Genomic DNA, 55,034 nt, shown 5'->3' with positions numbered 1-55,034 from the left:
AGTTGAGCTCGCTGGTCACCGGCACCGCGATGAGCAGCGAGGTGTCCTTGAGCATGGCGATCGTCTCGTTACCGGTCGGCGGGATGATTACCCGCATCGCCTGCGGCAGCACGATCCGGCGCATGGTCCGGCCGCGGCTCATCCCCAGCGCGCTGGCCGCCTCGGCCTGCCCGGGGTCGACCGACTGGATGCCGGCCCGCACGATCTCGGCCATGTAGGCGCCCTCGGACAGCGCCAGGCCCAGCAGACCGGCGGTGAAGCCGGCGAAGATCTGGTTGCCGTCCAGGGAGAGGAACCGCCAGTCGGCGTCGAACCCGAGCAGGTCCATGAGCTGCTGGTCGAAGGGGAAGCCGATCTCGTAGGTGGCGTACAGGGCACCCAGGTTGGCGATGAAGAACAGCAGCACGATGCGGGGGATGGCCCGGAAGAACCAGATGTAGCCCCACGCCGCCCCCGAGACGATCGGGTTGGGCGAGAGCCGCATGACGGCCAGCACGATGCCCAGCAGCACGCCGAGGACCATCGCGACCACGGTCATGATCAGCGTCGTCCGTGCTCCGCGGAGCACCGGCTCGCTGAACATGTTGTCGAACATGAACTGCCACTGGAACACCGGGTTGGTGACCAGCATGTGGACGAACATCGCGACCAGGACCGCGATCACGGCGGTCGCGATCCACCGCCCGGGGTGACGGACCGGCACCGCCTCGATCGGTGCGGGCGGTGCCGGTCGCGTCGTCGTCTGCGACATGGGGGGAAGTAGACCGCAGATCGTCAGCCGACGGCGGGGTTGACCTCGGGGGTCTCGATGGCGCCGTCCTCGACACCCCAGTTGGTCAGGACCTCCTCGTAGGCGCCTTCCTCGATGAGCGCGGCGACGGCCGCGCGGATCGCCTCGGCGAACTCCGCCTGGTCCTGCGGGATGACGTAGCCGTACGGCGCGGCGTCGTAGATGTCGCCGAGCAGCTCCAGCTGGCCGTCGGTCTGCTGCACGGCGTAGGCCATGACGGGGGAGTCGGCGAGGCCGGCGGCCACGCGGCCCGACGCGATCGCGGCGGTGGCGTCGCTCTGCGCGTCGAACTGCTCGATGGTGATCGGCTCCTCGCCGGCCGCCTCGCACTCCTCCGAGCGGGCGGTCAGGTCGTCGACCTGCACGGTGCCCCGCTGGACGGCGATCGACAGGCCGCAGGCGTTGTCGGGGTCGACGCCGTCGGGGTTGTCGGCACGCGTCGCCCACTGAGTGCCGGCCTGGTAGTAGCTGACCATGTTCACCTGGGCGAGGCGCTCCTGGTTGATGGTGAACGACGAGACGCCCACCTCGTACCGGCCGGAGCTGACGCCGGCGATGATCGAGTCGAAGGCCGCCGTCTCGAACTCGGCCTCGAGACCCAGCTTCTGCGCGACCAGCGTGAACAGGTCGACGTCGAAGCCGATGATCGTCTCGCCGTCCTCGTCGAGGAACTCGCTGGGCGCGTAGGTGCTGTCGGTGCCGACGGCGATGACGCCGTCCTCGGCGATGGCCTCGGGCACCATCGCGGCGAGCGCCTCGTCGGCCTCGACGCTCGGCAGGGACGCCGTGGGCGAGCTGGCGCTGCCGCCGCCCTCGCCGGAGCCCGAGGAGGAGTCGGAGGAGTCGTCGCCGCCGCAGCCGGCCACGGCCAGGACGGTGACGAGCGCGGCGGCCACTGCGGCCGGACGCCGGGACAGGGAGCGGAAGTTCACCGCGGGTTCTCCTTCACGTGGTTCGACGCGACGATCTTGCCCTGCGGACCCCCGTCGTGCGCCGTAGGGGCGCCATATTCCCTCAACCGGTGGGCGTGGTGGGGCCGGGCGCCGTCGTCGTCCGGGGGACCGTCGAGGTGCTCGTCCCGGGAGCCGGCGTCGGGCCGGTCGTCGTGGTGGGGGCGGTCTCCTCCTCGGGCGGCGTCGTGGTCCCGGTCGTGGTCTCCTCCGCCGGCGCCTCGGACGTGGTCGGCGCGGACTCGGGCGCCTCCGACGTCGGAGCCGGGGGCGGGGTGGTCGTCGTCGCGGGCGGGGCGGTCGAGCCGACGGTGCCGGTGCCGCCGGTCGTGCTCGTGCCCGTCGCCGCCGGGTCGGGCCGGACGGACAGGTAGAGCGCGAAGACGGCGACGAACAGCACGGCCAGGACGACGGTCGAGGTCCGCGCCGGCCCGACGTGCGACGGCACGTTGCCGAAGCGCCAGCGCGACCGCGGCGGCGCGGTGCTCACGGTGGGGCCCGCGGGCACCTCCGTGCGGGGCTGCTCCTCCCCCGGCGTCGTCACCGCAGCACCTGCGTCGGGGCCTCGCCGTCCTCCGACTGCGGCGGCAGGACCAGCCCCTCCCGCCGGAAGGCGAGCACGATCCGGGCGCGCAGGTCTCGGCCCACCTCGAACTGCTTGCCGGGCAGGGTGCGCGCCACCACGCGCACGTTGACCTGGTCGATGTCGAGGCTCTCCACGCCCATGACGCTCGGCGGGTCGAGCAGCAGCTTGTTCAGCGCCGGGTCGCGGAAGGCCTCGTCGCCGACGGTGCGCAGGATCTCGCTCACCCGGGCGACGTCGCTGGACGTCGGCACCGGGACGTCGACAACCGCGCGGGCCCAGTCGCGGGAGAGGTTGACGACCTTGACGATCTGGCCGTTCGGGATGGTGACGACCTCGCCGTTCACCGAGCGCATGCGGGTGATCCGCAGGGTGACGTCCTCGATCGTGCCGGTGGCCGCCTCCGCCGCCCCGGTGACGGCGATGGCGACGACGTCGCCGAAGCCGTACTGGCGCTCGGTGATGATGAAGAAGCCGGCCAGGACGTCGCCGACGATCCGCTGGGCGCCGAAGCCCAGGCCGACGCCGAGCACGGTGGCCGGTGCGACCAGGCCGGTGATCGGCACCCCGAGCCGGTCGAGCACGAAGAACACCGCGATGGCGTAGATCAGCACGATCGCCGTCCACTGCAGCACCTGGGTCAGCGAGTGCCGGTGCTTGGCCGCCTCCGACCGGACCAGCGCGTCGCCGCCGGTCGAGCGGGCGTCGATGCGCGAGGTCACCTTGTCGCCGGTCCACGACACGAACCGGGCCAGCAGGATCGAGCCGAGGACGATCAGCACGACCTCGAGCCCCCGACCGGTCACCCAGTCGCGGACGTCGTCGAGCGCAGCGATCGCGAGAGTCTCCATCGGCTCCCCAGCCTCCCCGGCCGGTGATCATCTCGCCAGCCGGTGGCTCCTCAGCGCGGCTCGACGAACAGCGCGTGCGAGGACCGGCCGATGCGGCCGCGGGTGTCGTAGAGGTCGGCGAAGCACTGCGCCGCGCCGGTGCCGCCGAGCGTCGTCCGGGCGTCCATGCCCAGCCACTCCCCCGCAGGCGGCCGGTGCAGGGCCACCGAGAGGTCGACGTTGGCGAAGGTGTGCTCCCGCCAGTCCAGCTCGGTCGAGATGCCGCTGGCCGCGTCGGTCATCACCAGCAGGTGCTGCAGCGGGGTGATCGGCTCCCCCTCGACCAGCGCGCAGGCGGGGCGCGTCCACGCGGCGGCCGGCCCGGGCCCGTTGAAGGTGCCCGACACGAACCGCCAGTCCAGCGCGCGGTGGTAGGCGACGTCGGTGGTGAAGAACCCGGCCACCTCCGGCCGGCCGTCCCCGGGTCCGGGGATCGCGAGCGGCGCCGCCGTGGCCGGCCCGCCCTCGACCGCCCGCATCCGCCAGGCCGACAGCCGCATCAGCGGGCGGTCCCCGGTGTCGAGCGTCGCCTCGACCAGCTCGATCCGGCGGCCCGGTCGGACGACGGTCGACCGCAGCCGGACCGGCCCCACCGGCACCGGCGCGAAGATGTCGTAGGCCAGCCGCACGCTCTGCCCGCCGGCGATGCCGCTCGCCCGCTCGGCCTCGCGCAGCAGCAGCGCCGCCGGCGGCCCGGCGTGCTGCAGCCCCGGGTCCCAGGGGCCGATGGTCAGCTCGGTGGCGACGAAGCCGTCGTCCGCCGGGACGTACAGGGCGGCAGGCAGGTCCATGGCGGCAGTCTGCCGCGCCCGCTCACCGGCCGGACCTGCGGTTCTCCCACACGGCGAACGCCGTCCAGCCCGCCGCGGCGACGGCGGCGAGGATCCACAGCCAGCGCAGCGACTCCCCCGCGTTGGACAGCGCCAGCAGGACGGCGACCACGGTCACCGAGCCGGCCAGCGGCGCGGTGCGCAGCAGCTGCCCGAAGGTGTCCGGCGGGGGGATCGTCACGAACACCACCGTCGCCGCGACCAGCAGCAGCCCGCAGACGGCGGCGGCCAGGCCCGACCCCACGCCGAACTCGTCGGGCAGCGTGAACGCGCCGACGCCGGTCAGCACCGCGCCCACCGCCAGCCAGAGGAGCAGCAGCTTGCGCCGCCGTGACCACGGTGCCCGGCCGGGCGGTGGCGGTCCCCACGGGGGCGAGCTCATCAGCCGTTCTGCTCGCAGGCCGCCCGCAGCAGGACGCGGACCTCGCCGTCGACGTCGTCCGGGCTGTCGAGCGAGACCTCGTGCGTCGCCTGCCCGGGCGCCTCCGCCGGCCGCAGCCGGTCGCTCGCCGGCGGGTCGACGTAGCGCAGGCCGTGGTCGAGGCGGGTGGCCGTGGCCGCCCGGACGGCGTCGAACACCGGGCGCAGCCCGGCCCGCGCGCCGGTGCACTGCCCGTCGACGTGCTGCTCGACGGGCGGCCGCTCCCACCCGGCGGCGCGGGCGGCGGCGTCGGCGATCGTCCACTGGCTGTTCTGCTCCACGCCGTGCACGTCCTTCACCCACCGGCGGACGGCGTTCTGGTCCAGCGGGTCGATGCCGGAGGTGCCCACGAGGGCCACCCACTCGTCGAGGCCCCGGCCGGTGCGCTCGGCCATCGAGTCGGTGACCGCGCTCATCATGTCCTCGGGACCGGGCACGGCACCGACGGTAGACCGGTCGGTTGAGACCCTCAATTCATGATCGAATTCGTGTCGGAACCTTGTAGGCGGTACCCGGGGTTACGTATCGTGACCGGACGGGGACCGCCGATCCGGGGGGAGCAGGGCATGGTCCTGTCGCACGAGTGGGACGTCTCGCGGCGCTTGGTGCGCGCACCGGCCAACCGCCGGCCGTGGTGGGTCTCCCACCCCGTCCCCGAGCCGCCCCCGATCGGGCTGGACGCCGAGTCGGGCGGCGCCCGGGTCGTGGTCCGGGTCTCGGGCGAGATCGACGCGCTCACGGCGCCGCACCTGGAGGCCTTCGTCGCCGGCCGCTCGCTGGCCGGCTGCACGGTGCTCGAGCTCGATCTCGCCGACGTCACCGCCATCGCCTCGGCCGGGCTGTCGGCGCTGCTGGAGCTGCGCCGGTGGTGCCAGCAGCGCGGCATCGAGCTGCGGCTGCGCGGCGCCCAGCGCTCGGTGTGGCGGGTCTTCGAGCTGACCGGCCTGCACCGGGTGTTCCCCGAGGGCGACGGCCCGGCGGGCCCGGGGCCGACCCAGGACCTCGCGCTGTTCTGACCCGGTGGGCGGCGCCCCGGGCGGTGCTGCCCGGGACGCCGTCCGCGGTCAGGTGAGCGGCTGCGCCTCGGTGAGGTGGCCGGCGAGCTCCTCCATGTAGGCCGCCTGCGCCCGGTAGTCCATGCCGAGGTACTTCCACGGGTAGAGCTGGCCGGCCTGGACGGCGGGGAGCAGGGCGGCGGTCGGCTGCTGGGCGTACTCCTCGGGCGCCATGCTGAACCGCAGCGAGTACAGGATCACGTCGCTGGGGTAGTTCGGGACCTCCTCCCAGCCGACCGTGTGCCAGAAGTAGTCGTCCCCGTCGCGGACGTCGACGAAGTCCACCCCGAGGTCCTCGTAGAGGTGCAGCGAGGGGTCGTCGGCGGCGATGGCCATCCACCAGCCGTCGGACGGCGTGGCGTAGACCGGCAGCACGCTGACCTCCGACGACGCCGCCGCCTCGGAGAGGGTCGCCGACGCCGCCTCGTAGTCCTCGCGCAGCCGGGCCAGCTCGCCGCTGCCGAAGTCGACGCCGAGGGACTCGGCGAGCTCGACGGTGCGCTCGATGACGTCGGCGGCCGAGCCCCGCCAGGCGATGGAGACCACCGGCGCGATCTCGCCCACCTGCTCCTGCTGCTCGATCGACTCGAAGCCGTACGACGGCTGCTCGGGGTCGAGGGTGCCCTCGGCGTCGGTCGGGTAGACCGATGTGACGATCAGGTCCGGCTCGGCGGCGGCGAGCGCCTCCAGGTCGATCTGGCCGTAGCTGGTGCCCACGATCGCGAGGTCGGCGAGGTCCTTGCCCTCGAACGCGACGTCCTCCTCGGCGGAGGTCTGGCCGAAGGACGCCACCGGCTCGATGCCGTAGTTCCACAGCGAGGCGACGACGTCGTTGAGGCCGGCGATGCGGGTCGGCACCTCGTCGAGCTCGACGGTGTTGCCGAGGTCGTCGGTGAACTCCCAGCCGCCGGAGTCCTCGGCGGTGGTGCCGTCGTCGTCCGAGCCGCCGCAGGCGGTCGCCGTCAGGGCCAGGCCCGCGGCCAGCAGGCCGCCGGCCAGGCGGCGGGTTCGAGTGCGCAACGCCAAACTCCTGTCGATCGGGCCGGGACGGTCTTCCCGGCGTGCGGCGGGTTAGGTTAGCCTTCCCTTCAGACCGGTCGGCGAGCAGTCCAGGGGTGCGCGGGTGAGCGAGGCAGCAGTGGCCACGGCCACCGAGGTGGTCTCCGAGGTGGTCGCAGCCCCGGCCTACCGGTTCTTCCGGACGACGGTGCTGCGCTCGGTCCGGCTCTCCCCCTCGTTCGTGCGGCTGACCCTCGGCGGCCCCGAGCTGGCCGGCTTCGGCGCGGCCGGCGACGACCAGCGGATCAAGTTCGTGCTGCCCCGCGACGGGCAGCCGTTCGACGAGCTGATGAGCTCCGGCGCCGGCTGGTACGCCGACTACTGCGCGCTGCCCGACGAGCGCCGCCCGTTCCTGCGCACCTACACCGTGCGCGCGTTCCGCCCCGAGCCGGCCGAGCTGGAGGTCGACGTCGTCCTGCACGGGCTGGACGACGGGCACCCCGGCCCCGCGGCCACCTGGGCCGCCGCGGCCGCCCCCGGCGACGAGCTGGTGGTCCTCGGGCCCGACCGCCCCGGCCGCGGCCGCGCCTGGGCCGCCGAGTGGGCGCCCCCGGCGTCGGCCCGCACCCTCGTGCTGGCCGGCGACGAGACCGCCGTCCCGGCGATCGCCGCGATCCTGGCCGGGCTGCCGGCCGGCCGCCGCGTGGTCGCGCTGCTCGAGGTGCCGACCCCGGGTGACGCGCTGAACCTGGCGGGGGAGTCGGGCGCCGACGTCCGCTGGTTGCCCCGCGGCGACGCCCCCGTCGGCACGCTGCTCGCGCCCGCGGTCGACGTCGCGCTCGCCGAGCTCGGCATCGCGCACCGCGCGGCGGCCGAGGCCGACCTGCCCGAGGTCGACGAGGCCACGCTGTGGGAGGTGCCCGACGCCGACGCGGTGTCGACCTGCTACGCGTGGCTGGCCGGCGAGGCGGGCGTGGTCAAGCGGCTGCGCCGGCGGTTGGTCAGCGAGCTGGGCGTGCCGCGCGGCGCGGTCGCGTTCATGGGCTACTGGCGGCAGGGCGCCGCGGCCCTGGGTTGAGCCGCGCTCAGCGCAGCCGGCGCACCGGGACCACCATCGGCGTCCCGGTCACCGGGTCGGGCACCACCCGCGCCTCGAGGTCGAACACGTCGGCCAGCAGCTGCTCGGTGAGCACCTCCCCCGGCGTCCCCGAGCCGACCAGGACGCCGTCCTTCATGGCGACCAGCCGGCCGGCGTAGCGCGCGGCCAGGTTCAGGTCGTGCAGGACGACGACGACGGTCCGGCCGCGCTCGGCGTGCAGCCGCGCGACCAGCTCCAGCACGTCGATCTGGTGCGACAGGTCGAGGTAGGTCGTCGGCTCGTCGAGCAGCAGCAGGTCGGTGCCCTGGGCCAGCGCCATCGAGATCCACGCCCGCTGCCGCTGGCCGCCGGAGAGCGCGTCGACCGGCCGGTCGGCCAGGTCGGCCATGTCGGTCCAGGCCAGCGCCTCGCTCACCGCGGCCTCGTCGTCGCGCGACCACTGGCGCAGCCAGCTCTGGTGCGGGTAGCGGCCGCGCCCGACCAGGTCGGCCACGGTGAGCCCCTCCGGGGCGGTCGGCGTCTGGGGCAGCAGGCCGAGGACCTTGGCCACCTCGCGGGTCGGCCGCTCGAAGATCGACCGCCCGTCGAGCAGCGTGCGCCCGGCCGCGGGGCGCATCAGCCGGCCCAGCGCCCGCAGCAGCGTGGACTTGCCGCAGCCGTTCGGGCCGACGATCGCCGTGAACGACCCCTCGGTCAGCTCGAGGTCGAGGTCGTCGACGACCACCTTGGTGTCGTAGGCCAGCCGCAGGCCCTCGGCGGCGAGCCGGACCCGCCCGGCCGTGGCGGTGCCGGCGCCGGAGGAGGGGAGGGTCGAGGTCACAGGGTGGTTCGCCGCCTTCCGCGGACCAGGAGCCAGAGCAGGTAGGGGGCGCCGATCGCGGCGGTGAGGATGCCGACCGGCAGCGCCGTCGGCAGGACGGTGCGCGCGACCAGGTCGGCACCGACCACGAGGGTGGCGCCGAGCAGGCCCGCGGCCAGCAGCGGCGGCCGTGGCCCGCCGGTCAGCCGGACGGCGATCTGCGGCACGACCAGGGCGACGAACGCGATCGGCCCGGCGGCGGCCACCGCGGCGGCGGTCAGCGCGATGGCGACCAGGACGACGGCGGCCTGCGCCCCCGTCACCCGGACGCCGAGCCCGCGGGCGGTGTCGTCCCCGAACTGCAGGACGCCGAGCGCGCGGCTGGTGAGCAGCGCCAGCGGGACGAGCACCGCGAGGCTGACGCTCAGCGCGCCGGCCTGCTCCCAGGTGCGGGCGTTGAGCGAGCCGGTGAGCCAGACGTAGGCGGCCGCGGCGTCCCAGATCTCGGCCTCGGTGAGCAGCCAGTCGATCAGCGCCTGGAACCCGGCCCACAGCGCGATGCCCACCAGCACCAGCCGGTAGCCGTTGATGCCGGCCCGCCACGCCAGCAGGAACAGCAGGGCGCCCGCGACGAAGGCGCCGACCAGCGCGGCCAGCGGGAGGCCCACCGCGCCGAGCACCGAGCCGGCGGTCGAGGCGCCGCCGCCGATCACGATCGCGGCCACCGCGCCGAGCGAGGCGCCCTCGGTGATGCCGAGGACGTCGGGGGAGGCCAGCGCGTTGCGGGAGAAGGTCTGGAACAGCGCCCCGGCCATGCCCAGCGCCATGCCGACGAGCAGGCCGACGACGATCCGCGGCGCGCGCAGCTCGACGACGACGAACCGCTGGCCCTGCTCGCCGAGGCCGAGCAGCGCGCGCAGGACGTCGGTCACCGGGATCGGGTAGTCGCCGCGGCCCAGGCTCAGCGCCGACAGCAGCACCAGCAGCGCCAGGGTGACCAGCGGGACGAGCACCGCCCGCCAGCGGACGACGGCCGACAGCGGCCCGAGCCGCACCACCCCCGGCGGGCGGACCCGCGCGGCCGGGCGGTCGAGGGCGGCGGTCACACCGACACCAGCGTGCGGCGGCGGATGAGCGCGATGAAGAACGGCGCCCCGACGACGGCCAGCACGATCCCGACCTGCAGCTCAGCCGGGCGGACGACGACCCGCCCGAGCACGTCGGCGAGCAGCATCAGGGCGGCGCCCAGCAGGGCCGAGCAGGGCACCAGCCACCGGTTGTCGGGCCCCGTGAACGCGCGCGCGATGTGCGGAGTCATCAGCCCGAGGAAGCCGATCGGCCCGCAGGCCGCGGTGGCCGCGCCGGCGAGGAGGGTGATGGCGAGCAGCCCGACGGCGCGGGCCAGCCAGATGCGCTGCCCCAGGCCGCGGGCGACGTCCTCGCCGAGGCCGAGCAGGTTCAGCGCCGGCGCGTTCGCCACGGCCAGGACCAGCCCGGCGAGCAGGAACGGGGCCACCTGCCAGGCGACGGAGGCGTCCCGGCCGGCGAGCGCGCCGACCACCCAGAACCGGTAGCTGTCGAGGGTCTGCTCGTCGCTGACCAGGATCCCGCGGATCAGCGCGAACAGCAGCGCCGACAGCGCCGCCCCCGCCAGCGCCAGGGTCACCGGGGTGGGACCGCCGCGGCCGACCGAGCCGATGGCGAAGACCAGCACCGTGCCGAGCAGCGCGCCGGCGAAGGCGAACCAGACGTAGCCCGCCGGAGTCCGGACGCCGAGCAGGAAGATCGCCAGGACGACGGCGAGCGACGCCCCCGCGGTGATGCCGAGCAGGCCGGGGTCCCCGAGCGGGTTGCGCGTGTGGCCCTGCATGAGCGCGCCGGCCGCGCCCAGCGCCGCGCCGACCAGGAGGCCGAGCAGCGTGCGCGGCAGGCGCAGCTCGCGGACGATGACCGCCTCCTCGCCGGTCCACGACGGGTCGGTGAGCGCCCGCCACACCTCGGGCAGCCCGATGGCGCGGGTCCCCACGGCGATGCTGAGCGCCGCGGCGACCACGACCAGCGCGGCGAGGACGAGCAGCAGGCCCAGCCGCCGGGGGGTGCCGCCCCGCGGCGCGGTGCCGGCCCCGGCCGGGGCGGTCCGCCCGGCGGAGCCGGCGGGGGCCTCGGCGGTCACGAGCGGCTCCGGTGGACGAGAGCAGGGAAAAGGAAGCCTTACCTTACTTCGCACCGGCGTCCCGCGGGAACCGGGCAGCCCGCTGCGGATCGGGCCGTTCGCGGGCACCCGCAGCTACGATCACGACCGTCGAACCCGTCGCGGACGACGGGTCCAGCAGGAGGGTGGTGCACGGTGACGGTCCGGACCGGCGTGGTGCTGGACGACGTCTCGCGGGCGATCATCGAGCAGCTCCAGGAGGACGGCCGCCGTCCCTACGCCCGTATCGCCGCCGCGGTGGGGCTGTCGGAGGCCGCCGTCCGGCAACGGGTCCAGCGCCTCCTCGACGCCGGCATCGTGCAGATCGTCGGGGTGACCGACCCGATGCAGGTCGGCTTCGCCCGCCAGGCCATGGTCGGCGTCCGCACCCGCGGCGACACCCGCAAGGTCGCCGACGCGCTGGCCGCCTTCGACGAGGTCGACTACGTCGTGGTCACCGCCGGCTCCTTCGACGTGCTGGTCGAGGTCGTCTGCGAGGACGACGACCGGCTGCTCGACACGGTCAGCCGGATCCGCGACGTCGAGGGCGTGGAGTCGACCGAGACGTTCGTCTACCTGGGACTGCGCAAGCAGACCTACGCCTGGGGCACCCGCCGTCCCGACGCCCCGGTCGCCGCCGACCTCTGACCGTCGGCCCCCAGGCCCAGACGGCGTCGGGCGGCGTCCTCCGAGGGGCTGCGCGGGCCGAGCGCGACCTGCAGCGCCCGCAGCTCCAGGCGGGTGACCGCCAGCTGCCCCCGCTCAGCCAGCCCGCGGGCCCCGCGGCCGGGCACGCCGGCGAACGGCGCCACCGACGGCGACACCAGCACCCCCGCCGCCGCGGACAGCCCGGCGTAGAACACCCGCTCGGCGGCACCGAGACCGGGCGGGGCGGAGAGGAAGGCGCGCAGGTCGGCCGGCACCGGCTCCAGCGACGGGACGCACGCCGCCAGCGCCTCGGCCAGCTCGGCGGCCGAGCGCGGCAGGTCGGTGGCGCCGAGCGCCTCGGCGCTGCGCGCCCAGTCGGCGACGTAGGCATCGGGCCAGCGCCGGCCGAAGCGGCCCATGTCCCGGCCGACGGCGAGCTGCGCGGCGAGGAAGGCGTCGGTGAAGGCCAGGTGCACCCAGCGCAGCAGCTCCGCGTCGCCGGCGGAGTAGGCCCGGCCGCGATCGTCGGTGCCGGCGACCCGGCGGTGCATCGCCCGCACCCGCGCCGCCTCGCGCTCGGCCAGCTCGGCGGAGCCGAACGTCGTCACCACCAGCCAGCGGGCGGTACCGGCCAGCCGCTGCCACGGGTCGTCCCGGTAGGCCGAGTGCCCCTCGACGCCGGCCAGCGCGAGCGGGTGCGCGGCCTGGCCGAGCAGCGCCGTCACGCCGCCGACCAGCGTGGACAGGTCGCCGTGCACTCGCCAGACCACGCCGTCGGGCTCGAACCAGCCCGGTCCCCCGCCGACGCGGCCGATGTCGCGGACCCAGGCGGGGGTGCCGGAGGGGTCGCCGGAGACGCGGGACCGGAAGGCGGACCGGGCGCCCTCGAGGAACGGCGAGGCCAGGGCGGGGAGGAGGCGCACCCCGCCCAGCCTGCGCTCAGCTCTCGATGTTCGCCATGACGTGCTTGATCCGGGTGTAGTCCTCGAACCCGTACATCGACAGGTCCTTGCCGTAGCCGGAGTGCTTGAACCCGCCGTGCGGCATCTCGGCGACCAGCGGGATGTGCGTGTTGATCCACACGCAGCCGAAGTCCAGCCGCTTGCTCATCCGCATCGCGCGGCCGAAGTCCCTGGTCCAGACGCTCGAGGCCAGCCCGTACTCCACCCCGTTGGCCCAGCGGGCCGCCTCGTCCTCGTCGGTGAACCGCTGCACGGTGATGACCGGGCCGAAGATCTCCCGCTGCACCATCTCGTCGTCCTGGCGCAGCCCGGCGACGACGGTCGGCTCCACGAAGAAGCCGCGGTCGCCCTGCCGGTGGCCGCCGGCGGTGATCTCGGCGTGGTCGGGTGCGCGGTCGAGGAAGCCGGTGACGTGCGCCAGCTGGTTGGCGTTGTTCACCGGCGGCACCAGGGCGTCCTCGTCGCCGGCACCCTTCTCGAACGTGGTCGCGGTGTTCCGCGCCTGCTCGCTGAGCGCGGCGACGAAGTCGTCGTGGATGCCCGGCCCGGCCAGCACGCGGGTCGCGGCGGTGCAGTCCTGCCCGGCGTTGAAGTAGCCGGCGATCGCGATGTTCTCCGCGGCCGCCTCGAGGTCGGCGTCGTCGAAGACGACCACCGGGGCCTTGCCGCCGAGCTCGAGGTGGACCCGCTTGAGGTCGTGCGAGGCGGCCTCGGCCACCTGCATGCCGGCGCGTACCGAGCCGGTGATCGCCACCAGCTGCGGCACCTTGTGCGTCACCAGCGCCCGGCCGGTGTCGCGGTCGCCGCAGACCACGTTGAGCACGCCCGCCGGGAACGCCTCGGCGGCCAGCTCGGCCAGCCGCAGCGTGGTGGCCGGGGTGGTGTCGGACGGCTTGAGGACGACGGTGTTGCCCGCGGCCAGTGCCGGCCCGATCTTCCAGACCGCCATCATCATCGGGTAGTTCCACGGCGTGACCTGGCCGACGACGCCGATCGGCTCCCGCCGGATCCACGACGTGTGGCCCTTCATGTACTCGCCGGCCGCCTTGCCCTCCAGCGTCCGCGCGGCCCCGGCGAAGAACCGGAGCTGGTCGACCATCGGCGGGATCTCCTCGCTGGCCGTCAGCGCGATCGGCTTGCCGGTGTTGCGGCTCTCCAGCTCGACCAGCTCGTCGGCGTGCTCCTCGACCAGGTCGGCCAGCTTCAGCAGGGCCTTCTGCCGCTCCGACGGCGTGGCGTCGCGCCAGGTCTCGAACGCGTCGGCGGCCACCCGGTAGGCGCGGTCGACGTCCTCCTCGGTGGAGACCGGCGCGGTCGCGAACACCTCCCCGGTGGCCGGGTCGACCAGGTCGGACCGGCGCCCGTCGGCGGCGTCGACGTGCTCGCCGCCGACGAAGTTGCGCAGCTCCAGCTTGTCGCTCACGACCGTCCTCCATGCTCTCGGTGGGCGCCCTGCACTCCACCGGTGAATCGCCGGGTTGTCAACGGAACCAGTGGTGCAAGGGTACGGATCACGCGGAAATCGTCGTCCCGTCGCCGTCGTCCAGCTCGGCCAGCAGCTCCGAGCCGGTCACCACCTTCGTCGCGAAGTGCCGGTGCATCCAGTCGAGGTGGTCGTGCCGGCTGCGCATGATCCGCAGCGTGTCCCAGTTCGGGAACACCTGCTGCAGCACGTGCACCTGCATCAGCCGGGGGTCGACCTCGTAGACGTGCTCGAAGGTCGTCTGCGCGACCTCGCTGACGCGCAGCGGCTGCGGCGGGGTGTGCTGCTCGGCGAAGCGGTACGGGGCGGTCGCGGCCGGGCCGGCGGGCTGGTCATCGGTTCTCATCGGTCGTGTCCCTCCCGTAGGCGCGGTCGAGCAGGTACTTGCCCGGGTTCATGACGTTGTTCGGGTCGAGCGCGCGCTTGACCTCGAGCATCACGTCGAACCCCTTGCCCAGCTCCTGCGGCAGCAGGTCGACCTCGCCCTCGCGGCAGGAGCCGTGGCAGGCGCTCATCGACCCGCCGTTCGCGATCGCCACCGCCGCGATGTCGCGCTTGGCCTGCACCCACGCGGCCCAGGCGGCGTCGTCCAGGCGCTGCTCCCAGATGCCGACGTCGATCTCGGTGAGGTAGTCGACCCCGGTGTTCGCCGAGGTGTAGGCGAACATCCCCCAGTCGTCGAACACGTCGGTCTTGCGCCGCAGGTCGGCGACGATCTCGTGCCAGGCCTTGGTCACCGCCGGGACGGCCGAGTAGTTGACCGCGGCGTCCTCGCAGTGCCACGACATCGGGATGACCTGGCCGTCCTTGGTCCGGCCGTGCAGGGGGGTGGCGTACCGGTCGTGCCGGGCCGCCCAGTCGCCCTCGGAGATCTCGTCGCCCAGGTAGCGCGCGTTGTGCTCCTTGGCGATCCGGAACAGCCGCCGGCCCCCGGCCCGCACCTCGTCCTCGTAGCCGTACATCACCGCGCAGACCAGCGCGCGGACGTCGGCCGGCTGCGGGATGTACGCCTCGTCGTCGCGGCGCAGGTAGGCGACCTTGTGCTCGTCGAAGAGCACCGCGCCGGCGAACGTGGCCACCCCGGCCCGGGCCAGCGCCCCCACGCAGGCGTAGGCGTCGTCGTAGTTGTCGAACGACCAGAACGGCGAGAGCTCGGCCTCGGGCTTGGGGAAGAGCTTGAGCGTCGCCTTCGTCGCGATGCCCAGCGTGCCCTGGTGCCCCATGAACAGGTGCTTGAGCTGGTACCCGCTGGAGCTCTTGCTGATCTTCTGGCCGATGCCGTCGCCGACGTGCAGCACCTCGCCGGTGGGCAGCACGTGGTCGAAGCTGAGCACCAGGTCGCGGGTGTGCCCGTAGCGGGCGCCGATCAGCGACCAGCCGCTGGTGCCGATCCGGCCGCCGACCAGCGAGCACGGGTAGGACGCCGGGTCGTCCGGGTAGAACAGCCCGTGCTGGGCCAGCCGCTCGTTGAGCTTGAGCATGTTGATGCCGGTGCCCACGGTGACCGTGCGGTTGACCAGGTCCAGCTCGTGGATCTGGTTCATCTTCTTGACGTCGACGACGATGCCGCGGCGCATCGGGACGGCGCCGTCGGTCAGGCCGGTGCCGCCGTCGCGGGGGACCACGGGGATCCGCAGGTCGTTGGCGATCTTCACGACGGCCGCGACCTGCTCGGTGGAGGTGGGCATCACGACGACGTCGGGCACCCGCTCCGACCAGCGGTGCACCGGGAAGGGCGCGGGCACCCGGGCGCGGTTGTAGCGGTCGGTCTTGGCCAGCAGGATCTGGTCGTCGCCGAGGACGGGACGCAGCGCCGTCACGAGGGTGGCGAGGGCGGCGTCGTCGAGCGGCTCGCGCGTGAAGGGCGCCGGTTCGGTGATCGTCACGGTCAGTGCCCCCCGCACCCGCAGCCGCCGGACCCGTTGCCGCAGCCGCCGCCGCAGCCGCCCCCGCCGCAGCCACCGCGGCTGCTGCCCCGTTCCCGCCGGGCGCGGCCGGGGACGCCGGTGCGCTCCTGCGCCAGCCGGCGGTCGCCGACGTCGCCGCGCGAGCCGCCGACGGTGATGCCGAGCGACTGCGCGAACAGCTCGTGCAGGTCGACGACGTCGATGTCCTCCGCGTCGCCGGCCTCCGACAGCGGCCGCTCCGACCAGGGGCAGGCGCTGACCAGGGTGTCGACGTCCAGCTCGGCGGCGCGCTCGAGCCGGGCCGCGCTGATCTTCGCGGTGAGCTCGGGCTTCTCGATGGGCAGGCCGCCCCCGCCGCCGGAGCAGTAGGACCACTGGGTGACCCGGTCGACGTCCTCGAACCGCAGGCCGGGGATGGCCCGCAGCAGCTCGCGGGGCTCCTGCCAGATGCCCTTGCGCTTGTTGAGCCGGCAGGGGTCGTGGTACGTGATCGCCCGGTCGACCGGCACGCTGGGCGTCAGCCGGCCCTCGCGCAGCAGCTGGGCCAGGACGTCGAGGACGAGGACGACCTCGACGTCGAACTCCTCGCCGAAGTACTTGGGGTAGTCCTCGGTGAAGCTGATGTAGTCGTGCGGGTCGAGCACCAGCACCCGCTTGGTGCCGGTGGCCCGCCAGTTGTCCAGGTTGTGCCGGGCGAACCGCTGGGCCTGCTCGGCGTAGCCCATCTCCGCGGCCGGGCCGCCGCAGCACCACTGCTCGCCCATCAGCCCGAACTCGTAGCCGGCCAGCTGCAGCATCTGCGCGACCGCGCGCGGCACGGAGGTGCGGTAGAAGGCCGCCTCGCAGTCGACGAAGAGGATGGTCTCGCCGCCGACCGGGATGTCGAGCCCCTCGGCCCAGTCGCGCACCTTCTCCTGGCTGACCGGCGTCTCGCCCAGCACCGGCTCGTGGGTGCGCAGGTCGGTGCGCTCGTTCCAGATCTTCCAGTTCGGCTGGTGCACGCCCTTCTCGACCGCGAGCGAGCGCACCGCCTTGACGACGTCGACCGTGCGGGTGCGGAAGCGGTAGAAGTCGCCGGTGAACAGGGTGTTGGGGCACCGCAGCTCGCAGGCCCCGCACTGCGTGCAGTTGACGTAGTCGGCGGCGATGTCACCGATGTCGAGCTCGCCCCGCTCCATCGCGACCACGTTGGCGTGGAACGCCGTAGGCGTCCACGACTCGTTGCGCTCCACCTGGGTGACCGGGCAGACCTCGCGGCAGAACTTGTGGCCGGAGGAGAAGCAGTTGTACGAGGTGTTGCGCCACTGCTCGACGAAGGCCGCCGTCTGCGGGTCCTGCCGCGGGGCGGGCACCGGGCCGGCGAGCGTCTCGGGGAACTGCGCCAGCTCCGGGGGGTTCGACGGGGCGCCCGGGGTGAACGGTTCGGACAGGGCGTCGGGGGCCGACGACCGTTCGGGCTGGACCTGTGTCACGTCGTGCTCCTCGTCACAGGATGGGTGGGGCGAGCGCCACGCTAACGAGGAAAACCTATGGAATCAACGCTTATGCATCGATCCCCGAGGTGCGACACTCTGCCCGTCCGGAGGGGAGGGGACCGTGCAGCTGCTCAGCGGGGACGCCCGCCGTGCCGTGTTCGCCCCCCTCGACGACCGCGCCCTGCGCAGCGAGGCGGTGGTGCGGCGGGTCGGCAGCGCGATCGCGCTCGGCCTCCTCGGCGACGGCGAGCAACTGCCCACCGAGACCGACCTGGCGACGATGCTCAACGTCTCCACCATGACCCTGCGCGAGGCGCTGGCCGAGCTGCGCGGGCTGGGGCTCGTCGAGACCCGGCGCGGCCGCGGCGGCGGCAGCTTCGTGCGGGCGCGCGACGACGTGCTCGGCGCCCTGGCCGACACCCGGCTCGCGGAGCTGGGCACCACCGACCTGCGCGAGCTCGGCGACGTCCACGGGGCGGTCGCGGCCGCCGCGGCCCGGCTGGCCGCGACCCGGGCCTCCCGGACCGAGATCGCGCGGCTGCGCGACATCGTCGAGCGGCTGGCGCGGGCCGAGTCGGTGACCGACCAGCGGCGGGCGGAGGGCCGCTACTACATCGAGCTGGCCGCCTGTGCCCAGTCGGTGCGGCTGACGATGCAGCTCATGGACCTCCACCTCGAGCTCGGGCAGCTGCCCTGGCCGCCGGCGCACGCCCCCCAGCTGCTCGGGGTCATCGTCGCCAGCCACCGGGCCGTCGTCGACGCGATCGCCGCCCGCGACGCCGTCACCGCCCGCGCCCTCACCGAGGGGCACATCGAGACGCGGACGCTGTGGTCCACCGAGCTGCGGCTGCGCGCCGGCTCGGCCGACGGGGGAGCGGCGCGGCTGGAGGTCTCGTGACGCCCGGCGCCCTCCCGCGCGTGCTCGGCACCGTCACCGAGGTGGTCGAGCACGTCTTCGCCACGGTCGCCGAGGTGCACTCCGCCGTCCTGCGGCCGGCGGCGCAGGACGGGCTGCGCAGCGGCGGGCCGGTGCTCGGCGACGACGTCGCGCGGCTGCTGCTGCGACCGGGCCAGCTGGCCGTGGGGCTCGGGCTGGTGGCCGCCCCGCAACCGCAGCGCGGGCTGCCGCTGCGCCTGGAGTGGTGGCAGGTCGACCCCGAGGGCGGCCGGCCGCGCCCCCTCGACCCGGACCTGCGGCCCAGCAGCCTCGGCTACTACGACTACACGGCGGCCGAGTGGTTCGACGTCCCCCGGCGGACCGGACGGCGGTACGTCGTCGGCCCGCACGTCGACGTCCACGGCACCGGCCGCTACGTGCTCACGCTCACCGAGCCGGTCGTCGTCGACGGCGAGTTCGCCGGCGTGGTGGGGGCCGACGTCCCGGTCCGCCGGTTCGAGACGCACCTGCTGACCGAGCTGGGCGCGCTGCCCACCCGCTTCCTGCTCGTCAACGACGAGGACCGGGTGGTGCTCTCCACCTCCCCGCGACGGCTGGTGGGGGAGCTGCTCCCCGCCGGCGCGTCCGAGGGCTCCGCGGCCGAGGTGCCCGGGGTGCCGTGGCGGGTGGTCCCCGTCGCCGACGCGGGCGTGCTGAGCGCCTGACGGCGGCCGCGCGGCGAAGAGATCGCCCGCTGGCTCTTGTCCTCAGAACTCTGCCTCTATAGGTTTTCGCGCGAACCTGTGGTCCACGGCACACCGTGCCCACGACGACTTCCTGGCAGACGAGGAGGCCCGGTGCACGACTCCGGACCGCACGCCGCACCGCTCGACGACGACGCCCAGCTCGCCGCGCTCGGCTATTCGGGGCAGTTCGAGCGGAGCATGGGGCTCTGGGCGAACATGGCGCTCGGCTTCACATACCTGTCCCCGCTGGTGGGCGTGTACTCGCTGTTCGCCTACAGCCTCTCGATCGGCGGCCCGCCGGCGATCTGGTGGATCGTCATCGTGGGCGCCGGCCAGCTGCTCGTCTCGCTGGTCTTCGGCGAGGTGGTCTCGCAGTACCCGCTGGCCGGCGGCATCTACCCGTGGGCGCGGCGGCTGTGGAACCGCCGGTACGCCTGGATCGTCTCGTGGGTCTACATCTGGGCGATCATCGTCACCGTCACCTCGGTCGCGCAGTTCGGCGGCGGCTTCGTCGCCGCGCTCTTCGGCATCGAGGCCACCCCGGGCGTCGCGCTCGCGACCGCCGTCGGGCTGCTGGCCCTCGCCTTCGCCATCAACTACAGCGGCACCCGCAACCTGGCCCGCATCGCCAAGATCGGTCTCGCGGCCGAGCTGATCGGCGTCATCGTGCTGGGGCTCTACCTGCTGCTGTTCCAGCGCGAACAGCCGTTCTCGATCTTCTTCGACACCCTGGGCACGGGTGAGGGCGGCTACCTCGGCCCGTTCCTGGCCGCCTCGCTGTCCGGCCTGTTCCTCTTCTACGGCTTCGAGGCGTGCGGCGACGTCGCCGAGGAGGTCTCCGACCCGACCCGCCGCATCCCGCGGGCGATGATCCTGACCATCCTCGTGGGCGGCGTCTCCGGCCTGCTGTCCTACGCCGGCTACGTGCTGGCCGCGCCGGACCTGCCGGCCATCGTCGCCGGGGAGGACCCCGACCCCATCCCGTCGATCCTCGAGAGCACCCTGGGCACCGCCGGGTCGAAGGTCTTCCTCGTCGTCACGGTGACGGCCTTCATCTCCTGCGTTCTCTCGCTGCAGGCGGCCGGCAGCCGGCTGCTCTACGCGTTCGCCCGCGACCGCATGCTGCCGGCCAGCGGCTGGCTCGCGCACGTCTCGAGCCGGCACGCCGTCCCCACGAACGCGCTGCTCGTCGTCTGCGTCGTCCCGATGCTCATCTGCCTGTTCGTCTTCTTCCAGCCCGACGCGCTGCCGCGGGTCACCGCCTTCGCGGTGCTCGGCATCTACATCGCCTTCCAGGCCGTCGTCCTGGCGGCGCTGCGGCAGCGGCTGAAGGGCTGGCGGCCGGCCGGGCTGTGGAACCTCGGCAGCGTCGGGCTGGTCGTCAACGTGCTGGCGCTGGCCTACGGGATCTTCGCGATCATCCTGCTGATCAAGCCCGCCCCCGGGACCGTGACGTTCCTCGACCGCTGGATCGTGGCGATCGGCCTGGCCATCGTGGCCGGCAGCGGCCTGCTCTACCTGTTCCTGGCCCGGCCCGACCGGCACTCCGCAGACATCCCCGAGGGCGACGCCCGCGAGGTGGCAGCACAGCTCCGTCAGATCCGGCGCGACGCCCCCCCGGGCGCCGCGCGCACCCAGGCGAGTGAGGAGATCCGATGAAGTTCAGCTACGCGATGTTGCCCGACTACTCGTTGGAGGAGGCGCTGCGAGCCATCGAGCTGGCCGACCAGCTCGGTTTCCACGCCGTCTACGCGGCCGACGAGACGTGGCACAAGGACCTGTGGCTGCTGTTCGCCGCAGCGGCGGCGCGGACCTCGAGGGTGCGGATGGGGCCCAGCGTGTCGTCGGTCACCCTGCGCGAACCGTCGCTCATCGCCCAGGCCACCGCCACGCTCGACGAGCTCACCGGGGGGCGGGCCGAGGTGGTCCTGTCCAGCGGCAACTTCGGGCTGCTCGCTCAGTACAAGATGGACTGGAAGCAGATGAAGCCGCTCTCGCGCACGATCGAGGGCGTCAAGGTCGTCCGGACCCTGCTCGACGAGGGTGCGATCACCTTCGACGGCGAGTTCTTCAAGTACGACGGCCTGTTCACCTTCGCCCGGCCGGTGCAGGAGCGGGTGCCGGTCATGATGGGCGCGATGCGCGGCCCGCGCTCGTTCGAGGCGGCGGCCGAGTTCTCCGACGGCTGCCACCAGGCCCTGAGCTACAGCCGCGAGGCGTACGAGTACGCGGCCGAGCACTTCCGGGCGGGGGCCGAGCGGGCCGGCAAGGACTGGACGACGCTCGACTTCGGGGCCTGGGTCGTCGTCGCGGTCGGCCGTGACTCGGCGGCGGCCAAGGAGGCCGCCCGCAGCATGGTCGGCATCTACGCCTCCTCGATGCCGGCCGAGCAACTCCAGCGGCACGGGGTGGACCCGGCGCAGCTCCAGCCGATCATCGACGCGATCGCCGGTGGTGACCTCGCCCGCGGCATCGAGCTGACCACCCCGGACATCACCGATCGGCTCTCCTTCGCCGGCACGCCGGACGAGGTGGTCGCCAAGATCCGCGAGATCGAGCCGGCCGGGGTCAACCACGTCATCGCAGCGATCAACGACGCCTCGATCGTCAAGGCGTTCACCGGCCGCGATGTGCCGGGCGTGGCGACGGTCGAGGAGCAGCTGCAGCTGATCCACGACGAGGTCATGCCGGCGTTCGCGCGCACCCCGGCGGGTGCGTCCGCCGGCTGAGCAGGGGGTCGACCGGCTCGCCCTCGCCGGGCGGGCCGGTCGACGCATACAGTCGCCCGGAAGCCCAGATCGCGCGGAAACCGTCGCGAGGAGTCCCCAGGAGGCCGCGATGACCGGCGTGCTCACCCCCGCCGCGTCCCTGCCGCAGGAGCGGCGGCTGGTCACCGAGGTGCCGGGGCCGCGCTCGCGCGAGCTGATGGCACGGCGGACGGCCGCGGTGTCCTCCGCGGTGGGCGGCACGCTGCCGGTCTTCGTCGAGCGCGCCGGCGGCGGCGTCCTGGTCGACGTCGACGGCAACTCGCTGATCGACCTCGGGGCCGGCATCGCCGTGGTCAACGTCGGCAACGCCGCGCCGGCCGTGGTGGAGGCGGTGCAGCAGCAGGTCGCCGCCTTCACCCACACCTGCTTCATGGTCACGCCCTACGAGGGCTACGTCGCGGTCAGCGAGGAGCTCAACCGGCTGACCCCCGGCGACCACGAGAAGCGCTCGGCGCTGTTCAACTCCGGCGCCGAGGCGGTGGAGAACGCCGTCAAGGTGGCCCGGGTGGCCACCGGCCGGTCGGCGGTCGTGGTGTTCGACCACGCCTACCACGGGCGCACCAACCTCACGATGGCGCTGACGGCGAAGGCGATGCCCTACAAGTCCGGCTTCGGGCCGTTCGCGCCCGAGGTGTACCGGGTGCCGATGAGCTACCCGTTCCGCGACCCGGAGAGCATGACCGGCGCCGAGGCCGCGGCCCGGGCGGTGGCCCTGGTCGAGAGCCAGATCGGTGCGGCCAACGTCGCCGCGGTGCTGATCGAGCCGGTCCAGGGCGAGGGCGGCTTCGTCGTCCCGGCGCCGGGCTTCCTGCCGGCGCTGGCGGAGTGGTGCCGGCAGGCCGGGGCGGTGTTCATCGCCGACGAGGTGCAGACCGGCTTCTGCCGCACCGGCGACTGGTTCGCCAGCGAGCACGAGGGCGTCGTCCCCGACCTGGTGACGACGGCGAAGGGCATCGCCGGCGGGCTGCCGCTGGCCGGGCTGACCGGCCGCGCCGAGCTGATGGACGCCGTCCACACCGGCGGCCTGGGCGGCACCTACGGCGGCAACCCGGTCGCCTGCGCGGCGGCGCTGGCGTCGATCCGCACGATGCGCGAGCAGGACCTCTGCGGTGCCGCGCGCGGGGTCGAGGACACCATGCTGCCCCGGCTGCGGTCGCTGCAGGAGCGGTTCCCGGCGATCGGCGACGTGCGCGGCCGCGGGGCGATGCTCGCTGTCGAGCTGGTGAGGACCGGGACGCTGGAGCCGGACGCCGCGCTCACCGGCCGCGTGGCCAGGGCCTCCCACGCCCGCGGCGTGCTCGTCCTGACCGCGGGCACGTTCGGCAACGTCCTGCGCTTCCTGCCGCCGCTGGTGATCGGCCACGACCTGCTGTCGGAGGCGCTCGACGTCCTCGAGGAGGCCTTCGCCGCCCAGGCCGGCTGATCGCGGGGGCCGCGCACCGTGACGCCGCGGTGACGCGCCCCGGCGACACTGGCCTTCCGGGCCCGCGGCGCGCGTCCGTGGGCCGCCCCGGGAGGAGGGCGCACATGACCGCCGCCACCATCGCCCCGCCGTACGTGGGCCACATCCTCCTCGACGTCCCCGCGGCGAACCCGACGCTCGGCTACGACAGGATCGCGGAGGCGCTGGCCGCGATCGTCCAGAACAGCGAGCCCCGCTTTGCCGTGGGCATCTTCGGTAGCTGGGGCAGCGGCAAGAGCACGCTGATGGAGAGCCTGGCCGCGCGGATCGACCGGGACCGCGCGGTCGTCGTCCCGTTCAACGCCTGGCAGTACGAGCGCGAGCCGCACATCGTCCTGCCTCTGCTGGACACGATCCGGGCCTGCCTGACCGCCTGGGCCGATGCCCATCCCCAGGAGCGCGGTCCGGCCGAGAACATCGCCCGGCGGATCGGCCGGGTCGTCCGTGCGCTCGCGCGGGGGCTGTCCGTCCAGGTGGGTGTTCCTGGCGCTATGACGATCGGGGTCGACGCCGACCGGGTGCTGGAGACGCTGAAGGCCGGGACGGCCGACGAGCCGGCCTCACCGCAGTCGGTGTACTACGCGGCGTTCTCGGAGCTGCAGGCGGCGTTCGAGCTGGTCGAGGCATCGCAGTTCACCCGGATCGTGGTCTTCGTCGACGACCTCGACCGCTGTCTCCCGGCCAGCGCGCTGAGCGTCATCGAGTCGATGAAGCTGTTCTTCGACCTGCCGGGATTCGTCTTCGTGGTGGGCATGGACCCACGGGTGATCGAGCGCGCCGTCCGGGTCAAGTTCCAGGAGGAGTTCCCGACGGACGGCGGCGATGAGGCCGCCGCCGTCAGGAAGCCCGAGCGTGACTACGCGAAGCAGCTCGAGCGTGACTACGTGAAAAAGATCATCCAGGTGCAGTGCAGTCTCCCCGAGATGGCCCCTGCCCAACTCGGTGAGTTGCTGGATTGGGTGATCTACAACGTGCAGCTGAGCGAGGAGCAGAAGCGCGACCTGGAAGAGGGCGGGCGGGTGCGCCGATACCTCGTCCACGTCGCGGCGGAGGGACGCGTCAATCCCCGGCAGGTCAAGCGCTTCGTCAACGCCTACACACTCCAGCGCATGGTCCAGGACGACCTCGACCCCGAAGCCCTGCTGGCGCTGCAGGTCCTAGAGTTCCGACCGGACTGGGAGACCGTGCGTGACGTGCTCCTGGCAGAACCGGACGTATTCCTGGCGGCGCTGAAGGTGTACCGCGGGGATGGCCCCGAGCCATCGGACGACCACGCGCTGGAGAACCTCTGGCCGCACCTCGCCGTGCTCCCGGCCGAACTCTCGGCCTTTCTGCGCTCCGAGGATGTGGCCCCTCTCGTCCTGAACGAAGGGCAGATCGACCGCTACCTGTCGAGCCTGGGATCCACGAGCAGCATCCCGGACTGGCTGCGGCAGGCGTTCCGCAACGTCGGGCAGCTCCGCCAGCAGATCCGCGAGCTGGGGCCGGACGTGCGGTGGGGCTCGGCCAGGGCGCGCGACGCAGCAGAGCGCATGAAAGCCCTGCGCGAACGGATCGCCGGCTACGGCGCGGACAACCCGGAGGTCCGGGACCGGGTCAACGGGCCGCTGGAGCGCATCCAAGAGGCGATCGAGGTGCTGTCACCCAGCGGTGCGACTCAGCCGCACGACGTGTCCCCGGAGGAGTTCGCCGCCTGGAGGCAGAAGGTCATGGGCGCTATCGACAAGCTCCAGGAGGAGTTCCGGCTCTTGCGTCGGTCGATATCCCCGCCCACGCCCTGACACGCCCTCGCTGGCGCCTCGACGTGCTCGACGAGGCCCTCGCCGCGGGAACGTCATCCTCCTGGGTCAGGAGGCCAGGGACCCCCCGGCCGGCTCGTCGAGCGTGGCGAGGTGCTCCAGCGGGAGGTCCAGGGCGCGGGCCAGCGCCGCGACGGTGAAGAAGGCCGGCGTGGGCACGCGGCCGGTCTCGATCTTGCGCAGCGCCTCGAGGCTCACGCCGGACGCCGCCGAGATCTCGGCCGGGCTGCGTCCGCCACGGGCCGCGCGCAGCAGGGCGCCCAGCCGGCGGCCGCGTTCGCGTTCGGCGGCCGTGAGCGGCGGTCGGACCATGCCGTGATACTAATACCGGGATAGGAATACCACCCCGGAGGGACGGTCATGGTCGAGCTGCGGACACCCGGCGAGATCGACGCGATGCGCGCGGCGGGGGAGGTGGTCGCCCGGGTGCTGGCCGCGGCGCGCGCCGCCGTCGTCCCGGGGGTGCGGCTGCGCGAGCTCGACGACCTCGCCCGCAGCGTCCTCGCCGACGCGGGCGCGACGTCGCCGTTCCTGGGCTACCAGCCGCACCGCTCGATGCCGCCGTACCCCGGCGTCATCTGCACCTCGGTGAACGACGTCGCGCTGCACGGCATCCCGTCGGCCCGGCGGCTGGCCGAGGGCGACCTGCTCAGCATCGACGCCGGCGCCGTCCTCGACGGCTGGGTCGGCGACTCGGCGATCTCGCTGACCGTCGGGACGGGCGCCCCGGCGGACCTCGCCCTGATCGACACCGCCGAGCGGGCGCTCGCGGCCGGCATCGCCGCGGCGGTGCCCGGTGGCCGCCTCGGGGACGTCTCGGCCGCGATCGCCGCCGAGGGCCGCGCCGCCGGCGTCGGCATCGACCCCTCCCACGGCGGGCACGGCGTCGGCCGCCGCATGCACGAGGAGCCGCACGTCCCCAACGAGGGCCGCGCCGGCCGGGGCCTGCGGCTGCGCGCCGGCCTGGTCATCGCCATCGAGCCGTGGTTCATGGCCGGCGGCGACGACACCTCGTGGATCGATGACGACGGCTGGGGCGTGCGGACCTCCGACGGCAGCCGCGCCGCGCACGTCGAGCACACCGTCGCCGTCACCGACGACGGCCCGCGCGTGCTCACTGCCGCGGGGTCAGCCGCCCTCGCGCATCCCCCACGGTGAGCCGTAGGCGGTGAGCAGGTCGAGGAACGGCACCGCGTCGAGCGCCTCCGGGCCGAGCACGCCGCTGCCCTGCCAGGCGCCGGTGGCCAGCAGCTCCATCGCCACGACCGGGTTGACCGCGGTCTGCCAGACCACCGCCTGGGCGCCGTACTCGCCCATCGACCAGGCGTTGTCGACCACGTGGTAGAGGTAGACCTCGCGCGGCCGGCCGTCGGTCCCGGTGCCGCGCACCCACAGCCCTGCGCAGGTCTTGCCCTCCATCAGCTCGCCCAGGCCCGCCGGATCGGGCAGGCAGGCGGCGACGACGTCGCGCGGTGAGACCTCCACGCCCCCGACCCGCACCGGCGTCGTGGAGTCCAGCCCGAGCTTGTGCAGGGTCTTGAGGACGTCGATGAACTCCTCGCCGAGGCCGTACTTGAAGGTCACCCGCCGGGCGTCGACCCAACGCGGCATGAGGAGCACCTCCTCGTGCTCCACGTTGACGCACTCGACCGGCCCGATGCCCTCGGGGAAGTCGAAGACCTCCGGCTCGCTGAACGGCGCGGTGGTGAACCAGCCCTTGTCCTTCTCCCACACCACCGGCGGGTTCAGGCACTCCTCGATCGTCGTCCAGATGCTGAAGGACGGCGCGAAGTCGTACCCGCGGACGGACAGGTCCGCCCCGTCCCGCACGCCCAGCTCGTCGATGGACGAGAACAGGTGGTCGGCCGCGTAGCGGGCGAAGACGTCGGAGAGCCCGGGCTCCACGCCGATGCCGACGAGCGCCAGCTGCCCGCGCGCCTCCCACTCGCCGGCCAGCGCGAACTGCTCGTCGCCGAGCTTGACCCCGGTCAGCTCGTACGGCCGCTCGGGGTGCGGCCGGGACAGCGACATCGCCATGTCCAGGTACGTCGCCCCCGCCTCCAGCGCGGCCCGGAACAGCGGCATCACGAACCGGGGGTCGGTCGCGTTGAGCAGGACGTCGCAGCGGTGCTCGGCCAGCAGCGCGCGGACGGCGGCCTCGTCGGAGGCGTCGACCCGGGCCGCGGTGAACCGGGGGTCGGCCACCGCGGCGACCGCCTTCTCCGCCCGGGCCGGGTCGTAGTCGGCCACCACCATCGCCTCGAAGAAGTCGCGGCGGGCCGCGATCGCGGTGACCGCGCCGCCGACGCCGCCGGCGCCGACCAGCAGGATGCGCATCGTTCTCCTCCGTTGCTTTCCGTGGTGATGCACAGTCGTAGCACGCGGAATGCTTGCGTACGGAGCGTTTGGCTGCGATAACCGTCGGATGAGCCAGCAGCACACGCAGGCGGAGGCCCCCGCCGAGCTCCGGCACAACGCGATCGGCTTCGTCGACGCCCTGGTCATCGGCCTCGCGTCGACCTCGCCGGCCTACTCCCTGGCCGCGGTGATCGGCGCCGTGGTGGCGCTGGTCGGGGTCAACGCGCCCGGCGTCTTCCTGGCGTCGTTCGTGCCGATGCTGCTCATCGCGTCGGCCTTCTACTACCTCAACCGGGCCGACCAGGACTGCGGGACGACGTTCTCCTGGGTCACCCGGGCGATGGGGCCCTGGGTCGGCTGGCTCGGCGGCTGGGCGATCGCCCTGACCGGCGTGCTGGTCATCGGCTCGCTGGCCGAGGTCGGCGTCCGCTACGGCCTCCTGGCCCTGCAGCTGGACGGCCTGGCGGAGAACACGTTCGTCCTGCGCGCGCTCTCCGTGCTGCTGATCCTCGTGATGACGGCGGTCTGCGTGCTCGGCACCGAGATCAGCGCCCGGCTGCAGAACGTGCTGATCATCCTGCAGATCCTCAGCCTGCTGGTGTTCGCCGTGGTCGCCATCGTGAAGGGCCTGTCCGGCGACGCCGTCGAGGGCGGGGGCCTGTCGCCGGAGTGGAGCTGGCTCAACCCGTTCGGCGCCGGCGGGGCGGCGCTCACCGGCGGCCTGCTGCTCGGCGTGTTCATCTACTGGGGCTGGGAGTCGGCGGTCAACCTCACGGAGGAGACCAAGGACTCGTCGTCCACCCCCGGGCGCGCGGCGATCGTCTCGACCGTCGTCCTGCTGGTCACGTACCTGGGGGTCGCCTACGCCGTCCTGATCTTCGCGGGACCGGGCTACCTCGAGGCCAACGCCGCCGAGGAGGACTTCATCTTCGCGCTGCTGGCAGGTGACGTGCTCGGCGGCTGGGACTGGGTGCTGCTGCTCGCGGTCGCGACCTCGGCGGTCGCCTCCACGCAGACGACGATCCTGCCTGCCTCGCGCACCGGCCTGTCGATGGCCCGGCGGCACGCCCTGCCGCACGGCCTGGCGCGCATCCACCCGCGCTTCCGCACCCCCGACGTCTCCACCTGGTGGGTCGCCGGCATCGCGATCGGCTGGTACCTGCTGGTCAGCTGGATCAGCGAGAACGCGCTGTTCGACTCGCTGACCGCGCTGTCGCTGCTGATCGCCTTCTACTACTCGCTGACCGGCATCGCCTGCGCCGTCTTCTACCGCCGCGAGCTGACCCGCAGCGTCAAGGACTTCCTGCTGATCGGCGTCGGCCCGGTCATCGGCTCGGCGCTGCTGATCTGGCTGCTGGTCGAATCGATCGGCGACCTCGCCGACCCGGCGAACTCCTACACCGGCGCGGCCTGGCTGGGCGTCGGCCCGCCGCTGGTCATCGGCGTCGCGATCTTCGTCATCGGCGTGGCCTTCATGCTCTTCTGGCGGGTGCGCGACGGCCGGTTCTGGCGGGAGCGGCCGACGACGTCGGACCGCATGCACGCCGACATCGCGGCCGGCCGCTCCGGCGCCGCCGTCGAGGACCCGGCCCCGTGAGCCCCAACTCCCAGCAGAGAGGAACCCCATGAGCATCGTCCTGGGCTACGACGAGTCCCCCGGGGCGCGGCGGGCGCTGGACCTGTCGATCGACCTGGCCGCCCGGCTGGGCGAGCCGCTGGTGCTCGTGTTCGGCGCCGCGCCGCCCGGCATGGTCGGCGAGGAGGCCGGCGAGCACTACAAGGCGCTGGCCGAGATCGGTCAGGCCGCCGCCGGCCAGGCCGTGCGGACGGCGGAGGCAGCCGGGGTGAGCACGGTGGTCGAGGTGCTGCCGGTCAAGCCGGTGGAGGCCCTGCTCGACGCCGCCGACCGGCACGACGCGCGGGTCATCGTGGTGGGCACCCACGGCGAGACGCCCCTGCGCGGGGCGTTCCTCGGCTCGGTGTCGCACAAGCTGCTGCACCTGTCCGACCGCCCGGTGCTCGCCGTCCCGCCCGAGCGCGACTAGCGAGATCGGCGCTCTCGCACGCTTCCACCCGTGAAAGCGTGCGAGAGCGCCGATGTCGCCGGCTACAGGCGGGTCCAGGCCTCCGTCAGGACCGAGCGCAGGACCTGCTCCATCTCGTCGAACTCGGCCTGGCCGCAGATCAGCGGCGGGGCGAGCTGGATGACGGGGTCGCCGCGGTCGTCGGCGCGGCAGTAGAGGCCGGCGTCGAACAGCGCCCCGGACAGGAACCCGCGCAGCAGCCGCTCGGACTCGGCGTCGTCGAAGGTCTCCTTGGTCGTCTGGTCCTTGACCAGCTCGATGCCGTAGAAGAACCCGTCGCCGCGGACGTCGCCGACGATCGGCAGGTCGAGGAGCTTCTCCAGCGTGGTGCGGAAGGCGCCCTCGGTCTCGAGCACGTGCCGGTTGAGCTGCTCGTCGTCGAAGATGTCGAGGTTGGCCAGCGCGACGGCGGCCGAGACGGGGTGGCCGCCGAACGTGTAGCCGTGCGGGAAGCTGGTCGCTCCCTGCAGGAACGGCTCCATGACCCGGTCGGAGGCGATCATCGCGCCGATCGGCGAGTAGCCCGACGTCATGCCCTTGGCGCAGGTGATCATGTCGGGCACGTAGCCGAACTTGTCGCAGGCGAACGTCGTGCCGAGCCGGCCGAAGGCGCAGATCACCTCGTCGCTGACGAGCAGGACGTCGTGCCGGTCGCAGATCTCGCGGACCCGCTCGAAGTAACCGGGTGGGGGAGGGAAGCAGCCGCCGGCGTTCTGCACCGGCTCGAGGAAGACGGCGGCGACCGTCTCGGGGCCCTCGAAGAGGATCGCCTGCTCGATCTGGTCGGCGGCCCAGCGGCCGAAGGCCTTGGGGTCGTCGCCGAACACCGGCGCCCGGTAGATGTTCGTGTTCGGCACCCGGAACGTGCCCGGCACCAGCGGCTCGAAGTCGGCCTTGAGCGCCGGCAGCCCGGTGATCGACAGCGCGCCCTGGGTGGTGCCGTGGTAGGCCACCGCGCGGCTGATGACCTTGGTCTTGAGCGGCTTGCCGACGAGCTTGAAGTACTGCTTGGCGGCCTTCCAGGCGGTCTCGACGGCCTCGCCGCCGCCGGTGGTGAAGAAGACCCGGTTCAGGTCGCCGGGCGCCGCGGCCGCGAGCCGCTGCGACAGCTCGATCGCGGCCGGGTGGGCGTAGGACCAGAGGGGGAAGAAGGCCAGCTGCGCGGCCTGCTTCGCCGCGGCCTCGGCGAGCACCCTGCGGCCGTGGCCCGCCTGGACGACGAACAGCCCGGCCAGCCCGTCGAGGTAGCTGCGGCCGCGGTCGTCGAAGATCCGTGCGCCCTCGCCGCGGACGATCACCGGCGGCGGGGCGTCGGCGTAGGCGCCCATCCGCGAGAAGTGCAGCCACAGGTTGTCGGCGGCGCCCGGGCCGACGGGCGAACCGCCGGTCGTGACGTCCTGCTCGGTGGTGGTCATGTGCGGATCCCGTCGTCCGGAGGGCCGTGCAGCACTCGGATCGTAGCGATCGGGCGTCTCAGCTGACGAGGTCGTTGCCCGCCGCGCGACGGGCACGGTAGGCGGCCACGTGCTCCCGGTTGGCGCACGCCCCGTCGCAGAAGCGGCGGGACCGGTTGCGCGTCAGGTCCACGAGCACGTCGCCGCAGCCGTCGCGGGCGCAGGTGCGCAGCCGGTCCAGCTCGCCCGCCCGGACGAGGTCGGCCACGGCGAGGGCGGCCTCGACGGCCATCCGGTCGGCCAGCGGCGCGTCCGGGTCGGTCGCGTGCAGGTGGTAGGGCCAGCCGCCGTGCCGGACCAGCTGGGGCAGCGCCCGCGCGTCGCGGAGCAGCCGGTTGACGACGGCGACGACCTCGTCGACGTCGCCGGACCACAGCCGGCGCAGCTGCGGCCGCAGCCGCCGGATCTCGGCCACCTCGGCCTCGTCGCCGCGGATCGCGCCGGTCCACTCCCACCGGTCGAGGAACCGGGCCAGGGCGGCCGGGTCGGGCAGCTGCTCGCCGGCGGAGCCGGCCGTGTTGACCAGCGCGGCGGCCGCGGCGAGGCCGACCTCGGTGTCATGGGCGAACGGCACGGTTGCTCCTGACATCTGCTAGCGTGCGACGTGTCAGGATCGTACGTCGGTTAGCCCCTGACATGAGGAGCGCGGCATGGCCCGGGTGCGCGGCTGGTCGGGACTGGCCATGGCGGTCGGCTCCGGCGCGGCCTTCGGGACGTCGGGGGTGCTGGCCCGGTCGCTGCTCGACAGCGGGTGGTCGGCGGCCTCGGCGGTCACCGTGCGCGTCGCCGTCGCGGCCCTGGCGCTGACCGTCCCGGCGGTCCTGCTGCTGCGGGGCCGGTGGCCGCTGCTGCTGCGCAACGTCCCGGCGGTGCTGGCGTTCGGCCTCGTCGCGGTGGCCGGCTGCCAGCTGGCGTACTTCCTGGCGGTGTCCCGCCTGTCGGTGGGCGTCGCGCTGCTGCTGGAGTACTCCGGCGTCGTCCTCGTCGTCCTGTGGACGTGGCTGCGCTCCGGCCGCCGGCCGTCGACGACGACGCTGGTCGGGGTCGCGGTCGCGGTGGCCGGCCTGGCGCTGGTCCTCGACGTGCTCGGTGACGTGCGCGTCGACCCCGTCGGCGTCGTGTGGGGCCTGGTCGCCGCCGTCGGGCTGGCCGTCTACTTCGTCGTGTCCGCCCGCACCGACGACGCGCTCCCGCCGCTGGTCACCTCGTGGGCCGGGATGGCGGTCGGCGCGGTCGTCCTCGGCCTGGCCGGGCTGGTCGGGGTCGTCCCGTGGGCGGTGACCGGCGCGCCGGTGGAGCTGGCGGGGCAGCGGACGTCGTGGCTGGTGCCCGTCCTCGGCCTGGGGCTCGTCGCCGCGGCCCTCGCCTACGTGCTCGGCGTGGCCGCCGTCCAGCGCCTCGGGGCGCGCCTGGCCTCCTTCGTCGGGCTGACCGAGGTGCTGTTCGCCGTGCTGTTCGCCTGGCTGGCGCTGGGGCAGCGGCCCGGCCCGCTGCAGCTGGCCGGGGGCGCGGTGGTGCTCGCCGGCATCGTGCTGGTCCGGCTGGGCGAGCGGTCGCCGGAGGCGGTCGTGGAGATCCCCGACCCCGTGCCCGCGCGCTGAACGGCGGGCGCAGAGCCCAGGGAGCGCCGCTCAGCGCTTGCGGCGGCGGCTACCGCCGTGCCAGTCCTCCTCGCGCCCGACCTCGCCGGGTCGGACGCCGAACGCCGGCAGCTGCGGCCGCTCCCGCAGGCTGCGCTTCAGCTCCGCGAACCCGGGGAAGCCGGCGAGCGCGACCACGTGGTCCCACAGCTCGACGGCGTCGTCCTCGTCCGGCAGCCGGCTGATGACCGGGCCGAAGAACGCCACGCCGTCCGGGGGGCGGAAGTGCAGGATCGGTGTCCCGACGTCCTTGCCGGTGAGGCCCAGCGCCTCGTCGGTCTCGGCGCGGATCTCCGCGTCCCACGCCTCGTCGAGCAGCGCGCCGGCCAGCTCCGCCGGCAGGCCGGCCTCGGCGAGCGCCGGCGCGACGAACCCGGGGGTGTCCCGCTGCTCCCCCGCCCGCCACTCGCCGCGGTCCACCTCGAAGACGTGCCGGCCCAGGACCTCGTACAGGCGGCCCACGGCGTCGCGCCCGTGCTCGGCCCGCGTGCGGGCCGCGACCCGCAGCAGCCGCAGGCCGGCGGTGTGGCCGGCCTCGTACTCGGGTGGGAAGTGGGCGTCGTAGTCGACGTGGGCGTTGAGCAGCCGCAGGGAGACGAACCGCCAGTCCACCTCGTGGTCGCGGCGTGCCGCCACCAGCCGCACCCACTTCGACGTCATCCAGGCGAACGGGCAGACGGGGTCGAAGTAGAAGTGCAGATCGGCGTCGGTCACGCCGGGAGGCCTGCCCACGGGCCGCCCCAGCGAACCGCGTGCGGCGGCGTCAGGCGAGCAGCGACTCGATCGCGGTGCGGACCTCGGGGGCGTCGGGCTGCGTCTTCGGGCGGAACCGCGCGACGACCTCGCCCCGGGCGTCGACGAGGAACTTCTCGAAGTTCCACTGGACGTCGCCGGCCTCGCCGGACGCGTCGGTGCTGCCGGTCAGCCGCTGGTAGACCGGGTGCGCGCCGTCGCCGTTGACCTCGATCTTCTCGGTCAGCGGGAAGGTGACGCCGTAGGTCGCGGAGCAGAAGGCGGCGATCTCCTCGGCGCTGCCGGGCTCCTGACCCAGGAACTGGTTGCACGGGAAGCCGACGACGGTGAACCCGCGCGGCCCGTACTCCTCCTGCAGTGCCTCGAGCTGCGTGTACTGCGGGGTCAGGCCGCACCGGCTGGCCACGTTCACGACCAGCGCCGGGCGGCCGCCCGTCAGCTCGCCGAACGTCGTCTGCTCGCCCTGCAGCGTGGTCACGGGCACGTCGAGGAGGTCGCTCATGCCCGGCGCAGCACCTCGACCGGCACGGCTATTCCAGGCTGCTGGCGTCGTCGGGCACGTCGACGGCGTGCTGCCGCAGCGCCTCGAGCGGCACGACCTCGAGCGCGCGCTCGTTGGTGGCGGCCAGGACGACGCCGGCGGCCGTGCCCGCCTGGTAGGCCTGCAGCCACCGCGCCGCCACCACGCACCACCGGTCGCCCGGCCGCAGCCCGGGGAAGGCGAACTCCGGCCGCGGCGTGGTCAGGTCGTTGCCCAGCTCGCGCTGCATGGCGAGGAACTCGGCCGAGACGACGACGCAGACGGTGTGGCTGCCCAGGTCCTCGAGCCCGCTGGAGCACAGCCCGTCGCGGTAGAAGCCGGTGACCGGGTCGGTGCCGCACGGCTGCAGGGGGTCGCCGAGGACGTTGCGCTGCTCGGTCACGGGCGCTCCTCGCGCGGGGCCGCCATCGGGATGTCGACGGGCGACACATGATGGCATCGTGCGGGCGTGACCGACGCGCCCGAGGTGCTGTGGCGGCCGACCCCGGAGTTGGCCCGTGCCAGCCGCATCGCCCGCTTCGCCGCCCGCGTCGCGGAGCGGCGCGGACTCGACTTCGGCGATCCGCCCGACTACGACGCGCTGTGGCGCTGGTCGGTCGAGCACCTCGACGCGTTCTGGGCCGAGGTGGCCGACTGGAGCGGCGTGCTGCCCGGCGTCCGGGACGACGAGGTGCTCGCCGACCGCCGGATGCCCGGCGCCGTCTGGTTCCCCGGCCGCACGCTCAACTACGCCGAGCAGGCGCTGCGCCACGAGGGCACGGCGCTGATCGTGACCAGCGAGGACGCCGGGCCGGCCGAGGTGACCTGGGCCGACCTGCGCGGGCAGGTCGGCGCGTTCGCCGCGACGCTGCGCCGCCTCGGCGTGCGCCCGGGCGACCGGGTCGCCGGCTACCTGCCGAACGTGCCGGAGGCCGTGGTCGCGTTCCTCGGGGCGGCGTCGATCGGCGCGGTGTGGTCCTCCTGCGCGCCGGACTTCGGCACCCGCGCCGTCCTCGACCGCTTCGCCCAGATCGAGCCCGTCGTCCTCGTCGCCACCGACGGCTACCGCTTCAACGGCAAGGACTACGACCGGCGCGACGTCGTCGCGCAGCTGCGCGAGGGCCTGCCCACCGTGCGGACGACGATCGCCGTCCCGCGGCTGCACCCCGGCGAGGTGCCCGACGGCGCCCTGCCGTGGGCCGAGGCGGTGACCGAGGTGCAGGAGCCGGAGTTCGCGCCGCTGCCCTTCGACCACCCGCTGTGGATCGTCTACTCCTCGGGCACCACCGGGCTGCCCAAGGGGATCGTCCACGGGCACGGCGGCGTCGTGCTCGAGCAGATCAAGGCGGCCCAGCTGCAGATGGACGTCGGGCCGGGCGACCGGTTCTTCTGGTACAGCTCGACCGCCTGGATCATGTGGAACATCTCCACGTCGGCGCTGCTGTCGGGCGCGACGGTGATCGTGCACGACGGCGCCCCCGCGTACCCCGCCGTCGACGCCCAGTTCGCCCTGGCCGCGCGCACCGGCATGACCTACCTCGGCACCAGCGCCGGTTACCTGACCGCGTGCGAGAAGGCGGGGATCCGGCCGGGGGAGACCCACGACCTGTCCGCGCTGCGCAGCATCGGGTCCACCGGGTCGCCGCTGCCGGCCGCGGCGTTCCGCTGGGTCTACGAGGCGGTGAAGCCCGACGTCGTGCTGGGCTCGCTGTCGGGCGGCACCGACGTCGCCACCGGGTTCATCGGCAGCTCACCCCTGCTGCCGGTGGTCGCCGGCGAGCTGCAGCGGCCGAACCTCGGCGTCGCCGTCGCCTCGTGGGACGAGGCCGGCCGTCCGGTGGTCGGCGAGCTCGGCGAGCTGGTGGTCACCGAGCCGATGCCGTCGATGCCGCTGTACTTCTGGAACGACCCCGACGGCAGCCGCTACCGGGAGGCGTACTTCGAGCCCTGGCCCGGCGTCTGGCGGCACGGCGACTGGCTGGAGTTCACCGAGCGCGGCACCTGCGTGATCACCGGCCGGTCGGACTCCACGCTCAACCGCGGTGGGGTGCGCATGGGGACGGCGGACATCTACGCCGCCGTCGAGTCGATCCCCGCCGTCCTGGACTGCGTGGTGCTCGGCGTGGAGCAGCCCGACGGCGGCTACTGGATGCCGCTGTTCGTGCAGCTGGCGCCGGGGGAGGAGCTCACCGACGACCTGGTCGCCGAGATCAGGTCGGCGATCCGGACGACGGCCAGCCCGCGGCACGTGCCCGACGAGGTGATCGCCGTCCCCGGGGTGCCACACACCCGCACCGGCAAGCGGCTGGAGGTGCCGCTCAAGCGGCTGTTCCAGGGCGTCGACCCGGCGAAGGCGGTCAACCCCGGCGCCGTCGACGACGCCGCGCTGGTCGACCACTACGTCGAGCTCGCCCGGCGTCGCCGCGGCTGACCGCTCCCGGCGCCGGGACCGCGGAGAAGGGGCCGGAGAGGGCGGCCCACTGGAGCAGCAGCATGGTCTTGGCGTCGGCGATCTCGCCGGTGCCGACCATCGCCAGCGCCGTCGTGAACGGCAGCTCGACCACCTCGATGTCCTCGCCCTCGTCGGCCAGACCGCCGCCGGCGCCGGTGCGGTCGGCCGGCGTGTACGGCCCCGCGTAGCAGTACAGCCGCTCGGTCACCGAGCCCGGGCTGGTCCACGGCGCGAAGATCAGCGTCAGCGGACCCACCTGGACGCCCAGCTCCTCGGCGGCCTCCCGGCGGATCGCGGTCTCGGGGTCGTCGTCGTCCAGCAGCCCGGCGGCGGTCTCGACGAACATCCCGTCGGGGTGGCCGTTGACGTAGACCGGGAAGCGGAACTGGCGGGTGAGCAGCACGGTCCCGCGCGCGACGTCGTGGAGCAGGACCGTCGCACCGTTGCCGCGGTCGTAGGTCTCGCGCCGCTCGGTGGTCCACCGGCCGTCGCGGTGCCGCTGGTCGAACGTCGTCCGGCGCAGCACGTGCCAGCCGCTGGCCAGCAGCTCGACGTCGCGGACCACGACGTCGGGGTTGCCGGCCAGGTCGCGGCCCACCCGGTCGAGCCCCGTGCGGCCGCGGGCGTCGGGGACGTCGACGCCGGGGGTGCTCACGACGCCCCCGGCACGTCGGCGGGATCGGTCCACACCGGGATCCCGCGGGCGCGGGCCAGCTCGACCATCTCGTCGGAGCCGACCGACGCCCCGGGCAGCCGCAGCACGCCGTCGACGCGCGCCCCCAGCCGGCGGCCCACCGGGTGGAACACCTCGTCGAAGGCGGCGTCGCCCACCCGGGTGGAGCCGGCCAGCTCGGCCAGCGGCAGCGCCAGGTCCTCGCCGTTGACCGCGAGGTGGCCGGCCCGGAACAGGTCGAGGGTCGCCTGCCGGATCCGGCGGTGGTTGGCCGCGATCTTCCCGGGGTCGTCGCCCGTGCCGCTCCGGTAGGGGCCGGCGACCAGGATCATCAGGCTCATGCGCAGGTGACCTCCACGTCCGCGTCGTCGAGCGCGGCGAGGGTCTCCTGCGCCGCGGGGGTGAGGCGGGGGTCGCGGGCGCTGGCGTCGGTCACCAGGCGCTCGGCCGCCCCCAGGTCGGCCACGCGGGCGAACGCGCGGACGCCGAGCTTCGACGCGTCGGCGACGACGAGGGTGCGCGCCGACGCGCGCAGCCCGGCCTGCTTCACCGCCGCGTCCTCGAGCGTGAACTCCGACCAGCCGGCGGCGGTGATGCCGCCGATCGACATCACGAACACGTCGAAGGAGAGCGTCGCCAGCACCGCGGTCGCCGCCGGGCCGGCGATGCTGCGCTCGCCGGGGCGCACCTCGCCGCCCACCACCAGCAGCCGGATGCCCGGCTGGTCGGCCAGCACCTCGGCCACCGGCAGGCTGAGCGCGGCGACGGTCAGCGGCGCCCGGTCCACCAGTGCGCGGGCGACGTGCACCGTCGTCGTCCCGGCGTCGAGCAGCACGGTCGAGCCCGGCTCGACCAGCTCCGCCGCGGCCCGGCCGATCCGGTCCTTGAGGCCGGCCTGCCAGCCGGCCCGCGCGGCGAAGCCGTTCTCCGGCGCGTCGACCGCGACCGCGCCGCCGCGCACACGTCGGACCAGCCCGCGCTGCTGCAGCTGGTCGAGGTCGCGGCGGACGGTCATCTCGCTGACGCCCAGCCGGGCCGCGAGGTCGCCGAGCGTCGCCGTGCCGGCGTTGCGGACCAGCCGCAGCGTCACGTCGAGTCGCTCGGGCACCGCCATGATCCCGATTCTCACATGCTGTTGATAGATCTGTGAAGAACTTGTCATCGCATGGCGTCGATCACGATCACGGGTGACCGGATCCGGCGCGGGGAACGACCCGTGCCGATCACGTCTTCAGCGAGGAGGACGAGGCCATGACCTCGACGGACGAGACCTGGGAGCCGCAGCCGCCGGTGCTGCTGCCGCCGTGGCACACGCCCCAGCGGGAGAAGCTGCAGGAGCAGGCCCGCCAGTTCGCGGTGGAGGAGGTGCTGCCCGTCGCGAATGAGCTGGACCCGCGGAAGGGCGAGATCCCGGCGTCCCTGCTCGGGCGGCTGGCCGAGCTCGGCTACTTCGGCATCACCGTGCCGGAGGAGCACGGCGGCCTGGGGCTGGGCGTCTTCGAGTACTGCATGGTCTCCGAGGAGCTGGCCCGCGCCTGGATGAGCACCGCCAGCATCCTGGCCCGCTCGCAGGGCCTGGGGACGGCGGTGGCCGACCCCGACCGCCGCGCCGAGCTGCTGGGCCGCAGCGCCCGTGGCGACTGGATCGGCGCCATCGCGCTGTCCGAACCCGACGCGGGGTCCGACCTCGCCGGCGTCTCCACCCGCGCCGTCCTCGACGGCGACGAGTGGGTGGTGACCGGCCGCAAGCGCTGGTGCGGCAACGCGAAGGCGGCCGACTTCATCCAGGTGCTGGTCCGCGAGCGCGACCCCGGGCCGGGGGAGTCCCGCTCGAAGGGCCTGGTCAACCTGCTGCTGGAGAAGGAGCGCGGCGAGTTCCCGGAGGGCCTCACCGGCTACCCGATCGACAAGGTCGGCTACCACGGCTTCCTCACCTGGGACCTGACCTTCGACGGCGTCCGGGTCCCGAGGGACAACGTCATCGACGAGGCGCGGGCCGCGCGGGAGGACAGCGACGCGGAGGGCGAGGCGGCCAGGCAGGCCGGGTTCGCCGAGGCGCAGAAGTTCCTCAACACCGCCCGCGTGCACACCGCCGCCCGGGCCGTCGGCCTGGCCCGCGCCGCGCTCGAGGACTCGATCCTCTACCTGCAGGAGCGCGAGCAGTTCGGCCACCCGATCGGCGACTTCCAGGCGCTGCGCTTCGCCGTCGCCGAGATGGCCGCGCAGGTCGAGCAGGCGCGGACCTTCTACCGGCAGGTCGCCCACCTCATCGACCTGGGCATCCGCTGCGAGAAGGAGGCCTCGATGGTGAAGCTCGAGGCCACCGAGATGGCCGTGCGGGTGACCAACCAGGCGATGCAGCTGCACGGCGGCAACGGCTACACCACCGAGCGGCAGGTGGAGCGGCACTGGCGCGACGCCCGGCTCACCACGATCTTCGAGGGCACCAGCGAGATCCAGAAGCGGATCGTCAGCGACCGCCTGCTCCCCCGCAGCCCGCTCGCCTGAGATGGAGTGGATCCGTGCGGGTCACCTGCACGGATCCACTCCACTAGCGTCGGGCCCGTGCGGTGGGGGCTGGTCGGGGCGAGCGACATCGCCGCGGGCTCGATCATCCCCGGTATCCGCGCCCAGCCCGGCGGCCGCGTCGTCGCCGTGCACAGCCGGTCGGCCGAGCGGGGCGCCGGCTACGCGCGGCGGCACGGCATCGAGCGCAGCCACGACACCCTCGACGCGCTGCTCGCCGACCCCGAGGTCGACGCCGTCTACGTCAGCACCACCAACGACCGGCACGCCGCCGAGGCGATCGCCGCCGCGCGCACCGGCCGGCACGTGCTGTGCGAGAAGCCCCTCGCGCTCACCCTCGCCGACGCCCGCGCGATGGTCGACACCGCGGCCGCCGCCGGGGTGGTGCTGGCCACCAACCACGGCCGCCGCAACGACCCCGCGCTGCGGGCCGCCCGCGACCTCGTCCGGGCCGGCGCCCTCGGCATCCCCCGGGCGGCCCGCACGACCACCGCCGTCCTGCTGCCCGAGCGGCTGCAGGGCTGGCGGCTGCGGGGCGGCGCCGGCGGCGGGGTGGCGCTCGACCTGCTGGTCCACGACGCCGACACGCTCCGCTTCGTCCTCGACGACGACGTCGCCGCGGTGCAGGCCGCCGCGGCGGCGCACGGCACGGGCGAGGACCCCGCCGACGACGTCGTCGCCGGGGTGCTGACCACCGCCCGCGGCCTGCTCGCCTCGTTCCTGTGCTCCTTCGCCACCCCCCACGGCGCGAGCGCAGTCGAGGTGTTCGGCGAGGACGCCGCGCTGCGCGCCGAGCGGGAACCGGGCCGGCCGTCGTCCCTGGTGGTGCGCACGCCCTCCGGCGAAGAGGAGGTCGCGCTGCCCGAGGCCCCGGCGGTCGGCGTCGCCACCGTCGCGGCGTTCGAGGCGGCCGTCCGCGGCGAGGGCGCGCCCACGGCCACCGGCCAGGACGGCGTCGCCTCGCTCGCGGTCGCGCTGGCCGCGCTCGAGTCCGCGCGGACCGGCGTCCGCGTCCTCGTCGCCTAGCTAGTCGCGCTGCCGCGCCGCGAGGGCACGGTCGACCGCCTCGGCCGACAGCACCTCCTCCAGCGCCGATCGGGCGGCGCCCACCACCCCGGCGCGGGCGCCCAGGCCGCTGGCCACCACCCGCAGCCCGCGGGCGGCCTGCGGCTGGGTGCGCTGGTAGAGCCGTTCCCGGACGGCGCCGACGAAGTGGTCCTGCGCCAGCCCGAGGTCGCCGCCGAGGGCGAGGATCCGCGGGTTGAGCAGGCTCACCGCGGTCGCCAGGACGTCCCCGATCATCAACCCGGCCTCGCGGACCAGGCGGGTCGCCTCGGGGTGGCCGCCCAGCGCCAGGTCCACGACCGACCGGGTGTCCGGGGCGTCGACGCCCAGCTCGCGCAGCGTGCGGGCCAGCGCCCGCCCGCTCGCCGACGCCGCGAGGCAGCCGCGCGCTCCGCACACGCACAACGGGCCCTCCTCCGGACTGGTGATCCGGACGTGGCCGATGTCGCCCTCCGCGGCGTCCGCGCCGCGCAGCACCGCGCCGTCGACCACCATGCCGGCGCCGATGCCGGTCGCGACCTTGACGAACAGCAGCGGGGAGGCGTCGGGGTGCTCGCTGTGGAACTCGCCGAAGGCCATGGCGTTGGCGTCGTTGTCGACGACGCAGGGGACGCCGAAGCGCTCGGCCAGGGAGTCGCGGACCGGGTGGTCGTGCCAGCCCGGCATGACCGAGGTGTGCTGCACGACGGTCCCGGTGCCCACGTCGACCGGGCCCGGGACGCCGACCCCGAGGCCGAGCACCCGGCGGGACGCCACGCCGGCGCCGTCGAGCATGGTCCGCCAGCGGTCCTCCACCCAGGCGAGCACCTTCTCCGGGCCGTCGGCGAGGACGAGGTCGTGCACCTCCTCGGCGAGCGGGAGGCCGGCCAGGTCGCAGACGGCCAGCGTCGCGTGCGCGGCGCCGAGATCGGCGGCGAGCACGACGCCGCCGGAGCCGTCGAGGCTCAGCACCTGCGAGGGGCGGCCGCGGACGCCGGACTCGCGGCCCGACTCGCGCAGGTAGCCGGCGTCGACCAGCTGGTCGACGCGGGCGGCCACGGTCGAGCGGGACAGGCCGGTGAGCTCGATCAGGTCACCCCGGGTGCGTGCCTTGCCGCGGCGGATCAGATCGAGCAGGTGCCCCGCACGCTCGGCGCGCTCGACCAGTTCCTCACCCCTTCTCGGCCCCGGCGGTCAGGCCGCCGGTCAGCAGCCGCTCGCTGGCGAAGAACAGTATGACGATGGGGAGGGTCAGCACGACCGAACCCGCCATGAGGACCGTCGTGGGGATCTCGATGCTGCCGGCGAGCTGGGACAGGCCCAGCGAGACGGTCCACCGTTCGCGGTCCTCGACGAGGAAGAGCAGCGCGAACAGGAACTCGTTCCACGCGATCATGAAGATGAACAGCGCGTTGGACAGGATGGCCGGCATCGCCAGCGGCAGGGTGATCTTGCGCAGGATGGTGAGCCGGCTGGCGCCGTCGACCGCCGCCGCCTCCTCGATGCTGGCCGGCACGGTCTGGAAGTAGTTGCGCAGCGTGTAGATCGACACCGCGACCGTCTGCGAGACGTAGACCAGCACCAGCGCGGCCAGCGAGCCCCGCAGCCCGATCCGGGTGAAGAACACGAACAGCGGGACGGCCAGCAGGATGGCCGGGAACAGGTAGACCGACAGGAACAGGACGCTGACCTGCCGCCGGCCGGGGAACTGCAGCCGGGCGATCGCGTACGAGCCGAGGATCGCGAACAGCAGCGTCACCAGGACGGTGCCGAGCGCGATCAGCCCGCTGTTGCGGATGAACCCGAGGAACCCCTGCCCGCCGTCCTCGGTGGAGGCGAGCACCTCCCGGTAGGTGCTGGCCGTGAGCTCCGAGAGCGTCGGCCACAGCCGGCTGGGGTCCTGGACCAGCGAGCTCAGGTCCCGGAACGACAGCAGCACCATGTAGTAGAAGGGGAACAGGGTGAACAGCATCAGGAAGACGATCACGACCCAGCGCAGGACCCCGAACACCCGCGTCTCGACCGAGTAGCGCGACCACCCCTGCGGGCGCGGCGCGCGGGGCGGCGGCCCGCCGGGCGCGGTCGGCACGTCGGCCGGGACGGTGGAGACGCCGCCCATCAGGCCACCTCGTCCTTCGCCGCGAACCGGTAGTAGACCGTGACCAGCACCGTGAGCACCGCGGCCAGGACCAGCGCCTGGGCCGAGGCGGCGCCGATGTCCCCGCGGCTGACCAGGTAGTCGAAGACCCGCACGCTGATCACCTCGGTGCCGGCGCCGCCGCCGGTGAGCAGGTAGATGTCGTCGAAGTTGTTGAACGTCCAGATGAAGCGCAGCAGCGCCAGGACGGCGATGGTCGGCAGCAGCTGCGGCCACACCACGTGCCGGAAGACCTGCGTCGGCGTGGCCCCGTCGACGCGGGCCGCCTCCTCCAGCGTCGCGGGGGCGGCCTGCAGCCGGGCGGTCAGGAAGAGGAAGGCGAACGGGAACGAGCGCCACATCTCGAAGACGATGACCGTGAGCAGGGCCCACGGGCGCTCGGAGAGGAAGGCGATCGGCTCGTCCCAGCCGAGCAGCCCGGTGCCGACCTCGTTCACGATGCCGAACTGCGGGTTGAGCATCACGCCCCACACGAACGTCGCGGCCACGACCGGCGCCACGTAGGGCAGCAGCAGCGACGCCCGGACGAACGTGCGGCCGCGGAAGGGGGCGCGCAGGGCCAGCGCCGCGACCAGGCCCAGCCCGATCGCCGCCACCGTGCCGCCGGTGGCGTAGACGAGCGTGGTGACCAGCGAGCTCCAGAAGCCGGGCGAGGTGAACACGTCGACGAAGTTGTCGAGCGTGTAGTCGCCGAACAGCCCCGCGCTTCTCAGCCGGATCAGCCGCAGGTCCTGGAAGGCCAGCACGACCGTCCAGAGGATCGGCAGCACGACCAGGACGACGACCACGACGACGGTCGGCGAGATCAGCGCCAGGCCGAAGCGCGACTCGCGCCACTGGTGACCGCGGATCCGGGCGCCCCGCGGGCGGCCGCCGGACGGCTCGCCCACGGGGACGACCGGTCCTCCGGTCAGCCCGCTGTCACTGCCGGTCATCGCCGATCAGTCCAGACCGTCGGCGATCTCCTGGAGCGCGTCGGCGGCCTGTTGCGCCGCCTCCTCGGGACTGACCTGCCCGCCGGTCATGGCGGCGATGGCCTCCGGCACGGGCAGCTCACCCAGGGATGCGCCGATCAGTGCCCCCTGGCCCTGGGAGATGCCCCACGGCGCGATCGTGTCCGGGGCCTCCTGCAGGGCGGTCAGCACGTCCTGCGAGTAGAAGTCCGAGAGCGGGGCCTTGGTGTCGACGCCCGCGGGGAGGGTGGCCCAGGCGTCGATGTAGCGGGTCGGCTCGTCGGCGGTGCCCTGGCGGGTCGGCACCTTGCCCTCCGGGGCGAAGCCGATCCACTGCTCGTAGCCCTCCTCCATCATGTAGGCCACGAACTGCTGGGCTGGGTCGGCGTCGGCGTCGACGGTGACCGCCCACGAGACGACCTCGCCGAACTGCGCCCCCTCGTCGCCGTCCGGGCCGGTGATCGTGGTGACCACGCCGCTGTTGCGCGCCAGGAACGCGGGGTCGGCCGTGCACTCGGCGCAGCTCGGCAGGGCGTCGTTCCGCAGGCCGGCCATCTCGTCGAGGATGAACGACGACCACACCACCATCGCGGCCTGTCCGGCGAAGTAGGCGGCCCGGGTGGTGTCGACGTCCTGCGCGCCCGCGACCGAGTACTGGGTGATCAGGTCGTTGTAGAACTCGAAGGCGGCGACGCACTGGTCGCTGGCCATCTGGATCTCGCCCTCGTCGTCGACCATCTGGCAGCCGTTGCCCAGGGCGAGGTGCTCGAAGGTCTGCTGGGTGAACGGGTCGCCGGGCACGTTCGCGCCGGTGAAGCCGGCCACCTCCGGGGTGTCGAGCGCCTGAGCCGCGGCGAGGATGTCCTCGTAGCTCTCCGGCGCCGCGAGGCCGGCGGCGTCGAAGAGGTCCTTGCGGTAGACGAGCAGCTGCGCCCAGCCGTCGCTGGGCACGGCCAGCTGGCTGTCGCCGTCGCGCGTCAGTTCCAGCGACTGCTCCGAGAAGGTGTCCTCGCCGAGCTCCTCGACGACGGCGGCCGCCGCGTCGGGGTTGTGCAGCTCGTTGGCCGCCAGCGCCTGGACACCGGCCAGCGACAACGCCCCGATGACGTCGGGGAGCTCGTCGGCGGCCGCGGACGAGGTGAGCAGCTGGTTGTACTGGTCCTCGGCGACGCCGACCAGCTCGACCTCGATGCCGGTCTCCTCGGTGAACGCCGCGGCGATCTCCTCCTGGACCTCCAGCCGGTCGGGCAGGTTCTCCAGGGTCCAGACCGTCAGCGAGCCGTCACCGCCGCCGTCGCCACCGCCACCTCCGCCGTCGTCGGAGCCGCAGCCGGCGATCAGGGCGGCCGCGCTGGCCACGGCGAGGGTTCCGCGGAGTCGACGCTTCGCTGCGCTCATTCCGTTCTCCTCCTGCTCGGAGCGGCCGGTGCTACGGACAGTAGCGGTCGCCGGTGTCCCGTACATCACAAACGAGACTCGGCTGTTATGTAGTGCAGTTACGCGTAATACGTCAAGGATCCGTTGTAAAGTGGTCGCCAGACATGCCGATATGGGTGCCATGAGGCAGAAGGACCGGGAGGCGAGCTCGATCGTGAGCGCATCGACGAAGGCGGCCGTCCGCCCCGTCGCGACGGGACGGCCGCCCCGCGGCGGCACCGCGGTCCTCGGGCGACCGCTGGTGGTGAGCTTCACAGGACCCCGCAGCGTCGCCCTCGTCGAGGAGGACGCGGCCGTCCTCCGGCCCGGGACGGTGCGGGTGCGCACCCTCTACTCCGGCATCTCGGCGGGCACGGAGATGACCGCCTACCGCGGCTCCAACGTCTACCTCACCAAGCAGTGGGACCCCGAGCAGCGGCTGTTCACCGAGGGTGGCCGCAGCTTCGAGTACCCGGTGACCGGCTGGGGCTACAGCGAGGTCGGCGAGGTGGTGGAGGTCGCCGACGACGTCGCCGACCCGCGCCCGGGCGACGTCGTGTACGGCATCTGGGGCCACCGCAGCGAGGCCGTGCTGCCCGCCGGGAAGCTGGCCGGCCGGCAGCTGCCGCCCGGCGTCGACCCGGTGGTCGGCGTCTTCGCGCGGGTGGGCGCCATCGCGCTCAACGCCGTCCTCGCCGCCGGCCTGCACCTCGGCGAGACCGTCGCCGTCTTCGGCCAGGGAGTGATCGGCCTGCTCGCCACCCGCCTGGCCGCGCTGTCCGGGGCCCACGTCATCGCCGTCGACGGCATCGCCCCCCGCCTCGAGCTGGCCACCCGGCTGGGTGCCTCGCTGACCCTCGACCCCACCGACGAGGCCATCTCCGTCGCCGAGTGCGTCAAGAGCTACGCGCGCGACGGCGCCGACGTCACCATCGAGCTCTCCGGCTCCTACCGGGCGCTGCACGAGGCGGTGCGCTCCACCGCGGCCGGCGGCCGCGTGGTGGCGTCCGGCTTCTACCAGGGCGAGGGCCTCGGCCTGCACCTCGGCGAGGAGTTCCACCACAACCGGATCCAGATCGTGTCCTCGCAGATCGGCGGCGTGCCGTCCGGCCTGGGGGAGCGGTGGACGCCGGAGCGGCTGCACCGCGTCTTCATGGGCCTGGTGGTCGAGGGCCGGGTCGACGTCGCCTCGCTGGTCTCCCACGTCGTGCCCTGCCAGGACGTCGAGCAGGCCTACCGGCTGCTCGACGAGCGCCCGGCCGAGACCCTGCAGACGGTGCTCGACTTCCGCGCGGCCGGCCCGGCCCGGGCCGAGCTGGAGCGCGCCTCGTGAAGCTCGCCGTCCAGGAGCAGGTGCTCCCCGGCGCGACCCTGCAGGAGAAGTGGGACACCGCGCTGGCCTGGGGCTTCGACGCCATCGAGCTGCGCGGGCAGGGCGACCACGCGCTGCGCGAGCGGCTGCCGCAGCTGCGCGCCGCCCAGCGCGACGGCGTCGTCCTGCCGACCGTCTGCGTCGAGATGGACCACTTCATCGGCGACTTCGACGCCGACCGCCGCGCCGACGCGCTGGCCAACATGACCAGCCAGGTCGAGGTCATCGGCGCGCTCGGCGGCGTCGGCGCCATGACCCCGGCCTCGTGGGGGATGTTCTCCCGCCGGCTGCCCCCGTTCACCCCGCCCCGCTCGGAGGAGGAGGACCGCGAGGTCCTGCTCGACGCGCTGGCCCGGCTCGGCGAGGTCGCCGAGCGGGAGGGGACCCGCATCCTGCTCGAACCCCTGAACCGCTACGAGGACCACATGGTGAACACCCTGGCCCAAGCCGCCGAGCTGGCGGAGGCCACGGGACTGAAGAGCGTGCAGGTGGGTGCCGACACCTACCACATGAACATCGAGGAGGCCGACCCGCCGGGCGCCCTGCGCGCCGTCGCCGGCCGCCTCGGCCACGTGCAGCTCTCCGACAGCAACCGCCTCGAGCCCGGCGCCGGGCACGTCGACTGGGCCGCGCACCTGCGCGTCCTGGACGCCGTCGGCTACGACGGCTACCTGGCCTTCGAGTGCCGGCTCTCCGGCGACGCCGCCGCGGCGCTGCCCCGGGCCACCGCGCTGCTGAGGAGCCTCGCGTGACCGCCACCCACGACGTCGCCCTCGACTGGGCCCCCGACGCCGTCCTCGAGGAGACCGGTGTCCGGGGCGCCGAGCTGGCCGCCCGGGCCGCCTACGCCCTGCGGGCGAACAGCGCCGGTGCGATGACCAAGGCCGCGCCGCACCTCTACCCGCACCAGTGGAGCTGGGACGCCGCGTTCGTCTCGGTCGGCATCGCGCACCTCGACCCGGGCCGCGCGTGCGCCGAGCTCGACCACCTGTTCAGCGGGCAGTGGACGACCGGCATGGTGCCGCACATCGTCTTCGACCCCGACGAGCACGACTACTTCCCCGGCCCCGACCGGTGGGGCTGCCAGGTGAGCGACGCGGCGCCGACGGCCCCGCGCACCAGCGGCATCTGCCAGCCGCCGGTGCACGCGCTGGCCGTGGAGCGCATCGTCGCCATCGACGAGAGCCACGGGCCGGCCGCCGCCGAGCACGTGCGCGCCTGGCTGCCCGGCGCCTACCGCAAGCTCCTGGCCGGGCACCGGTACCTGGCGTCCGCGCGCGACCCCGAGGGCACCGGCCTGCTCACCGCGTACCACGGCTGGGAGGGCGGGATGGACAACTCGCCCCGCTGGGACGGGCCGTACTCGCGGGTCGAGGTCGCCGCCGACCTGCCGCCGTACCAGCGCCGGGACACCCGGATCGTCACCGACACCAGCCAGCGACCGACGCAGCTGGAGTACGACCGGTACCTGACCAGCGTCGAGGAGCTCAAGCGGGCCGGCTACGACGACGCCCGCATCCGGGCGACGGCCAGCTACCTCACCACCGACGTCTTCATGTCCGCGATCATGGCCGCGGCGAGCGCCGCGCTCGCCCGGATCGCCCGGTCGCTGGGCGCGCCCGAGGTCGCCGAGCTCGAGGAGCACGCGGCGCGCTTCCGGGCCGGCGTCGCGGCCAGCGTCGACCCCGAGCTGGGGCTGGCGCTGGACACCGACCTGCGCACCGGTGAGCCGCTGCGCGTGCAGACCGTGGCCGGCTTCGCCCCGCTGCTGTGCGGCGGCCTCGACGAGCCGGCCGAGCACGCGATGGTGGACCTGCTGCGCTCGGCGGACTGGACCGGCCACCCCGGCCTGCGGCACGCCGTCCTGCCGACCACCAGCCCCACGTCGCCGGACTTCCGGCAGCGGGCCTACTGGCGCGGACCGAGCTGGCCGGTGGTCAACTGGCTGTTCGTCTGGATGCTGGAGCAGCGGGGGCTGACCGACGTGGCGGCGCCGCTGCGCCGGGCGTCGCTGGACCAGCTCGCCGAGGGCTCGCTCGCGGAGTACTACGAGCCGTTCACCGGGGAGCCGCTGGGCAGCGCCTGCCAGTCCTGGACGGCGGCCGCGGCCCTCGACCTGCTGCTCACCTGAGCGCGAGGAGTGGATCCGTGCGCGTGACGCGCACGGATCCACTCCGCATCAGGACGACGGCGGGGTGTGGTGGACCGCCTCGACGTTGTTGCCGTCGGGGTCGCGGAAGAAGACGGCGTAGTAGCCGGGGTGGTACTCCGGCCAGATCCGCGGCTCGTGCAGCACCTCCGCGCCCGCCTCCCGCGCCAGGCCGAAGACCTCGTCGACCGCCTCGCGCGACGGCGCCCGCAGGGCCAGGTGGACCGGCCGCACGCCGTCGTCCACCTGCGTGCCGAGCCACAGCGTCGGGAAGCCGTCGGGGCCGCAGAGGCCCACGGCCTCCCCGTGCCGCATCGCCTCGCGCACCCCGAGCGGGGCGAACACGCGCGTGTAGAAGGACGCCGCGGCGTCGAGGTCCGCGACCTGCAGCGACAGGTGGTCGATCACGCCGCGCAGGCTAACGACCCGGCCCTCTCCGTGATCGGTGGGGAGCCCCGCGCCGGGGCGCGGACCAGCAGCGGTCCGGCGCCGCTGCTTGGATGGGGTCAGCGCCGGGACCGCCCCGGGAGCAGGAGGGAGCACCGTGGCCGAGCTGACCCGACCGGACGTCGACCCGCCGACCGGCCCCGCCCCGGCCGACCTCGTGGTCGAGGACCTCGTCGTCGGTGACGGCCCCGAGGCCACCCCCGGCAGCCTGGTGAGCGCGCACTACGTCGGCGTCACCCACGACGGCGGCGAGCAGTTCGACGCCTCCTGGGACCGCGGCGACCCGCTGGAGTTCCGCCTGGGCGTGGGCATGGTCATCCAGGGCTGGGACGAGGGCATCACCGGCATGAAGGTCGGCGGCCGCCGCCGGCTCACCATCCCCCCGCACAAGGCCTACGGCGACCGCGGCGCCGGCGGCGTCATCAAGCCGGGCGCCACCCTCGTCTTCGTGGTGGACCTCGTCGGCGTGCGCTGACCTGCGCGGCGGTTGCTGAGTGCAACCGCTGGGCATCGCCGGGGGCGTGAGCGAAACGGCCCCCGAGCAGTCCGTCGTCACCACCGGACCGCCGGCGCCGCCGGTGCCCGGCGGCACGGGCGGGCCGGAGCACGACTCCGGCAGCGAGAGCACCGGCACCGTCGTCCTCGCCGGGCTGGCCAACCTGGGCATCGCGATCGCCAAGCTGGTCGGCGGGCTGATCAGCCACTCCTCGGCCATGCTCTCCGAGGCGGCGCACTCGCTGGCCGACACCATCACCGAGGTGCTGCTGTTCATCGCGCTCAAGCGCGGGAACAAGCCGGCCGACGACCGGCAGCCCTTCGGCTACGGCCGCGAGACGTACTTCTGGGCGTTCATGGCCTCGCTGTGCACGTTCGTGCTCGGCGCGGGCTTCTCGGTGTGGCAGGGGATCAGCACGATCCTGCACGGCGAGGAGCAGGGCTCGCCGACGATCGCCTACGTCGTCCTGGCGGTGTCGTTCGTGCTGGAGGGCGCCTCGTGGCTCAAGGCCGTCCGCCAGGTCCGGGGAGCGGCCCGGAAGTGGAAGGTGACGCCGGGGCGGTACCTCTCCACCACCACCGACACCACGGTCAAGGCGGTCACCTTCGAGGACAGCGCGGCCCTGGTCGGGCTGGTCCTCGCCGCGACCGGGCTCTTCCTCGAGCACGTCACCGGCGAACCGGTGTGGGACGGCATCGCGGCCATCACGATCGGCGTCCTCCTCCTGGCGGTGGCCTACGCGCTGGCGCGGGCCAACGTCTCGCTGCTCATCGGCCAGGCGGCGTCGTCGCGGATCGAGGAGGAGCTGCGGGCGGAGATCGCCGCGCTGCCGCACGTGGAGCAGGTCCCGCTGCTGATCACCTCGGTGATCGGGCCCGGGCAGCTGGTCGTGGCGGCCGAGGTGGACTTCGCCGACGAGGCCACCGCCGAGGAGATCGAGCGGACGTCGGACGACGCGGAGCGCCGCCTGGTCGCCCGCCATCCCGGCGTGCGGTACGTGTTCCTCGACCCGACCGACGCCGACGGCGACGTGCGCGCGGAGGCCCACGGCCCGGAATGACCCGAGGTCGTTGAACGTTCACCTGATCATGCAGATCGAGGTGTGGTCCGACGTCGTGTGCCCGTGGTGCTACATCGGCAAGCGGCGGCTGGAGGCGGCGCTGGAGCGGTTCCCGCACCGCGACCAGGTGGAGGTCGTCTGGCGCTCGTTCCAGCTGGACCCGTCGATCCCCGAGGGCGAGACCTTCCCGACCCTGCCCGCGCTGGCCGAGAAGTACGGCCGGCCCGTGGAGGAGATGCGCGCCATGCAGGCGCGGGTCGAGGAGATGGCCGCCGGCGAGGGCCTGCGCTACGACCTGGCGAACGGCACCAGCGGCAACACCTCGCTCGCCCACGAGCTGCTGCACCTGGCCGCCGAGCGCGGCGTGGGCGGGGAGACGAAGGAGCGGCTGCTGCACGCCCACTTCGAGCAGGGCCGGCCGCTGTTCTCCGTCGACGACCTGCTGCCGCTGGCCGTCGAGGTGGGCCTGGACGAGGCCGAGGTGCGCGAGGTCCTGGCCGACCGCCGGTACCGGGACGCCGTCCGCCGCGACGCCGCCACCGCGCAGGCGCTGGGCGCGACCGGTGTCCCGTTCTTCGTGGTCGACCGGAAGTACGGCGCCGCCGGCGCCCAGCCGGCCGACCTGCTGCTGCAGCTGCTCGAGCGGGCGTGGGCCGACGCCCACCCGCTCGTGACCGTGCCGGACGCCGACGGCTGCGTCGGCGACGAGTGCGCCGTCTGAGCAGCTACTGGACGGCGGGGCCGCCCTGCTCGGTCCCGGACAGCTGCTTGAGGAACTCGTGGCAGCGCTTGGCCCGCTGCGAGTCCTGGTCCATGACCTCGCGGAAGAACGCCGCGACGTCGTCGAGCCCGGCGTTCTCGGCGTCCCGGACGTACTGGCCGTAGTCGTGCCCGGCCTTCAGCGAGTGGTACTGCACCGAGATCAGGTCGTAGGTGACGTCCTCGAAGCCGGTCTCACCCGTGGCCATCGCGACCTCCTCCGATCGGAGCGGTAGGGGAACGCGGGAGGGGTTCCCCCCGGGCGCGACCGGAAACGGCTCAGCCGCGCGGCGCCTCGGAGAACGCGCCGCCGGTGACGTCGCCGCCCCCCGCGTCGTCGGCCTCCGTCCGCCCGGCCTGCAGCTCCTCCTCGCCGGTCGCCACCGGGTCGTCCTCGGTCGAGGCCAGGTCGGCCCCCTCGGCGACGGCGCCGGGGTCGGCCTGCGTGGTGCGCGGGTCGTTGAGCGGGTCGGGGACGTCGGGATCGGTGACGGTCATGCCGCTCGCATGCCCCGACCGGCCGCTGGCCAACCCGTAACAGATGTGTTACGCATTACCCGTGGAGGCGCTCGGGGCGCTCGCCGACCCCACCCGGCGGGAGATCGTGGCCCTGCTGGCGCGCCGCGAGCTGGCCGCCGGTGAGCTCGCCGCGCGCTTCCCGGTGAGCCGCCCGGCGATCAGCCGGCACCTGCGCGTGCTGCGCGAGGCCGGGCTGGTGCGCGACCGGGTGGACGGCCGCCACCGCCGCTACGCGCTCGACCCGCGACCGCTGCGGGAGCTCGACGACTGGCTGGAGCCCTACCGCGACCTGTGGGCCCAGCGCCTGGACGCGCTCGACACCGAGATCGCCCGCGGCCGGCGGGCCCGACGGACCGGAGACCAGCCATGACCGACAGCCCCGACGACCGGCGCGGCGTCGTCACCCGCGAGCCCGACGGCGGCCGGCGGCTGGTGTTCCGCCGGAGCTGGCCGGACCCGATCGAGGACGTGTGGTCGGCGCTCACCGACAACGAGCGCTCGGCCCGCTGGATCGGCACCTACGAGGGCGAGCGCGGCGCCGGCGGCGCCGGCACGTTCACGATGCTGCACGAGGGGGACGAGCCGGCCGCCTCGCCGACGACCATCGTCGAGTGCGACCCGCCGCGGCGGCTCGTCCTGGAGTGGGCGCAGCCGGAACCCTGGCGGGTCGAGCTCGACCTGAGCACCGAGGACGGCCGCACCGTGCTGGTCTTCACCCAGGTGCTGCCGACCGAGGAGGGCGTCGCCGACGTCGCGGCCGGCTGGCACTGGTACCTCGACAAGCTCGCCGCCGAGCTGCACGGCGAGCCCCAGCCGACCGACTGGGACGCCTTCTTCGCCGAGGTCGGGCCCGCCTACCGCACCTGACGCCCGGCCAGCACCATCGCCGCGGTGAGTCCGAGGGCCCCGGCGACGAGAGGCGTCTCGACCGGGTCGAAGCCCGCCGGGGTCAGCCGCTCCCGGTCGCGCCGCTCCAGCAGGATGCCGGGCAGCATGGCCACGCCGAGCAGGACGAGCACGCGTGGGGCGGCATCGTCCGGGCCGACGAGGAGGCGCGCGGTCGCCCAGGCCTGCGCCGCGATCATCGGTGTCGGCGCGCTGAACGCGCTGCCGAGCCACAGGGCGTCGCGCCGAACCCGGTCCGGGCGGCCGTGCAGGAACGGGATGTCGTAGGTCACCGCGCGCCGCACGGCGACCCCGGCGCCGAGGAGCTGCACCGCCAGCTGGGCGGTGGACAGCGCGACGAGCAGGCGGCGTCCGGCCACGGTCGCAGCATAGGGGCGGAGGATCGGCGTCGGATCCCGCTGCTGGCCCGGCCGGGTCGCCGGATGCGGTGAAAGCCGCTCCCCACCAGGGTCTTCCGTCCGCTGACAAGACGTCCTATACGTAACATCTCTCACGGTTACACGGCCGTGTACGCCTTGTAGCCTGACTCGATCCGGATCCCGGCGAACCGTCCCCCGGACGGCCCGGCGCCGACCCGCTCAGCCACATGGATGGAGATGCCGTGACCTCAGTGGCCACCCCCGGCTTGGACAACGCCCCCACGACGCACGCCCGGTTGCTGGCGTGGGTCCGGGAGATGGCCGAGCTCACGACCCCTGACCGGGTCGTGTGGGTCGACGGCACCGACGAGGAGTGGGAGCGGCTCACCCGGAAGCTGGTCGACGCGGGCACCTTCACCCGCCTGGAGAAGAAGCCCAACTCGTTCTGGTGTGCCTCCGACCCCAGCGACGTGGCGCGCGTCGAGGACCGCACCTTCATCTGCTCGGTGGACGAGGCCGACGCGGGGCCCACCAACAACTGGATGGCCCCCGACGAGATGAAGTCGATCATGACCGGCCTGTACCGCGGGTGCATGCGCGGCCGGACCATGTACGTCATCCCCTTCTGCATGGGCCCGGTCGAGGCCGAGAGCCCCATGTTCGGCGTGGAGCTCACCGACTCCGAGTACGTCGTGGTCTCCATGCGGGTCATGGCCCGCATCGGCAGCCGGATCCTCGAGGCGATGGGCGACGACGCGGCGTTCGTCCCGGCCATGCACTCGCTCGGTGCCCCGCTCGAGCCGGGCCAGCAGGACGTGCCGTGGCCGTGCAGCTCGACGAAGTACATCACCCACTTCCCGGAGGAGCGGGCCATCTGGTCCTACGGCTCCGGGTACGGCGGCAACGCGCTGCTGGGCAAGAAGTGCTACTCGCTGCGGATCGCCTCGGTCATGGCCCGCGACGAGGGCTGGCTCGCCGAGCACATGCTCATCCTCAAGCTGACCAGCCCGCAGCAGAAGACGTACTACATCGCCGCCGCCTTCCCCTCGGCCTGCGGAAAGACCAACCTGGCGATGCTCGAGCCGACCATCCCCGGCTGGGAGGTCGAGACGCTCGGCGACGACATCGCCTGGATGCGCTTCGGCGAGGACGGCCGGCTCTACGCGCTCAACCCCGAGTACGGCCTGTTCGGCGTGGCCCCCGGCACCGGCTGGGACACCAACCCCAACGCCATGCGCACGATCGACAAGGGCAACTCCGTCTTCACCAACGTCGCCCTCACCGACGACGGCGACATCTGGTGGGAGGGGATGACCGACGAACCGCCCGCGCACCTCACCGACTGGAAGGGCCGGGACTGGACGCCGGGGTCGGAGGAGCCGTCGAGCCACCCGAACAGCCGGTTCTGCACCCCCATCACGCAGTGCCCGATCCTCGCGCCGGAGTACGACGACCCGAAGGGCGTGCCGATCTCGGCGATCCTCTTCGGCGGCCGGCGCAAGACCACGGTCCCGCTGGTGACCGAGGCGCGGGACTGGAACCACGGCGTCTTCATGGGCGCGACGCTGTCGTCGGAGACCACCGCGGCCGCCACCGGCGCCGTCGGCGTCGTCCGCCGCGACCCGTTCGCGATGCTGCCGTTCATCGGCTACAACGCCGGCGACTACTTCCGGCACTGGGTGGAGACCGGCAAGGCGCACGACGCCACCAAGCTGCCGCGCATCTTCTACGTCAACTGGTTCCGCCGGGACGACGACGGCGGCTTCCTGTGGCCGGGCTTCGGCGAGAACAGCCGCGTGCTCAAGTGGGTCGTCGAGCGGCTCGAGGGCACCGCCGCCGCCGAGGAGACCGCGATCGGGCACGTCCCGACGCCGGACTCGCTCGACGTCTCGGGCCTCGACCTGACCCCCGAGCAGGTGGCCAAGGCCCTCGCCGTCGACACGGACGAGTGGCGCGCCGAGGTCCCGCAGATCACCGAGTGGTTCGAGAAGTTCGGCGACAAGCTGCCCAGCACCATGTGGGACGAGCTGGAGATCCTCAAGCACCGCCTCGACGGCTGAGGCCACGATCAGCTGAGGTGGTTTCTAGGAGCGGTCGCAACACCGCTGTTGTGATCGTGGGTCGAGAGTAGGGCGGCCATCGCCTCGGCCGGGGTGCGCCAGCCCAGGGTCTGGCGGGGGCGGCCGTTGAGTTCGTCGGCGA

General features: G+C 73.7%; 59 protein-coding genes (1 of these 59 running past the window's edge). 25 read left to right on the top strand and 34 right to left on the bottom strand.

The features are described 5' to 3' along the window. From ACI797_RS19705 to ACI797_RS19675, 7 genes are all read right to left on the bottom strand, one after another. Nucleotides 1-751 carry the 5' portion of an amino acid ABC transporter permease gene (locus ACI797_RS19705; RefSeq protein WP_456860589.1) on the bottom strand. It extends 203 nt beyond the left edge of the window, so 751 of the gene's 954 nt are visible here — the first part of the coding sequence; its start codon is at nt 749-751; its stop codon lies beyond the left edge, outside the window. Nucleotides 752-774: 23 nt separating this feature from the next. Next, nucleotides 775-1,722 carry an ABC transporter substrate-binding protein gene (locus tag ACI797_RS19700; RefSeq protein ID WP_456860587.1) on the bottom strand — a complete coding sequence of 316 codons (948 nt, stop codon included), beginning with the start codon at nt 1,720-1,722 and terminating at the stop codon, nt 775-777. A gap of 82 nt (nt 1,723-1,804) precedes the next feature. Then, complete coding sequence (locus tag ACI797_RS19695) at nt 1,805-2,284, bottom strand: hypothetical protein (RefSeq protein WP_456860585.1); 480 nt, start codon at nt 2,282-2,284, stop codon at nt 1,805-1,807. Further along, nucleotides 2,281-3,174: a mechanosensitive ion channel family protein gene (locus tag ACI797_RS19690; RefSeq protein WP_456860582.1), complete on the bottom strand. Its 894-nt coding sequence runs from the start codon at nt 3,172-3,174 to the stop codon at nt 2,281-2,283. Before ACI797_RS19690 ends, ACI797_RS19695 begins: the two co-directional genes overlap by 4 nt. A 50-nt stretch (nt 3,175-3,224) precedes the next feature. After that, entirely contained in the window at nt 3,225-4,004 is a 780-nt protein-coding gene (locus tag ACI797_RS19685; protein WP_456860580.1) for a thioesterase family protein, read from the bottom strand. Between the two features lie 22 nt (nt 4,005-4,026). Then, the gene (locus tag ACI797_RS19680) at nt 4,027-4,425 is read right to left on the bottom strand and encodes a hypothetical protein (RefSeq protein ID WP_456860579.1); all 399 of its coding nucleotides are present in this window, start codon (nt 4,423-4,425) and stop codon (nt 4,027-4,029) included. After that, nucleotides 4,425-4,901: a hypothetical protein gene (locus ACI797_RS19675; RefSeq protein ID WP_456860577.1), complete on the bottom strand. Its 477-nt coding sequence runs from the start codon at nt 4,899-4,901 to the stop codon at nt 4,425-4,427. Before ACI797_RS19675 ends, ACI797_RS19680 begins: the two co-directional genes overlap by 1 nt. Nucleotides 4,902-5,030: 129 nt before the next feature. Here ACI797_RS19675 and ACI797_RS19670 point away from each other — a divergent pair, with 129 nt between their 5' ends. Next, the gene (locus ACI797_RS19670; RefSeq protein WP_456538328.1) at nt 5,031-5,480 is read left to right on the top strand and encodes an STAS domain-containing protein; all 450 of its coding nucleotides are present in this window, start codon (nt 5,031-5,033) and stop codon (nt 5,478-5,480) included. A 48-nt stretch (nt 5,481-5,528) separates the two neighbouring features. Here the strand turns inward: ACI797_RS19670 and ACI797_RS19665 are convergent, their stop codons facing one another. Beyond that, nucleotides 5,529-6,539 carry an ABC transporter substrate-binding protein gene (locus tag ACI797_RS19665; protein WP_456860574.1) on the bottom strand — a complete coding sequence of 337 codons (1,011 nt, stop codon included), beginning with the start codon at nt 6,537-6,539 and terminating at the stop codon, nt 5,529-5,531. Nucleotides 6,540-6,642: 103 nt separating this feature from the next. On the opposite strand from ACI797_RS19665, the gene ACI797_RS19660 reads away from it, so the two are divergent. Further along, the gene (locus ACI797_RS19660; RefSeq protein ID WP_456860572.1) at nt 6,643-7,596 is read left to right on the top strand and encodes a siderophore-interacting protein; all 954 of its coding nucleotides are present in this window, start codon (nt 6,643-6,645) and stop codon (nt 7,594-7,596) included. Nucleotides 7,597-7,603: 7 nt separating this feature from the next. Here the strand turns inward: ACI797_RS19660 and ACI797_RS19655 are convergent, their stop codons facing one another. Genes ACI797_RS19655 through ACI797_RS19645 form a run of 3 tightly spaced genes read right to left on the bottom strand, consistent with a single transcriptional unit; the run spans nt 7,604 to nt 10,589 of the window. Continuing rightward, nucleotides 7,604-8,437, bottom strand: coding sequence for an ABC transporter ATP-binding protein (locus tag ACI797_RS19655; RefSeq protein ID WP_456860570.1), 834 nt, complete (start codon nt 8,435-8,437; stop codon nt 7,604-7,606). After that, a complete protein-coding gene (locus tag ACI797_RS19650) occupies nt 8,434-9,522 on the bottom strand; it encodes a FecCD family ABC transporter permease (protein ID WP_456860568.1) in 1,089 nt (362 codons plus the stop codon). Before ACI797_RS19650 ends, ACI797_RS19655 begins: the two co-directional genes overlap by 4 nt. After that, a complete protein-coding gene (locus ACI797_RS19645) occupies nt 9,519-10,589 on the bottom strand; it encodes a FecCD family ABC transporter permease (protein ID WP_456860566.1) in 1,071 nt (356 codons plus the stop codon). Before ACI797_RS19645 ends, ACI797_RS19650 begins: the two co-directional genes overlap by 4 nt. Nucleotides 10,590-10,763: 174 nt before the next feature. On the opposite strand from ACI797_RS19645, the gene ACI797_RS19640 reads away from it, so the two are divergent. Beyond that, nucleotides 10,764-11,255, top strand: a complete 492-nt coding sequence (locus ACI797_RS19640) for an Lrp/AsnC family transcriptional regulator (RefSeq protein ID WP_456538322.1) — start codon at nt 10,764-10,766, stop codon at nt 11,253-11,255. Here ACI797_RS19640 and ACI797_RS19635 read toward each other — a convergent pair. From ACI797_RS19635 to ACI797_RS19615, 5 genes are all read right to left on the bottom strand, one after another. Further along, nucleotides 11,204-12,178, bottom strand: a complete 975-nt coding sequence (locus ACI797_RS19635; protein ID WP_456860564.1) for an oxygenase MpaB family protein — start codon at nt 12,176-12,178, stop codon at nt 11,204-11,206. The two genes, ACI797_RS19640 and ACI797_RS19635, sit on opposite strands and share 52 nt — an antisense overlap. A gap of 16 nt (nt 12,179-12,194) precedes the next feature. After that, nucleotides 12,195-13,640, bottom strand: a complete 1,446-nt coding sequence (locus ACI797_RS19630) for a gamma-aminobutyraldehyde dehydrogenase (RefSeq protein WP_456860562.1) — start codon at nt 13,638-13,640, stop codon at nt 12,195-12,197. A gap of 88 nt (nt 13,641-13,728) precedes the next feature. Next, entirely contained in the window at nt 13,729-14,046 is a 318-nt protein-coding gene (locus ACI797_RS19625) for a hypothetical protein (RefSeq protein ID WP_456860560.1), read from the bottom strand. Then, entirely contained in the window at nt 14,033-15,586 is a 1,554-nt protein-coding gene (locus tag ACI797_RS19620) for an FAD-binding oxidoreductase (RefSeq protein WP_456860559.1), read from the bottom strand. Before ACI797_RS19620 ends, ACI797_RS19625 begins: the two co-directional genes overlap by 14 nt. Nucleotides 15,587-15,588: 2 nt before the next feature. Next, complete coding sequence (locus ACI797_RS19615) at nt 15,589-17,079, bottom strand: (Fe-S)-binding protein (RefSeq protein ID WP_456860557.1); 1,491 nt, start codon at nt 17,077-17,079, stop codon at nt 15,589-15,591. A gap of 124 nt (nt 17,080-17,203) precedes the next feature. Here ACI797_RS19615 and ACI797_RS19610 point away from each other — a divergent pair, with 124 nt between their 5' ends. From ACI797_RS19610 to ACI797_RS19585, 6 genes are all read left to right on the top strand, one after another. Further along, the gene (locus ACI797_RS19610) at nt 17,204-17,980 is read left to right on the top strand and encodes a FadR/GntR family transcriptional regulator (protein WP_456860555.1); all 777 of its coding nucleotides are present in this window, start codon (nt 17,204-17,206) and stop codon (nt 17,978-17,980) included. After that, nucleotides 17,977-18,684 carry a cache domain-containing protein gene (locus ACI797_RS19605; protein WP_456860553.1) on the top strand — a complete coding sequence of 236 codons (708 nt, stop codon included), beginning with the start codon at nt 17,977-17,979 and terminating at the stop codon, nt 18,682-18,684. The genes ACI797_RS19610 and ACI797_RS19605 overlap by 4 nt, the downstream gene beginning before the upstream one ends. Before the next feature lie 132 nt (nt 18,685-18,816). Further along, on the top strand, nt 18,817-20,364 hold the full coding sequence (locus ACI797_RS19600; protein WP_456860551.1) for an APC family permease: 1,548 nt from the start codon (nt 18,817-18,819) through the stop codon (nt 20,362-20,364). Beyond that, on the top strand, nt 20,361-21,434 hold the full coding sequence (locus tag ACI797_RS19595; protein WP_456860549.1) for an LLM class flavin-dependent oxidoreductase: 1,074 nt from the start codon (nt 20,361-20,363) through the stop codon (nt 21,432-21,434). Before ACI797_RS19600 ends, ACI797_RS19595 begins: the two co-directional genes overlap by 4 nt. A 109-nt stretch (nt 21,435-21,543) precedes the next feature. Then, entirely contained in the window at nt 21,544-22,896 is a 1,353-nt protein-coding gene (gene gabT, locus ACI797_RS19590; RefSeq protein ID WP_456860547.1) for a 4-aminobutyrate--2-oxoglutarate transaminase, read from the top strand. A 104-nt stretch (nt 22,897-23,000) separates the two neighbouring features. Next, nucleotides 23,001-24,716 carry a KAP family P-loop NTPase fold protein gene (locus tag ACI797_RS19585; RefSeq protein ID WP_456860545.1) on the top strand — a complete coding sequence of 572 codons (1,716 nt, stop codon included), beginning with the start codon at nt 23,001-23,003 and terminating at the stop codon, nt 24,714-24,716. Nucleotides 24,717-24,782: 66 nt separating this feature from the next. Here the strand turns inward: ACI797_RS19585 and ACI797_RS19580 are convergent, their stop codons facing one another. Next, nucleotides 24,783-25,046 carry a helix-turn-helix domain-containing protein gene (locus ACI797_RS19580; RefSeq protein ID WP_456860543.1) on the bottom strand — a complete coding sequence of 88 codons (264 nt, stop codon included), beginning with the start codon at nt 25,044-25,046 and terminating at the stop codon, nt 24,783-24,785. A 48-nt stretch (nt 25,047-25,094) separates the two neighbouring features. Here ACI797_RS19580 and map point away from each other — a divergent pair, with 48 nt between their 5' ends. Then, nucleotides 25,095-25,892: a type I methionyl aminopeptidase gene (map, locus tag ACI797_RS19575; RefSeq protein ID WP_456860541.1), complete on the top strand. Its 798-nt coding sequence runs from the start codon at nt 25,095-25,097 to the stop codon at nt 25,890-25,892. On the opposite strand, the gene ACI797_RS19570 is transcribed toward map, so the two are convergent. Further along, nucleotides 25,863-27,071: a saccharopine dehydrogenase family protein gene (locus tag ACI797_RS19570; RefSeq protein WP_456860537.1), complete on the bottom strand. Its 1,209-nt coding sequence runs from the start codon at nt 27,069-27,071 to the stop codon at nt 25,863-25,865. The two genes, map and ACI797_RS19570, sit on opposite strands and share 30 nt — an antisense overlap. An 88-nt stretch (nt 27,072-27,159) precedes the next feature. On the opposite strand from ACI797_RS19570, the gene ACI797_RS19565 reads away from it, so the two are divergent. After that, entirely contained in the window at nt 27,160-28,689 is a 1,530-nt protein-coding gene (locus ACI797_RS19565; protein ID WP_456860535.1) for an APC family permease, read from the top strand. A 28-nt stretch (nt 28,690-28,717) separates the two neighbouring features. Then, nucleotides 28,718-29,137: a universal stress protein gene (locus ACI797_RS19560; RefSeq protein WP_456860533.1), complete on the top strand. Its 420-nt coding sequence runs from the start codon at nt 28,718-28,720 to the stop codon at nt 29,135-29,137. A gap of 62 nt (nt 29,138-29,199) precedes the next feature. On the opposite strand, the gene ACI797_RS19555 is transcribed toward ACI797_RS19560, so the two are convergent. After that, nucleotides 29,200-30,591, bottom strand: a complete 1,392-nt coding sequence (locus tag ACI797_RS19555) for an aspartate aminotransferase family protein (RefSeq protein WP_456860531.1) — start codon at nt 30,589-30,591, stop codon at nt 29,200-29,202. A 58-nt stretch (nt 30,592-30,649) separates the two neighbouring features. Beyond that, nucleotides 30,650-31,204, bottom strand: coding sequence for a CGNR zinc finger domain-containing protein (locus ACI797_RS19550; protein ID WP_456860529.1), 555 nt, complete (start codon nt 31,202-31,204; stop codon nt 30,650-30,652). Nucleotides 31,205-31,280: 76 nt separating this feature from the next. Between ACI797_RS19550 and ACI797_RS19545 the strand changes: the two genes are divergently transcribed. Continuing rightward, nucleotides 31,281-32,231, top strand: coding sequence for an EamA family transporter (locus ACI797_RS19545; protein WP_456860528.1), 951 nt, complete (start codon nt 31,281-31,283; stop codon nt 32,229-32,231). Between the two features lie 30 nt (nt 32,232-32,261). On the opposite strand, the gene ACI797_RS19540 is transcribed toward ACI797_RS19545, so the two are convergent. Genes ACI797_RS19540 through ACI797_RS19530 form a run of 3 tightly spaced genes read right to left on the bottom strand, consistent with a single transcriptional unit; the run spans nt 32,262 to nt 33,946 of the window. Continuing rightward, nucleotides 32,262-32,984: a mycothiol-dependent nitroreductase Rv2466c family protein gene (locus ACI797_RS19540; RefSeq protein WP_456860527.1), complete on the bottom strand. Its 723-nt coding sequence runs from the start codon at nt 32,982-32,984 to the stop codon at nt 32,262-32,264. A 49-nt stretch (nt 32,985-33,033) separates the two neighbouring features. Further along, the gene (locus tag ACI797_RS19535) at nt 33,034-33,525 is read right to left on the bottom strand and encodes a glutathione peroxidase (RefSeq protein WP_456860525.1); all 492 of its coding nucleotides are present in this window, start codon (nt 33,523-33,525) and stop codon (nt 33,034-33,036) included. Between the two features lie 28 nt (nt 33,526-33,553). Next, the gene (locus ACI797_RS19530) at nt 33,554-33,946 is read right to left on the bottom strand and encodes a DUF2237 family protein (RefSeq protein WP_456860523.1); all 393 of its coding nucleotides are present in this window, start codon (nt 33,944-33,946) and stop codon (nt 33,554-33,556) included. A 66-nt stretch (nt 33,947-34,012) separates the two neighbouring features. On the opposite strand from ACI797_RS19530, the gene ACI797_RS19525 reads away from it, so the two are divergent. Then, on the top strand, nt 34,013-35,974 hold the full coding sequence (locus ACI797_RS19525; RefSeq protein ID WP_456860522.1) for an acetoacetate--CoA ligase: 1,962 nt from the start codon (nt 34,013-34,015) through the stop codon (nt 35,972-35,974). On the opposite strand, the gene ACI797_RS19520 is transcribed toward ACI797_RS19525, so the two are convergent. From ACI797_RS19520 to ACI797_RS19510, 3 genes are read right to left on the bottom strand one after another with little or no spacing between them, the layout of a single operon-like run. Then, entirely contained in the window at nt 35,901-36,650 is a 750-nt protein-coding gene (locus ACI797_RS19520; RefSeq protein WP_456860520.1) for an NUDIX domain-containing protein, read from the bottom strand. The two genes, ACI797_RS19525 and ACI797_RS19520, sit on opposite strands and share 74 nt — an antisense overlap. Continuing rightward, nucleotides 36,647-37,009, bottom strand: coding sequence for a DUF4406 domain-containing protein (locus tag ACI797_RS19515; protein ID WP_456860518.1), 363 nt, complete (start codon nt 37,007-37,009; stop codon nt 36,647-36,649). The genes ACI797_RS19520 and ACI797_RS19515 overlap by 4 nt, the downstream gene beginning before the upstream one ends. Next, on the bottom strand, nt 37,006-37,782 hold the full coding sequence (locus tag ACI797_RS19510; RefSeq protein ID WP_456860516.1) for a DeoR/GlpR family DNA-binding transcription regulator: 777 nt from the start codon (nt 37,780-37,782) through the stop codon (nt 37,006-37,008). Before ACI797_RS19510 ends, ACI797_RS19515 begins: the two co-directional genes overlap by 4 nt. Before the next feature lie 137 nt (nt 37,783-37,919). On the opposite strand from ACI797_RS19510, the gene ACI797_RS19505 reads away from it, so the two are divergent. Then, nucleotides 37,920-39,176, top strand: coding sequence for an acyl-CoA dehydrogenase family protein (locus ACI797_RS19505; protein ID WP_456860514.1), 1,257 nt, complete (start codon nt 37,920-37,922; stop codon nt 39,174-39,176). Between the two features lie 57 nt (nt 39,177-39,233). Next, nucleotides 39,234-40,220 (top strand): Gfo/Idh/MocA family protein, encoded by a 987-nt coding sequence (locus tag ACI797_RS19500; RefSeq protein ID WP_456860512.1) that lies wholly within the window; start codon nt 39,234-39,236, stop codon nt 40,218-40,220. Here the strand turns inward: ACI797_RS19500 and ACI797_RS19495 are convergent, their stop codons facing one another. Genes ACI797_RS19495 through ACI797_RS19480 form a run of 4 tightly spaced genes read right to left on the bottom strand, consistent with a single transcriptional unit; the run spans nt 40,221 to nt 44,747 of the window. After that, nucleotides 40,221-41,405, bottom strand: a complete 1,185-nt coding sequence (locus ACI797_RS19495; protein WP_456860647.1) for an ROK family protein — start codon at nt 41,403-41,405, stop codon at nt 40,221-40,223. Nucleotides 41,406-41,409: 4 nt separating this feature from the next. Continuing rightward, entirely contained in the window at nt 41,410-42,357 is a 948-nt protein-coding gene (locus ACI797_RS19490) for a carbohydrate ABC transporter permease (RefSeq protein ID WP_456860511.1), read from the bottom strand. Further along, complete coding sequence (locus ACI797_RS19485; protein WP_456860509.1) at nt 42,357-43,331, bottom strand: carbohydrate ABC transporter permease; 975 nt, start codon at nt 43,329-43,331, stop codon at nt 42,357-42,359. The genes ACI797_RS19490 and ACI797_RS19485 overlap by 1 nt, the downstream gene beginning before the upstream one ends. Before the next feature lie 6 nt (nt 43,332-43,337). Next, nucleotides 43,338-44,747: an ABC transporter substrate-binding protein gene (locus ACI797_RS19480; RefSeq protein WP_456860507.1), complete on the bottom strand. Its 1,410-nt coding sequence runs from the start codon at nt 44,745-44,747 to the stop codon at nt 43,338-43,340. Between the two features lie 193 nt (nt 44,748-44,940). On the opposite strand from ACI797_RS19480, the gene ACI797_RS19475 reads away from it, so the two are divergent. From ACI797_RS19475 to ggh, 3 genes are read left to right on the top strand one after another with little or no spacing between them, the layout of a single operon-like run. Continuing rightward, complete coding sequence (locus ACI797_RS19475; protein WP_456860505.1) at nt 44,941-46,098, top strand: zinc-dependent alcohol dehydrogenase; 1,158 nt, start codon at nt 44,941-44,943, stop codon at nt 46,096-46,098. Beyond that, a complete protein-coding gene (locus tag ACI797_RS19470) occupies nt 46,095-46,889 on the top strand; it encodes a sugar phosphate isomerase/epimerase family protein (protein WP_456860503.1) in 795 nt (264 codons plus the stop codon). The genes ACI797_RS19475 and ACI797_RS19470 overlap by 4 nt, the downstream gene beginning before the upstream one ends. Beyond that, entirely contained in the window at nt 46,886-48,268 is a 1,383-nt protein-coding gene (ggh, locus tag ACI797_RS19465) for a glucosylglycerate hydrolase (RefSeq protein WP_456860501.1), read from the top strand. The genes ACI797_RS19470 and ggh overlap by 4 nt, the downstream gene beginning before the upstream one ends. Before the next feature lie 48 nt (nt 48,269-48,316). Here the strand turns inward: ggh and ACI797_RS19460 are convergent, their stop codons facing one another. Further along, nucleotides 48,317-48,694, bottom strand: coding sequence for a VOC family protein (locus ACI797_RS19460; protein WP_456860498.1), 378 nt, complete (start codon nt 48,692-48,694; stop codon nt 48,317-48,319). A gap of 136 nt (nt 48,695-48,830) precedes the next feature. Between ACI797_RS19460 and ACI797_RS19455 the strand changes: the two genes are divergently transcribed. Genes ACI797_RS19455 through ACI797_RS19445 form a run of 3 tightly spaced genes read left to right on the top strand, consistent with a single transcriptional unit; the run spans nt 48,831 to nt 51,010 of the window. Then, entirely contained in the window at nt 48,831-49,208 is a 378-nt protein-coding gene (locus tag ACI797_RS19455) for an FKBP-type peptidyl-prolyl cis-trans isomerase (RefSeq protein ID WP_456860496.1), read from the top strand. A gap of 46 nt (nt 49,209-49,254) precedes the next feature. Further along, on the top strand, nt 49,255-50,289 hold the full coding sequence (locus ACI797_RS19450) for a cation diffusion facilitator family transporter (protein WP_456860494.1): 1,035 nt from the start codon (nt 49,255-49,257) through the stop codon (nt 50,287-50,289). A gap of 28 nt (nt 50,290-50,317) precedes the next feature. After that, nucleotides 50,318-51,010: a DsbA family oxidoreductase gene (locus ACI797_RS19445; RefSeq protein WP_456860492.1), complete on the top strand. Its 693-nt coding sequence runs from the start codon at nt 50,318-50,320 to the stop codon at nt 51,008-51,010. 4 nt (nt 51,011-51,014) lie between these two features. On the opposite strand, the gene ACI797_RS19440 is transcribed toward ACI797_RS19445, so the two are convergent. Both ACI797_RS19440 and ACI797_RS19435 read right to left on the bottom strand, forming a co-directional pair. After that, entirely contained in the window at nt 51,015-51,257 is a 243-nt protein-coding gene (locus ACI797_RS19440; RefSeq protein WP_456538284.1) for an acyl carrier protein, read from the bottom strand. A gap of 70 nt (nt 51,258-51,327) precedes the next feature. Then, nucleotides 51,328-51,546, bottom strand: a complete 219-nt coding sequence (locus tag ACI797_RS19435) for a hypothetical protein (protein WP_456860489.1) — start codon at nt 51,544-51,546, stop codon at nt 51,328-51,330. Between the two features lie 61 nt (nt 51,547-51,607). Here ACI797_RS19435 and ACI797_RS19430 point away from each other — a divergent pair, with 61 nt between their 5' ends. Together ACI797_RS19430 and ACI797_RS19425 are read left to right on the top strand one after the other, a co-directional pair. Continuing rightward, nucleotides 51,608-51,937 carry an ArsR/SmtB family transcription factor gene (locus ACI797_RS19430; protein ID WP_456860487.1) on the top strand — a complete coding sequence of 110 codons (330 nt, stop codon included), beginning with the start codon at nt 51,608-51,610 and terminating at the stop codon, nt 51,935-51,937. Then, nucleotides 51,934-52,434: an SRPBCC family protein gene (locus tag ACI797_RS19425; RefSeq protein WP_456860485.1), complete on the top strand. Its 501-nt coding sequence runs from the start codon at nt 51,934-51,936 to the stop codon at nt 52,432-52,434. Before ACI797_RS19430 ends, ACI797_RS19425 begins: the two co-directional genes overlap by 4 nt. Here ACI797_RS19425 and ACI797_RS19420 read toward each other — a convergent pair. After that, on the bottom strand, nt 52,422-52,832 hold the full coding sequence (locus ACI797_RS19420) for a hypothetical protein (RefSeq protein WP_456860483.1): 411 nt from the start codon (nt 52,830-52,832) through the stop codon (nt 52,422-52,424). The two genes, ACI797_RS19425 and ACI797_RS19420, sit on opposite strands and share 13 nt — an antisense overlap. Before the next feature lie 242 nt (nt 52,833-53,074). On the opposite strand from ACI797_RS19420, the gene ACI797_RS19415 reads away from it, so the two are divergent. Next, complete coding sequence (locus ACI797_RS19415; RefSeq protein ID WP_456860481.1) at nt 53,075-54,892, top strand: phosphoenolpyruvate carboxykinase (GTP); 1,818 nt, start codon at nt 53,075-53,077, stop codon at nt 54,890-54,892. The last annotated feature ends 142 nt before the right edge of the window (nt 54,893-55,034 follow it).

This window comes from Geodermatophilus sp. SYSU D00691, assembly GCF_054050275.1.
Note: the sequence above shows the minus strand (reverse complement) of the source record. Positions and strands in the feature narration are given on the sequence as shown.

Excerpts from the sequence above, each read along its gene's own strand:
- gabT (WP_456860547.1), top strand. The coding sequence starts at position 21,544 with ATGACCGGCGTGCTCACCCCCGCCGCGTCCCTGCCGCAGGAGCGGCGG.
- ACI797_RS19555 (WP_456860531.1), bottom strand. The coding sequence starts at position 30,591 with ATGACCACCACCGAGCAGGACGTCACGACCGGCGGTTCGCCCGTCGGC.
- ACI797_RS19585 (WP_456860545.1), top strand. The coding sequence starts at position 23,001 with ATGACCGCCGCCACCATCGCCCCGCCGTACGTGGGCCACATCCTCCTC.
- ACI797_RS19490 (WP_456860511.1), bottom strand. The coding sequence starts at position 42,357 with ATGGGCGGCGTCTCCACCGTCCCGGCCGACGTGCCGACCGCGCCCGGC.
- ACI797_RS19510 (WP_456860516.1), bottom strand. The coding sequence starts at position 37,782 with ATGGCGGTGCCCGAGCGACTCGACGTGACGCTGCGGCTGGTCCGCAAC.
- map (WP_456860541.1), top strand. The coding sequence starts at position 25,095 with ATGGTCGAGCTGCGGACACCCGGCGAGATCGACGCGATGCGCGCGGCG.
- ACI797_RS19580 (WP_456860543.1), bottom strand. The coding sequence starts at position 25,046 with ATGGTCCGACCGCCGCTCACGGCCGCCGAACGCGAACGCGGCCGCCGG.
- ACI797_RS19690 (WP_456860582.1), bottom strand. The coding sequence starts at position 3,174 with ATGGAGACTCTCGCGATCGCTGCGCTCGACGACGTCCGCGACTGGGTG.
- ACI797_RS19595 (WP_456860549.1), top strand. The coding sequence starts at position 20,361 with ATGAAGTTCAGCTACGCGATGTTGCCCGACTACTCGTTGGAGGAGGCG.
- ACI797_RS19485 (WP_456860509.1), bottom strand. The coding sequence starts at position 43,331 with ATGACCGGCAGTGACAGCGGGCTGACCGGAGGACCGGTCGTCCCCGTG.
- ACI797_RS19560 (WP_456860533.1), top strand. The coding sequence starts at position 28,718 with ATGAGCATCGTCCTGGGCTACGACGAGTCCCCCGGGGCGCGGCGGGCG.
- ACI797_RS19570 (WP_456860537.1), bottom strand. The coding sequence starts at position 27,071 with ATGCGCATCCTGCTGGTCGGCGCCGGCGGCGTCGGCGGCGCGGTCACC.
- ACI797_RS19625 (WP_456860560.1), bottom strand. The coding sequence starts at position 14,046 with ATGAGAACCGATGACCAGCCCGCCGGCCCGGCCGCGACCGCCCCGTAC.
- ACI797_RS19515 (WP_456860518.1), bottom strand. The coding sequence starts at position 37,009 with ATGAGCCTGATGATCCTGGTCGCCGGCCCCTACCGGAGCGGCACGGGC.
- ACI797_RS19670 (WP_456538328.1), top strand. The coding sequence starts at position 5,031 with ATGGTCCTGTCGCACGAGTGGGACGTCTCGCGGCGCTTGGTGCGCGCA.
- ACI797_RS19545 (WP_456860528.1), top strand. The coding sequence starts at position 31,281 with ATGGCCCGGGTGCGCGGCTGGTCGGGACTGGCCATGGCGGTCGGCTCC.
- ACI797_RS19440 (WP_456538284.1), bottom strand. The coding sequence starts at position 51,257 with ATGGCCACGGGTGAGACCGGCTTCGAGGACGTCACCTACGACCTGATC.
- ACI797_RS19480 (WP_456860507.1), bottom strand. The coding sequence starts at position 44,747 with ATGAGCGCAGCGAAGCGTCGACTCCGCGGAACCCTCGCCGTGGCCAGC.
- ACI797_RS19680 (WP_456860579.1), bottom strand. The coding sequence starts at position 4,425 with ATGAGCTCGCCCCCGTGGGGACCGCCACCGCCCGGCCGGGCACCGTGG.
- ACI797_RS19435 (WP_456860489.1), bottom strand. The coding sequence starts at position 51,546 with ATGACCGTCACCGATCCCGACGTCCCCGACCCGCTCAACGACCCGCGC.
- ACI797_RS19685 (WP_456860580.1), bottom strand. The coding sequence starts at position 4,004 with ATGGACCTGCCTGCCGCCCTGTACGTCCCGGCGGACGACGGCTTCGTC.
- ACI797_RS19505 (WP_456860514.1), top strand. The coding sequence starts at position 37,920 with ATGACCTCGACGGACGAGACCTGGGAGCCGCAGCCGCCGGTGCTGCTG.
- ACI797_RS19445 (WP_456860492.1), top strand. The coding sequence starts at position 50,318 with ATGCAGATCGAGGTGTGGTCCGACGTCGTGTGCCCGTGGTGCTACATC.
- ACI797_RS19535 (WP_456860525.1), bottom strand. The coding sequence starts at position 33,525 with ATGAGCGACCTCCTCGACGTGCCCGTGACCACGCTGCAGGGCGAGCAG.
- ACI797_RS19565 (WP_456860535.1), top strand. The coding sequence starts at position 27,160 with ATGAGCCAGCAGCACACGCAGGCGGAGGCCCCCGCCGAGCTCCGGCAC.
- ACI797_RS19425 (WP_456860485.1), top strand. The coding sequence starts at position 51,934 with ATGACCGACAGCCCCGACGACCGGCGCGGCGTCGTCACCCGCGAGCCC.